Raw genomic sequence first — 53915 nt, forward strand, 5'->3', positions numbered from 1 at the left:
CCCCCGCCTCGGACCCTCACCCCGAGCTTCGCCCCGAGCCCTCACCCCGGGCCCGAGCGCCACGGGTCGTAGTCGACCTCGAGCGGCTCCTGCTCGGGCCGCTCGTCCTCCGGCACGTGCTCCAGGTTGACCCGGATGCGATACCACACACTGCTGCGCCCCCGCATGCCGTCGACCAGCACGTCGGCGGGCTCCAGCCGGGCCGCGACCTCCGGATGGCGGGACCTCCACCGCTCCAGGCCCGCCATCGCCTCGTCCTTGTGCTCGGCCCTGGCGATCTCGATGACCGGCTTCGTCTGCTGCCGGCGCCCGCTGCCCTTGGGCGGCTTGGGCGCGGGCCCGAGCTCCTCGGCCAGCTCCAGCAGCCCGTCGAGCGAGCCCGCGTGCAGATCCATGTCCTCCCACGGGTCGCCGCGCTCTGCCAGCCGCTGCGGCACGGTGGCGACGGTGAACGCCTCGGGACGGCAGCCGGGAACCTCGTCCCACGTCAGCGGCGTGGACACGCGGGCGTCGGGCACGGCGCGCACGGAGTAGGCGGAGGCCACCGTGCGGTCGTAGGCGTTCTGGTTGAAGTCGACGAACACCCCGTGCCGCTCCTCCTTCCACCACCGGCTGGTGGCCAGGCCTGGAGCCCGCCGCTCGACCTCGCGGGCGACCGTCTCGGCCGCCTTGCGGACCTCGGCGAACGGCCGGCGCCGCTCGATCCGCGCGTACACGTGGAACCCCCGCGACCCGGACGTCTTGGGCCACCCGACCAGCCCGTGATCGGCCAGCACCTCGCGCGCCACCTGCGCGGTCGCCAGCACGTCGGCCCACTTCACCCCCGGCACGGGGTCGAGGTCGATGCGCAGCTCGTCGGGCCTGGACAGGTCGTCGGAGCGCACCGGATGCGGGTTGAGGTCGACGCACCCGAGATTGACCACCCACAGCAGCTGGGCCAGGTCGGTGCACACGACCTCTTCCGCGCTCAGGCCCGAACGGTATTTCAGCTCCGCCACCTCGATCCAGGCCGGCCGCTTCGCCGGGGCGCGCTTCTGGAAGAACGCCTCCTCCTCGATGCCGCGCACGAACCGCTTGAGCACCATCGGCCGCCCGTGCACGCCCCGCAGCGCCCCCTCGCCCACCGCCTGGTAGTAGCGGATCAGGTCGAGCTTGGTGAGACCGGACTGCGGGAAGACCACCTTGCCGGGGCTGGTGACGCGCACTTCGCGCCCGGCGACCTCGATGTCAGGCATACGGTCACGATACGTGCCGCCCCCGACATTCCCCGGCTGTCACCCCTGCGCGGCGGCGCGCGGCAGGCGCAGCAACTCAGCCACCCGCGCCGCCGCGGCATCCACCAGCGCTCCCGGCAGCGAACGACGCAAGTAACGCACCTCCGGAGTGGCCGCAACATCCGACAGCGCATCGGGCAACGCGCGAGCCAGCTCGTCGATCCTGCCCCAGACCTCGTCGCAGTCCAGGTCGAGCCGCTCGGCAAGCCGTCGCCAGGAACTCCATCCGATAGATTTCAGCCGATATTCACGCCCGATCTTCATCGCCAGCTTGATCTTGTGCGGGTTCATCACGTCGGGGTACGGCAGGGCGGAAGAGATGTCGTAGAGCGGGGCAAGCCGTACCTGACCGCCTGACAACAGCACCGAGTAGTTCTTGGCGTGTCCGTCGGTCCCGGCCAGCAGCCAGTTGAAGACGAGGGCGTCCACGAACGCGCGCACCGACTCCTGAGCCTCAATGGAGGGCTGCACCCGGCGGAACAGGGCGGCGACGTCTTCCGGGCCGGGTCCTCCCTCGCTCTGGTATTTCTGCACGGGATGGATGCCGAGGGACTGGCACAGGTCCTCCTGGTGCACCCGGGCCCACACGTCATCCACACGGGCCCTGTCGTATCGCTCGACGACCACGGCGGTCTGGTCACCGAATGTGCGGATCTCGGTCCGGGCGGCCGTCAACCCCACGGCGCGGGCGGCGGCGAGGCAGAGGTGTTCGTTGACGTCCTGGTCGATGAGATCCGGGATGGCCGGCTTGATGATGTGCGTCGTGGGGATCCGTCCCCAGGTCCGGCCCCACTTTCCGCCCTCACGCAGCAGGGCCACTTTGGCCTGCACTCCGGCGAGACTGAACTGCCCTTCTTCATGGCCGGGATGCCACGCGGCGGAATCGTGGTGTAGACCGCGTACGACCTGCGCGATCGCGTCGTCATCCAGCCATTCGACACCGCCTGCGTCGAGAACCCGCTCATAGTCGTTCAAGGGGACGAACTGCACCGCACCCGCGCAGTCCATCCCCACATGGCGCAGGAGCGCGACCGGGTTGGCGGCGGACACCCCGAACTCACGCGCCCACCTGGACAGGACGGCGGGATTCTCCGGCAGAAGCCCCCAGAGGAACGCTGCCACCTCGGGCCCTTCATGCGACTCCACGTCGGGGGTCAGTGACAGCGAAAGCGGAGTGGCCCTGGGCAACCATCCCCGCACCGCCATGTCATAGGAGAACCGGATCCGTCCCATGGCGTCCTGCGTCAACTCGCCGACGCAGACGCCGTTCAGCAGGACCATCAGCGTACGGTCAGGCATCAGGGGTTCCTCCGTACGGCGGCGAGCACTTCGTCCAGGTCGATGGGGCGATGGGGAAGCACCACAGGCGCCGGCTCGGCAGGGTCGCTTATCTCGATGGTGAGCCCCAGCGCGCGCAGCGTCCGCATGACCAGGCCGACCTCCAACGTGCTACGGCCGGCCTCCAGCCGGACGATCCACTGCCGACTCACTCCGACCTGGTCGGCGAGCGCCTGCTGAGTCCGGGCCAGTGCACGCCGCCGCCAGCGTACGAGCCGGCCAAGATCCGCCGGCGTTCTCGCGTACATGGGCACTCCAGACTTGTCATCGTTCGGCGACATCAGCTTACATGTCGCCGTACGGCGACTCACGCTTCCCGCCTTCCCAGCCTGGCGATCCCGGTTCCCAGCACACCGCCAAGGACCCTCATGCACACATCTCACCGGCCAGCACGCAACGCGCTAACGTGGTCGAACGCATACAAATGGGATGAAAGGACGATGTCATGGTTCGGCGCTGGAGCCCGCCCGAGGTCGGGGCGCCCCTGGCGAAATACCACCATCTGGCCGCGGCACCCGCGGACTCCGAGCTGCTCTTCATCGCCGGGCAGGTCGGCACGGACGCGACCGGGGCCCTCGTGGGGGACGACGCGGCGGCCCAGGCGCGCCAGATCTTCGCCAACATCGAGACGCTGCTCGCCTCGGCCGGCTCGGGGCCGGAACACCTCCTCCGCCTCTTCACCATGGTGGCGGGCACGGAGCACCTGGCAGGCTTCCGCTCGACGCTCGACGAGGTGTTCGCCGCCTGGTTCCCGGGCGGCGACTGGCCCGCCAACTCGCTGATCGTGGCCGCCGCGCTCGCCGCGCCGGAGATCGTGGTCGAGGTGGAGGCGGTGGCGGTGGTGCCCGCACGCCCGGCCGGCTGACGCGCCTTTACAAAGTAGATCACTTGCGGCGGAGATAAAGGAGTCGAACGTCTCCGGTCCGGGTGCCAGGCTGGCCTCGTGAGTGACACGCAGACCGTGGTCCTGGTCGAGGGACTCAGCGACAAGTCGGCCGTCGAAGCGCTGGCCGAGCGCCGTGGCCTGGATCTGGCGGCCGAAGGCATCTCCCTCGTGGCGATGGGCGGCGCCACGAACATCAGGACGTACATCGGCAGGTTCGGCCCCCATGGAAGCAACCTCCGGCTGGCCGGGCTGTGCGACGCCGGCGAGGAAGGCGACTTCCGGAGAGGCCTCGAGCGCGCAGGCCTCGGATCCATCCTCGACCGGAGCGATCTGGAGGCACTCGGGTTCTTCGTGTGCGTCGCCGACCTGGAGGACGAGCTGATCCGCGCCCTCGGCACCGACGCCGTCGAGCACGTCGTCGACGCCGAGGGCGAGCTCGGCTCGTTCCGTACGCTGCAGAAGCAGCCCGCATGGCGCGGGGGCAGCACGCACGACCAGCTGCGGCGGTTCATGGGATCGGGCAGCGGCCGCAAGATCCGCTATTCCGGCCTGCTCGTCGAGGCCCTCGACCTCGATCGTGTCCCCCGGCCACTGGACATGCTGCTGACCCACCTGGCGGGCTAGGCCCAGGGCGGCCGCGCCGTCGGCAGCCTGAGGCGGTGACGCCGCACGTGGCAATCGGAGGCGGTCGTGCTGCCGAGATCGCCGGACGAACACTCAGAGGCCGTGATACCGCCAGCGCCGACCGTGGGAGGGTCAGGGTTCGTCGAAGGCGCCGTGCCGTCCCGCGCCGGCGGCGAAGCGGGCCGCGCCCGCCGCCGCGTCCGGCAGCGACACCAGCCCGTGCCGCACCTCGTTCCGCATCGCCTCCTCCTCCGCCAGCCCCTCCCGCTCCAGCGCCGACAACCGGTCGCCGCGCAGGCACGCCTGCGGGAACCGGGCGATATCCCGCGCCAGCTCCTCCGCGTGCCGCCGCGCGGTCCCGTCCGGTACGAGCCGGTTGGCCAGCCCCCACGCGTACGCTTCCCGCCCCTCCACCGGCCGCCCGGTGAGGATCATGTCCATCGCCCGCGACGCCCCGATGAGCCGCGGCAAGCGCACCGTGCCACCGTCGACGAGCGGCACACCCCACCGGCGGCAGAACACCCCGAACACCGCCCCCTCCTCGACCACCCGCAGGTCGCACCAGAGAGCCAGCTCCAGCCCGCCCGCCACCGCGTGCCCGGCGACGGCGGCGATGACCGGCTTCGTCAGGCGCATCCGCGTCGGCCCCATCGGGCCGTCGCCCTCCTCGCCGACACGGTTGTCCAGCGCCTTGAGATCCGCCCCGGCACAGAACGTGCCGCCCTCCCCCCACAACACCGCCACGGCCGCGTCGGACCCCTCGAAGTCACGGAACGCCCCGGCCAGCGCGCCGGCCGTCTCACGGTCGACCGCGTTACGCGCCTGCGGCCTGCTGAGCACCACGGTGGTGACCGGTCCCTCACGCTCCACGCGTACCGTCATGCGAGCCTCCTTCGCGAACCCGCCGAGCGTACGCCCATGCCCGGCCCTGGACCAGCGACTGGAGTCCTGGGCGGTGCCGGCCACAACCGTCGGACCCAGGTGTTGGATAGGTCCCGCGCCGTATTCAGCACGGTGCCACGCGCCCTCGGCCCCGACGCGGACTCTCGCCGTGTGCGGGCGTTGCGTAACTTGCGTGACTACAAGGTCGCCTCGGGCGGCGATCCTCTCCGCGGCAATCCGGCCAGCCCCTTCACCATCATCGCCGAGTCGCTGCGCTTGGGCGACTTCACCTCCGACGAGATCGCCGGGCTCTACGACCAGCACACCCAGGCGACCGGCCAGGAGTTCACCAAAGACCCGCGCGAGCACGGCGAGATGCTCATCCGGCAGGAGGGCTACCACGAGGCCGCCCGCCAGATCATCCTCATGGCCTTCGTGCACCGGCTGGTGAACGGCGGAGGCCATCTCGACCGGGAGTACGCCGCGGGCACCAAGCGCCTGGACGTGCTGGTCAGCTGGCCCTACACCGGCCCGGACGGCGAGCGGCTGATGCGGCGGGAGGCGATGGAGCTGAAGGTCTGGCGGTCGAGCGGTGACGACCCGTTGCCCGAGGGTCTCTCCCAGCTCGACCGGTATCTGGACCGGCTCAGCCTCCCCACCGGCGTGCTGGTGATCTTCGACCGTCGCCCGGAGGCTCCACCGTGGAAGGAACGCGGTGGTTGCGAGCAGGCGACCACACCGTCCGGCCGCCATGTCACCGTTCTACGCGTGTGACCGTTGCCGCTGACGGATTCCTCGGTGACCGGGCGGGCGCGTCACGTCGTCGACACGGCCCCGCACGAGCTTCATCGGCACGGGCGCCGCGCCGGCGGTCTAGCTCTCTTTGAGGCGCCGCGCTTCCTTGCGGACCTCGGCCTGGATGGAGCGCTCTTGCTCCAGCCACTCGGGGTTCTCCGCCTTCAGCGCGTCGATCTCCGCGGTGGTGAGCGGCTCGGTGATCCCGGCTCGGATCAGGCCGGAGATGGAGACTCCGAGTCTCGCGGCGACGACCTGCTTGGGGTGCGGGCCGTTGCGGCGCAGGTCGGCGAGCCAGGCGGGCGGGGCCGCCTGCATCGCGTTCAGCTCGCTCCTGGAGACGACGCCTTCCTGGAACTCGGCGGGTGTGGCCGAGAGGAGGATGCCCAGCTTCTTGGCCGCGGTCGCGGGCTTCATCGTCTGGGTCGTCTTGGATTTGAGCGAGGTCATGGAGTCCAGGGTAGTCAGTACGGAGCGGTCCCTCTGACGTCGCTACCCTGGCGGAGTGACTCACGAGGAGACCGGCGACGTCTTTCGGCTGGCGTACGCGCCCGGGGTGACGCCCGCGAAATGGGCGGGCATCTGGGCCGAGAGGCTGCCCGGCGTGCAGCTGAGCCTGATCTCGGTTCCCGCAGCCGACGTGGTGGAGGTGCTGCGCGGCGGAGGCGCCGACGCCGGGTTCGTCCGGTTGCCGGTCGATCGGGACGGGCTCAGCGTGATTCCCCTCTACGTGGAGACCACGGTGGTCGTGGTGCCGAAGGACCACGCGGTGACCGCGGCCGACGAGGTGACCGTCGCCGATCTGGCCGACGATGAGGTGTTCCATCCGCTGGACGACGTCCTCGAATGGACGGCCCGTCCCGGGCTGCCCGCGTTCGAGCGCCCGCCCACGACGGCCGACGCGATCCGGCTCGTCGCTGCCGGGACGGGGCTCGTCCTGCTCCCCCAGTCGCTGGCACGCCTGCACCACCGTAAGGACCTCACCTTCCGGCCGGTGACGGACGCGCCGCAGTCGCAGGTGGCGCTGGCCTGGCCCACGGACCGGACGACCGATCAGGTGGAGGACTTCATCGGCATCGTACGCGGCCGCACGGCGAACAGTTCGCGCGGCCGCACCCCCGCGACACCGCCGGAGAAGCCGACCGAGAGGTCGGCGCAACAGCCGTCACAGCGGCAGGCTCGCAAGCCTCAGGGCGGATCCGGCCGCAGGTCGGCGCCATCCAGTCGCGGCCGAAGCGGCAAGGGCGGCACAGGCGGCAAGAAGGGTCGCCGGTCCCGCTGACCCGAAGCGCCGCACCGCTGGGACGTCACGGCACGCGCCGGCCGTCCTGCGGTCGACCGCGCTCATCCATCGGGCGTCGGAGACCGCGCCCCGCCGCTGCCCGGCGCGCCTCGCGTGGCCCGCCATCGATCGAACGATCTCCTCGAACCGCCGGGCTTCACCCGGATCGAGCCTGATGGGGTCGCCCTTCTTGTACGCGGTGAGCCGTCCGGCGGGGGGATCGTCGATGAGGGCGGCGAGCGGAGGCACGGCTTCGGCCGCGGACTGGGCGAACAGCGCCGACGCCGCGCGGACGATGCCTCGTACCGGCTGTCTGAGGCCGGTCGCCACGAACACCGGGTTGTAGAGCACGTACCGTGTCCGCTCGGAGGCGTAGGCGGCGCCGAGAAGCGCGCTGGCCCTGGCGCCCTGCATGATGGCGGTCAAAGGTCGATACCTGGTGGTCAGCTGGAGATCGTCCCAATGGATCCGGCCGGTCCCGGTGCCGCACAGATTGACGATCACCGGTCTGCGGGCCCGTTCCAGCGAGGTGCGCAGGGCCACCGCCAGGACCCAGCGGCTTCGCACGTAGAGGGCGAAGGTCGCCTCGAAACCCTCCTCGGTCTCGATCCTCCTCGGGTGGTATCTGAAGGCGCCGAGCACCAGAGCGTCGATCACCGGGTGTTCCGCGCTGACTTGAGTATCTCCTCAAGTTGAATATAGCCTCAACTTAGCTAGGCTGGCGGGCATGCGCAAGGACGCCGTACACAACCGCGAGCGACTCTTGGAGGCTGCCCGGAGGTTGTTCGCCGACCGAGGGCTCGACGTACCGCTGGAAGAGATCGCCCGGACGGCCGGGGTGAGCATCGGGACGCTCTACAACCGCTTCGCCACCCGGAAGGACCTCGTGGAGGCGGTCTTCGAAGACCGGGCGGCCACGGTCGCCGCGATCGCCGAACGGGCCCTGACCGCGGACGACCCCTGGGAAGGCTTCGTCGCGTTCCTCACCGGCGTCTGCGAGTTGCAGGCGGCCGACCTCGGCTACAACGACCTCGCCGCACGAGACGGCAAGGGAATCGAGCCGATGCTGCGCATCATCGACCGGGCCCAGAAATCCGGGGCTCTGCGCGGCGACGTGACGCTCGCCGACATGACCTTCGTGATCTGGGGCGTGGCGGCGACCGTACGGGCCACGGTCAGGACCGCGCCCGGAGCCTGGCGGCGGCACCTCGCCCTGACCCTCGACGGTCTGCGCTCGACCGCCGCCCACGAGCTGCCCGTTCCCCCGATGTCGATCTCCGAGGCGCGGGCCGCGATGGACGAGTGCCGCTAGTCCAGACCCACGCCTCCAGCAGGGCGGGGACGCCTGCTCCTTGAGCTCGAGCGGGCACGATCCCGGCCAGGCGCCCTCCTGCGGAACAGCTCCCTCAGGCGCGGGTGCTCATCGAGATGGATCGGTACTTCGTGCTGCACGCGCCCCGGCGATTTACCACGTGACGGTTCCCGTGACGAGATCGTCGAAGTGGCCCGGGTCCTCGGCCGGGCGGTCGATGCCGCGCAGCGGGCCCCGTTCGGACAGGTGCGCCTCGGCGTACGAGCGGGCCACGAGCGCCTTGCGGCCGTCGTCGAGTCCCCAGCGGGCCTGGTCCTCCAGCAGCGCGGCGGCGTAGACGTCGGCCATGAACTGCGCCAGCGGGTAGAGCCGTTCCTCCGCCACCTCGCGGTCCAGCGCGTGCCAGGTCTCGATGGCCTTGGCCAGGTCGTCGATGCGGGCGCCGACCAGGCCGGAGGTGGCCAGGGAGCGCAGCCGGTCGAGGAAGGGCAGGTGCGCCTGCTCCTTGAGCATGGCCCGCCGCACGTCGAGGCAGAGGATGTTGTCGCCGCCCTCCCAGATCGGGTTGACCTGCGCGTCGCGCAGCAGCCGGGCCACCGGCCACTGCTCGATGTAGCCGTTGCCGCCGTGCACCTCGATCGCGTCGCCGGCGGCGGTGACGCCGAGCCGGGCGGCGCGCAGCTTGACCAGGGCAGGGACGAGGCGGAGCCGAGGGCTGACGTGCGCGTCGAACACCATCGCCTGCACCGCCTCGACCTCGACGATCAACTCGGCCAGCTTGCGGCGCATCAGCGGCTGCTCGATGAGCGGCCGCCCGAACGCCTCGCGCGCCCTGGCGTAGCAGATCGACTCGACCAGTGCCCGCCTGGCCACGCCGAGGCCCATCATGGCCACGCCGAGCCTGGAGGCGTTGGTGAGCTTCATCATGGTGCCGATCCCGGATCCGGCGCCCGGCCCTGAACCGGCCAGCAGGAACGCCTCCGCCGCGGTGAACTCGACCTCGGCCGAGGCGACGGATCTCGTGCCGAGCTTGTCCTTCAGCCGGCGGATCCGCACGCCGTTGCGCGTGCCGTCGCGCCGCTCCCACAACACGAGGAAGGGCGCCACGTCACCCTCCGGGAGCCGGGCGAGCACGACGAAGGCGGAGCCGTTGGCGTTGGAGGCGAACCACTTGAGCCCGGACAGGCTCCACGCGTCGCCGGATGGGGCGGCGGCGGCTTCCAGTGCGGCCAGGTCGGAGCCACCCGTCCGTTCGGTGAACATCTGAGCGGCCTCGCCGGAGTAGAAGCCGTTGGCGAAGATCTCCCGCACCCGTTCGCGTACGTCCTCGGGCGCGTGCTTCTCCGCCAGGGAGACCACCATGTCGCCGCCCGTGCCGAGCGCGCAGCCCATCCCGATGTCCGCCTGGTCGAGCAGGTACGTCCACGCCGCGGCGAGCGCGGACGGATCGGCCCCATGCGCCCGCGCCTCCTCGGCGAACGACGGCGCGGTGAAGTTGTTCTCCATGAGCGCCTGCCTGGCCGTCAGGAACGACGGCGGCATGACGACCTCGCTGACGTCCCTGCCCCACTTGTCGTACTTCTCCAGCCGCGGCGGGTTGCGGTCGGTCTCCTCGGCGCACTCGGCGACGAGCCCGCCCATCAGCGCCCCGAGCCGGTCGAGGTGCGGCTCCGCCCAGGCGTAGCCGTCGCCCAGGTGCCGCCGCATGAGCAGGCGGAGCGTGGGGTCGCAGGCCCACCAGTTGCGCCCGGCGGCGCCCTGGTAGCGCTCGGTGGCGTAGCGGTCGCTGCCGTCGAACGGCTCGCTGAGATAGCGCCTCATACCCGGAGTGTTACATATACTCGACACGCGATGGAAGAGCGTAACACCCTGAGTGCCAGGTCGGCCGTGCTGAGCGCGTTGCTGGGCAGCCACCCGCCGCGCCTGCCGGCCCGCCACCTGGTGCGCATCGGCGGGCTGTTCGGCATCGCCGAGGGCACGGTGCGGGTGGCCCTGTCCCGCATGGTCGCGGCCGGTGACCTGGTTCAGGAGGACGGCTTCTACACGCTGTCGGAGCGGCTGGTCGAGCGCCAGGCCAGGCAGGACGAGAGCCGCGATCCGCACACCAGGCCGTGGGACGGCACGTGGGAGGTGGCCGTGGTCACCGCCGAGCGGCGCGCGCCCGCCGACCGGGCCGCTTTCCGGCACACGATGACCGCGCTGCGCCTGGCCGAGCTGCGCGAGGGCGCCTGGCTACGGCCGGCCAACCTGGTGCGCGGCGCGTGGCCGGAGATCGTCACCGCCCAGTGCACGCTGATCGACGGCCGCCCGCACGACGACCCCACTCCCCTGCTGTGGGACCTGGACGGCTGGGCGGCCGAGGCCCGCCGGCTGGAGCGCGCGCTGGACCGCGCCTCTGACCACGCGGACGGCCTGGCCGAAGGGTTCGTCGTGTCGGCCGCGGTGCTGCGCCACCTGCTCGCCGATCCGCTGCTGCCCGACGAGCTGCTGCCGCCCGGCTGGCCGGGCGCGCAGCTGCGGGTCCGCTACGACGCCTTCGACCGCCGCTATCGCGAGGTGCTGCACCGGCATCTGAGCGGCTGACCCCGCCCGCCCGACACCGACGCGGCCGAATTCGAGCGACATACCGCCGCTATACCGCCGCTATTTACGGTCGATTCCGCACAAATTCCTCGAAGCGAGCGGAGGCGGAGTCACCCGAACACGAACGCCATTTCAACGGTGAAGCAATCACCGTCCGGACACCGCGGCGGTCTCGCACAGCGATTCCGCCCGGCCAGAACCCCTGGATGAATCACATGGCCTCATCATTCTTACGTGGTGCCGTCACCACGGCACTCATTGCCGCTCTCGGCGTCTGCGGCACGGCGAGTCCCGCGATGGCCGTGCCCGACCTCCAGCTCCCCTTCCCCTGCGGGCAGAAGTGGCAGCTGAACACCTGGGCGCACGCCCCCGCACTCGACATGGTGAAGGAGCCCGACCAGCACGGCACCGAAGGCGCCACCCTCATCGCCCCGGCCGCTGGGACGGTGAACCAGTCCTATTACCACGACAACGCCGGCAACATGATCCAGATCGATCACGGCGGCGGCTATTTCACCACGTACATCCACCTGCAGTCCCGTGCCGTCTCGGACGGGGACAGAGTGCAGAAGGGAACGGTGATCGGCAAGGTCGGCAAAACCGGCCCGACCTCCAACGGACACCCGCACCTGCACTTCGAGCTCGGCAAGGACTCCAACGGCGACGGATCGGCATCATGGGGTTACGCGGGCTCCGAACGGGTCAGACCGGCCTTCGACGGCGTCACCTACGGCCAGGCCAACGGCCGGGAGTGGAACAACGTCGAGAGCCACAACTGCACCGAGGCCTCCCCCGAGGGCATGGCCTCGGTGTACGGGGTTATGGCGGACGGGCGGCTGTCCTACACCGCGATCGACGCGGCCACCGGCCGGCGCACCCGCGGCGCGGTGCTCTCCACCGCCACCCTCGGTTTCACCCCCAAGGCCATGGCCACCCTCAACTTCAACACGCTGCTCGTCACCGACAGCGCCCCCGGTGGCAAGCTCTACCGCGTCGACATCCGCACCAACCGCGACGCCCTCGTCTTCGAACCACCCGTCTATCTCGGCAGCGGCTACACCCACGAACTCCTCACCTATGACGGCAGAAGCCACCTCTTCGGCATCGCCGACGGAACCCTCCGCCGCTACACCATCACCGCCGCCAAACCCACCCTGACCGACATCACCGACAACACCCTCATCGGACAGGGCTTCACCCTCAAGACCCTCACCGCCACCGGACCTGACTGGATCCTCGGCACCACCGCCCAAGGGTTGCTCATCTCCTACCAGATCCGCGGCACCGGCTCCTGGGAACGCCACCAGCTCCGCGACGCCACCTGGCAGGGCTTCGACCACCTCCTGTCCCCCGGCGGCGGCGTCTACTACGGCCACCACCACGACCACTCCATGCACAGCTACATCGACGCCGATCCCTACGACGGCCGCGACGACGACCTCGGCAAACAAGGCACCGTCGACACCGGAGGCTGGAGCCAGACCCTCCTGTCCGCCCAGCCCGCCACCGTGACCTGAGACCACGACGGACAGAGGGTGCGGTCGCCGAAGCCGGCCCTCTGTCCGTCGCGCCTGAGCCGCCGGGGGCTCAGAGATCCACCCCGAAGATCACCCGCTTGTTCCTGTACTCGGTGACGCTCCACAGCTTGCCGTCCTGCACGGTCAGGTCCTCGGGCCCGATCGGGAACGGCCTGGTCCGCGTCGTGTCGCCGGCGTGGACGAGCAGCTTGCCGTTGGCGGTGGAGCCGGCCGACTGGCTCAGGTACCACGTGCCGCCCGACGACAGAGCCCCCTGGATCTTGGGGTGACCCATCACGAAGGCGTCCTGGGGCTCGCCGCCCGCCATGTCCAGGGTCCAGCGCGCGACCCAGCCGCCGGGGTCGTCCCCACGGAACTCGCCCGTGATCAGCAGCGGGCTGGCGCCGCTGCGGTCGACCGACACGAACGAGAACCGCGGCCCCGCCGTGGCGACCTGCCACAGGTCGGTCTGCGGGATCAGGTAGCGGTAGCCGAAGGCGTGGAACCTGCCGTCGTGCCGCCCGACCCGCTCGGGGTCACCCAGGTCGTTCTGGGCGGTGCGCAGGTCGAGGAGGTTGCGCAGGTCGAAGACCCGCAGGCCCCTGACGGTGTCGGCCACGTAGAGCAGGTCGCCGTGGCAGGCGATGCCGCCCGCGTGGATGTCGATCGGCCCGTACGAGCCGTCGGGCTTGGCCGTGACCAGCAGCGCGTGCCGGTACTTCAGCGTCTGCGGGCTCAGGAAACTCACCCTGATGCCCCGCTCGCCGGCCTCCGGCCGGAAATACCAGCTCACCACGAACACCGGCACCCCGATGGTGCCGGAGTCCGCCCCGCCGGTGAGGCCCTGCGGGTACCAGTCGGCGCTGCCCTGGTCGCCGTCGTCGAAGGCGTACCACTCGGCCGGTCTCGGCTGCATCGACCCCAGCGCGCCCGCCGCGCCCTTGCGCACGGCGGTCCTGTTGGCCTGGGCCAGCACCGCGCCCACAGCGGTGCTGCCGATCTCTCCCGCCAGCTTGGCCGCCCCTTCGGGCAGGTCGCCGGTCGCCCGCGACAAGGCATAAGGGGCCTTATCGGTGGGAACCATCCCCTTTGCCGCCATATCTCCCTCACTTTCCCGTCCCTTGACTGGGTTTGACGGAGCAGGCAGGGCAGAAGGTTGCGCTCAATCCCACAAATGCACGGGCAATCCCGAAAGTGCCAGCTCACGGTAGCGGCGCACGAGCCGCTCCCGGTCGCCGCCGAAGCCCGCGAGCGCCTCGCGCTGCCACACCGAGCCCGTACGCCGCAGCCGGGTCCGCTGCGCGATGACGCCCAGCGCGCGGTCGGCGTCGTGCGCCGCCACCCCGGCCGCGAGCAGCCCTTCCCGCGCCTCGGGCAGCAGCGAGAGCACCAGCTCCCCCGCCTCGAACTCGGCGTCGCTGCCCGGCCACGACAGCTTGGCGTCCAGCCCGTGCATGGCCGCGCGGTAGAAGTTCTGGTACGCCTGCGCGAAGCGGTAGCCGGTCAGGTCGCGCTCGGCCTGCGACAACGTCAGGCCCAGGAGGAAGGCCGTGTTCGCGGCCATGTCCGCACAGGACGGTCCCGCGGGCAGCGCGCGCATCTCGATCCGCAGGTGGCCGCTGTCGGCCGGGTCATAGACGGGCCGGTTCCACTGCCAGATCGTGCCCTGGTGCAGCCGCAGCTCGGGCACCTCGTGCGGGCGCGGGCTCTCGGTGAGGTCGGGCACGATCGGCTCGTAGTCGCGCACGTACCGCTCGAACAGCTCGTGCGCGCCCTCGTGCACCCAGTCCGAGCCGAACGTGACCCGCCCGTCCCTGCGCCCGAGCCGCGCCACGTCCCGGTCGTCCGCGGCCTCCTCCATCAGCGCGATGCGGGTCTCCTCCCACAGCTCCCGCCCCAGGAAGAACGGCGAGTTGCCGCAGACGGCCAGCACCGGGCCGATGGCGAGCTGGGCGGCGTTGAACAGCCGGGCGAACCGCTCGGGCGGCGTGCGGATGTGCACCTGCCACGAGGTGTTGGCGGCCTCGAGGATCACGTCCTCCACCGACAGCTCCAGGTCCTCGATCTTGACGAGGAACGGTTCCAGCCGCAGCCGGCGAAAGCCCCTGCTCATGGCCCGGTAGCGGTTCTGGTCGCTCATCGCGCCCACCGTGAAGTCGTCGGCGCTGAGAGTGGGCAGGATGCCGATGGGCAGGGCGCCGCCGCCCTCGACGGCGCCGTCCACCTTGCTGATCGTCTCCTGGACCTCGGCGCTCAGCGTCTCGAACGGCGTGCCCGCCAGCGGCGTGGGGGTGAGGTTCACCTCGAGGTTGAAGCGGCCGAGCTCCAGCACGACGCGCTCGTCGCCGAGCGCCTCGCGCACCTGGCTGTTGCGCGGCAGCGGCCTGCCCCGCTCGTCGATGAGGAAAAGCTCGAGCTCCGCCCCGATCGTGGCGGGGCCCTGACCGAAGCCGGGGGTGGCCAGCAGCTCGCGGAGCACGCCCAGCTGCTCCTGGAGGCGTTCACCGAAGCGGACGTACTCCGCTTCGGAGAAGCGCTCCTTATCCAGATCTCGTCCCATCACCCCTAACTGTCCCCGTCGACATGGTTGACACCTCACCAAGGGAGGAAGCCGTCGTCCTGCTGGTAGGAGCCGGTGGGGCCGTCGGCGCCGAGGGTCGCGAGCCGTACGGCGATCGCCGCGCCCTGTTCCGAGGTGCGGTGGCCGGTGTGCCCGTTGAGGTCGGTGGCGCAGTAACCGGGGTTGGCGAGGTTCACCTTGATCGGGGTCTCCATCAGCTTCTTGGCGTAGGTCAGGGTGACCATGTTGAGGGCGCTCTTGGAGAAGTTGTAGGGCGGAAAGGTGTCGGCGTAGACCGGGCTGTCCGGGTCGCTCGCCATGGACAACGAGCCGAGCTCGCTCGTCATGTTCACGATCCGGCCGGCCTCCGACCTGCGCAACAGCGGCAGCATCGCGTCTCGTCGGCGCGCAGGAAGGTGGTGGTGATGCCGAGTTGCGGCAGGTTGGCGCCGAGCAGTTCGAAGGTGCCGCCGTAGACGTCGCCCAGGCACACGATGTGCTCGCCGGTGCGGGCGTGGGCCAGGAAGGTCGCGGCTTCGGCGGCCATGCCGGAGGAGAAGGCCAGCGCCTGGTACCCGCCTTCCAGGTCGGCGAGCTTGTCCTCCAGGGAGCGGATGGTGGGGTTAAGGCCGTAGCGGGTGTGGAGGTTGCCGCTCTTGCGGCCTTCGACGACGTCGAGCAGGTCCGCGGTGGAGGGGAAGGCGAAGGTGGAGTGCGCGTACAGCGGGGTGTGGATGGCGCCTTCGCCGTCGCGGTGTTCGCCGGCGTGCACGCTGCGTGTGGCCAGGCCTTGCTCGTGGGTGCCCGAGCGATGACGCCCGGCGCGGCGGCATCAGCCGCGCTGGTCTCAACCGCGGAACTCTCAAGGGTGGTCTCGGAGGTGTTCTCGGCTGGTGTGTGGTCGGTCATGCCTCTCCTGCGGGGTGGGGTTCACACTGGACGGGGCAGGCGTGCTCAGGCAGCGGCTTTGATCAGGGCAGTCGCGGCCGTCTCGATGTCGGTCTCGGTGCTCCAACGGCCCAGGGACAGCCGTACCGCGGCCATGGCGCGTTCGGGGTCCAGGCCCATAGCGGTCAGCACCGGGGAGGGGGTGTGGGTGCCGCTGTGGCAGGCCGATCCGGTGGAGGCCGCGAGCTGCGGGGTGGCGGCAAGGAGGTCGTGGCCGGCCAGGTCGGCGGCGGTGCCGAGCGCGGCGGCCAGGACGGCGTTCTCGGTGCCGGCGCGCAGGCCGCGCTCCTGGCCGCCGCCGTAGACGACCGGCTCCAGGATGACGCCGTCGCGGACGTACAGGGCGGCGATGCCTTTTGGGCGCGTACATCTTGTGCCCGACCACGGTGAGCAGGTCCACGCCGGGCGCCTCGACGTCCACGCCGATCTTGCCGACGGCCTGGGCGTCGCAGTGCAGCAGGGCACCATGCTCGTGCGCAAGGGCGGCCAGCTCGGCGATCGGCTGCAGGGCGCCGGTCTCGTTGTTGGCGGCTATCACCGACACCAGGACCGTATCCTCATCCAGCCCGGCGGCCAGCGCGGCCGGGTCCACCAGCCCGTCGCCATCGACCGGCAGCACCGTCACCCGGGCGCCGTACAGGCGCTCCAGCGCCTGACAGGTTTCCAGGATGGCCGGGTGCTCGGTGACCTGAGTGATCACGTGCGGGCGGGGGCGGCCAGCGGCCAGGACCGCGCCGCGCAGGGCGAGCAGATCGGCCTCCGAACCGGAGGCGGTGAAGACGATCTCGCCCGGACGGGCGCCGATCAGGGCGGCAACCTGCTCGCGCGCGTGCCCCAGTGCCGCACGGGGCCGCTCACCATAGCGGTGGCCGCTGGACGGGTTGCCGAACAGGCCACCCAGGTGCGCCGCCATCTGCTCGGCCACGCGCGGGTCGACCGGGGTGGTGGCGTTGTAGTCGAGGTAGACCGGCCCGTCGACCAGCCCCGGATGCGGCAAGGCATGCGGGGCCGGGTGGGCGGTCATGCCGGCGCTCCGGCCTCGACAGGCAGCTCCGACAACCGCCATTCCAGCATGCCGTCGCTGAGCCGGATCGCCCGGCGGCCGGAGTCGTTCAGCAGCCGGACCGCGTCGTAGGCGAGCACGCAGTACTCGCCGCGGCAGTAGACGAGGATCTTGGCGTCGGCGGGCAGCTCGCTGATCCGCTCGGCCAGCTCAGTGACCGGGATGGACACGGCGCCGGGGATGTGGCCGGCCAGGTATTCCTCCACCGGCCGCGCGTCCAGCACCACCACCTCGCCCGCCTGGGCGCGCTCGCGCAGTTCCTCCCGGGTGACCTCGTCCACGCCGTCGTCGCCGAGGTAGGCCTGGCGTGCCGGGAGGACCGCGGCCTGGTGGGTCTCGGCGACCTTGCGCAGCAGCGCGAACAGCTGGGCGACGTCCTCTCCGGCGAGCCGGTAGTGGATGCGCACGCCGTCGCGGCGGGTGGCGACGAAGCCGGCCTGCTTGAGGGTCTGCAGGTGGGCCGAGGCGGTGGTGAGGTTCAGCCCGGCGGCCTTGGCCAGGGCCTCGACGGTGCGTTCTCCCTGGGCGAGCAGGTCGAGCCTTCAAAGCGCGGCTGCCGATCCGCCGAAATTCTCAAAAGTGGACATCTGGGGATGTCGCGGCGCTGCGGCTTGCGCTCCAGCACCAGCGGCCATACGCCGGCCAGCCGCAGCTCGGCGGCCAGCATGAGGCCGACAGGGCCGGCCCCTACGGTGATCACGTCGGTTTGGGTCACGGGGTTTGTCCTTCTTCGAGGTCGCGGGTCACGGTGGAGGCCGGGGTGTGCAGGATGCCGTCGAAGGCGTCCAGGACGGGGGTGTGCAGAAAGGTGCTCTGCAGCCGGATGCGGTCGGGGCCGGTATCCGCGCCGATATCTGCGCCGCCGACCTGTGTGCGTGCCGGGCGGAGGCCGGCGATGCTGAGCCCGAGGCCGGCGCCGGCGAAGGCGGCTTCGACGCTGCCCGGCTCGGGCGGCTCCAGCGCGGTGTCCTCGATGCGGAAACCGAAGCGCGCCTCCTCGTCGCGGACCATTTCGCCGGTGTGCCCGCCGGTGCTGGTCATGCCGAGGGCGAAGTACGCGTCGCCGAGCGCGCTGTGCAGGTGCTGCCCCATCGGGAAGCCGGTGAGGTGGCCGTTGAAGGAGATGGGTGCTTTCTGGATGTGGGCGTTGTGGGCGGCCAGCACGACGCGGGTGCCGGGCTCGGAGCGCTCCAGATGCCACAGGACCGACTCGGCCATGTAGACGTCTCTGGCCGAGGTGTCGGCGGTCAGCCCGTTGCCGGCGAACAGGCCGGCCATGGCACGGAAGCCGTAGTCGGCCTGGCAGGCGCCTTCGAGGCGGCGCAGGGCGATGTCGTAGCCGTGACGATCACCGCGCGAGACGTACAGCGGCTCGACGGCGCGGAACCGGATGAGCAGGCGCGTCAGGGCGGCCGTGAGGGCGTCCTGGTCGGCGGCGGGCAGGCGGGCCCACGCGGGCGCGGCCGCGGCGGCGGAGGTTCCGGCGAACGATGCGGCGATCCGCGTCGCCGTCTCGATGGACGATAGGGCTTCGGGGTCGATCCTGCGCAGGTAGTCGGCGACCGGGGCCAGGGCGGGCAGCAGGGACCCGCCGGCCGCCGGGATGTCGATCCCGGCGAAACGCACCGGTCGCGAGGCTGTGGCGTTGTGTCGGCGGATCCAGCGCAGCGGGTCGTCGACGCCCACGGGGATCGCCTCGGCGAGGTGGCCCGTCAGGTCGTCGTCCGTGCCCTCGCCCTGGGCCCAGGCGTCGATGGGGAAGCCTTCGCTGAAGCCGTACTCGAAGGCCAGGACGGTGAAGCCGCAGCGTTCGACCAGGAACCGCAGGAGGCGCCGGCGCAGGCGGACGAACTCGTCGATGAAGTGGGAGTGCTCGCCGATCGCGACGACGCGCGCGTCGCCGATGAGATCGCGCAGCGGCTCCAGGTCATCCAGCGGCGCCTCGGGGTCGAGGTGGGTGAGCGGGGCGGCGTGGCCGCCCAGCCAGCCGGCGAACGGGCCGGGCTGGGTGGAAGCAGGCATGCAAATGGCTCGATTCTGGTGCTGGAAGGTGAACGGATGGGTATCACACCTGCGTGGCCGCCACCTTCTCCAGGTCGCCGACGCTGCCGGACATGATCGTGCGGGCGTGTTCGGTGATGAGCTGGAGCGGCCAGTCCCACCAGGCCACGGCCAGGAGACGGTCGATGTCGGCGTCGCTGTGGCGGCGGCGGATGAGCTTGGCCGGGTTGCCGCCGACGATGCCGTAGTCGGGCACGTCGTCGACGACGACGGAGCCGGAGGCGATGATCGCTCCGTGGCCGATGCGGACGCCGGGCATCACCATCGCCCGGTAGCCGGTCCAGACGTCGTTGCCCACTACGGTGTCGCCCCGTCCGGGCAGGCCGGTGATGAGGTCGAAGTGCTCGGCCCAGGAAGCGCCCATGATCGGGAAAGGGAACGTCGAGGGGCCGTCCATGCGATGGTTGGCGCCGTTCATGATGAACCGCACACCCTCGCCCAGCGCGCAGAACCTGCCGATGACCAGCTTCTCCGGCCCGTAGTGGTACAGCACGTTGCGGGTCTCGAAGGCGGTCGGATCGTCCGGGTCGTCGTAGTAGGAGAAGTCTCCGACCTCGATCAGCGGCGAGGTGACCAGCGGTTTCAGCAGCACCACCCGCGGCTGGTCAGGCATGGGGTGCACCACGGCGGGGTCGGCGGGAACGGGGATCACGAATTGGCTCTTTCCAGGAGATGCTTAATAGTACGGAACGTTCCGTACCAATAGGAATGTTGTCGTGTACGGTTACCGATGTCAAGTACGGAACGTGCCGTACCGATAAGGTGGACGCATGACCCGCACACCCCACCGTCGCGGCGCCGACCGGACCGAGGCCATCATGCGGACCACGCTGGAGCTCGGCCAGGAGATCGGCTACGCCAACCTCAGCATGGAGGCGGTCGCGGCCCGCGCCGGCGCCAGCAAGCAGACCATCTACCGCCGCTGGTCCTCCAAGGGAGCCCTGCTGCTCGACTCCCTGCTGTCGCTGAACGAGCCCCTGGACTATCCCGACACCGGTGACCTCGCCGCCGACCTGCGCACGCAGATCCACGCGGCCGTGGACCTGCTGGGCGCCCCGCCCTACGGTCCCCTCTTTTACGCTTTGGTCGGCGAGGCGCAGCACGATCGCCGGGTCGCCGCGTCGCTCAACGAGCGTTTCATCGCCCCGCAGCAGGACAAGACCGTCGCCCGACTGCGGGCGGCCCGCGACCAGGGCCAGCTGTCGCCCGGCTTCGACCTCGATCTGGCGATGGCCATCCTGTCCGGCCCGCTGTACTTCCGGCTGCTGATCACCCAGGAGCCGCTGACCCACGAGTACGTCGACCGCGTCCTCGACGCGCTCTTGGCCGGGATGATGCCTCGCCCGTGAGCAGGCTCGGTCACGCGACCATCGGGTGCACGCCGTCCGCGGCCCAGTACTCCGGCCCGGTCGTCGCGGCGAACCTTGTGCCTGGCGGCATGTAAGTATTCGTGGAGGAGTGCGCCGAGACGGTCTCGTCGGCGTATGTGCAGATTGACGATTCTCGCCGAATCGGGTTGTCAGGGGTTCCGGCTGGTCAGCGGGCTGATGTTCAGTAAGGCAAGTTAGGCGGGGCGCTCCCGGTCGCGGACGAGACGGCCTTCAACGTCTTCTCCGCACTGACGGGGACGCTGACCACCCACCACTGGTATCGATTGACCGGGGTTTGCGGGACACCCGACGACACCAGCCGCATCAGAGCCTTCAGTGGCGATGGACCGAGTCACAACGGCTCGCTGACGCCACTGGCCGATTGGTTGCTGCTCAAGGCCCGCTACCTGGCGGCTGGGGACACGTTCGGGAGCGGAGGGCCCACAGGCAAGGTGCGCTACGACAACCTCAAGCCCGCGGTGGCCCGGGTGCTGGGTTTCTCCCGGGCCCGGGTGGAGTCGGAGCGGTGGGTGGCCTTCCGCAGCTGGGCCGGGATCGATGCCTTCTACTGCCGGCCTGGGTTGGTCGGCGCGCACAAGAAGGGCGGAGTGGAGGGCCAGATCGGCTGGTTCCGTCGCAACCACCTGGTGCCCGTCCCCGATGTCGCCTCGATCAGCGAGCTCAACACGCTGATCGACCAGTGGGACGTCAAAGACGAGCAGCGCCGGATCCGGATGCGCACCCAGACCATCGGCGAGCGCTTCGCCCACGAGCGAACCCTGAGTTTCACCGTGTTGTGCCCCAGGTAGGGGGCTGAACCGTGCAGTTGGTCGCCGGTGGGTTGCCAGCTGAGAAGGGGACTTGATGGCCGACCGTCCTCGCTGAAGTGCACCATCTTGCCCCTGTTGAGGAGGGTGCTGACTTTGGTGCCATCGGCATAGCGCACGCCGGGGCGCATCATTGTGGCCGGCGAAGGCTCGGGGTGGAGGGCAGTGGGGTGGCGCCGAGGTCGGTGCAGTGTGTGATCGTCGCATCGTCAGCCGCCACCGCATGGCGCGCTTCCGCCTGCCGGACACGATGGATGATTTCGGCAGGTCCGCTCGACGCCAGGACGGCCATGACCTCTGGCCAATCGGCGAGCTGGAACTGGTCCACGATGCGGCTGGCTCCATTGCTGAGCAGAACGGCGCCGGTCAGTTCGGAGATCGGGCAGCTTCCGGTGATCGCCTCGTCTGCCGCCTGCGGATCGTCCTTGGCCAGCCAGAACCCGCCTGGCTGGTTGCGGTTGGCGCGCAAGTCTCGCAGGAGTCGGTGGTACTCGTCGCTACCCTTGGCGGCGGCCTCGATCGCGGGCTGGTACGACCGGCTGATGATCACCTCCCGGGGATCGGAGACGACGAACGGCGCATCATCCGCTCTGTCGAGCGCGAGGACCGAGTCACCGAGCACCAGGTATTCGAGGAGGCCGTCCGACAGGCGCAGGATGGCTACGGTCGCCGACGGGCTGATGGGGTTGGCGACGTCGCACGTGTCACGATGATCGTTGGTCACCTGCTCGATGGCCTCGGCGAGCAGCGCAGAAACACTGCGGTCCTGCACGAGCGACAAAAGGCCGAGGAGCCTGCCTCCCAGGCGATTGGCATACCAGGCCACGCCGTGCCGACAGATCGATTCGGTGCCGGGGATGCCGGCGCCGTCAATCAGCACCGCTGCCGTCGGTCCGGCGCAGGTGAAGTCCTCGTTCGCGCGGTCAGTCCGTTTCGGAGCGCTCGTCATCGTCACCCGCATGTCCTGCCGCCGCCTTCCTTCCGATCAAGGCGTCGACCATACAACCGTCGACCCACTTGGAGCACACTTCTGCCGCCGCGCAGACGCGATGAGCCCACAGTCTGGCCCCTGATCAGTCTCCGGATTCGCCGCGAGCGGAGTGCCGACCGCGATGAAGTGCAGGTCCGCGAAGTCGGCGGCCTCGGCCATGTCGGTGGTGAAACGCAGCCGGCCCGTCGCGGTGTGGGCCGCGAGCAGCTCGGCGAAGCCCTTCTCGTAGAAGGGGGCGACACCGATGGCCATCCGCTTGCACTTCTCGGGGTCGAGTTCGACGCCGATCACCTCGTGGCCGAGTTCGGCCATCGCGGCGCGTGAGGGGCGCCGAGGTGACCGCAGCCGATCACGGATACGCGCATCATGATCCTGTTCGTTGGATTGGGCCTGTTAGGGCGCACTGTCGGTGCGACCCAGCAAGCTATCCCGAACGAGGGCCGGGGCGGGGCCCTTCAGGACGTCGCGTCGATCTTGATGTTGAGCATGCCGCACAGCCGCATCAGCGCGGGGATAGCAGCGTCGCGGACGACGACGTCGCCGTCGCGGGCTCCTCGATCGGGTACTCCTCGAACACGCCGTTCTGCACGAGCCCTTCCGGGTCCACGTAGAAGATGCGCATGCCGCGCTCGCGGGCGCGGGCCTGGACCGTGCGCCGGTCGGCGTGCAGCCCGATCACCAGCAGCGCCTTGGCCTCGTCCAGCAGCGCCGCCTTCAGCGCCTGGTGGGCGAGGGTCGGCTCGGCGGTGAAGCAGGCCGCGAACATGCGCACCAGGTCGGCTGCCTTGCCGGTCGCGTCCAGCAGCATCTCCTGCACCAGCGTGTCCGCCTCCGGGCTCATGGTGAAGGCGTGCGACTGGGTCCATCGTTATCTAGGCTTGTCAAGCGAACCTGCAGGTCAGCCGCTTGAAGGCATGTCAGGCACGTCAGGCAAGTAGACCCCAGCATGCCGAGCATGGCCCAGGCCGGCGCGAAGGTATTCGAGCATGTGGGGAAGCGGTTGATCAGAGGGTGGGTTCAGCATTCTCGACGATCTTGGGTCTGTGAGTGCCGTAGTAGTGACCTCCTGAGAGGGTCGGCATCAGGAGGATCGCTCGTCGCCTCTGATGCGGGCGTGCAGGTGCATGTCGTGCCGGCCGTCGGAGTGGACGGCGTCGCTGCGCTTGGTGCCCTCCAGGAGGAAACCGCATTTGACGGCGACCCGGCAGGAGGCGTGGTTGCGGGTCGAGTGGTCCAGATGCAGACGGTGGAAACCAGCCTCGCCCAGTGCCCAGACGCTCAAGGCCGTCAGTGCGCGGGAGGCCACCCCTGCTCGGCGGGCGTGCGGGAGCACCCAGTATGCGCATCCCGCGACACCGTCATCGAGATTCACTGAGCCCATGGCGATGCGCCCCAGCACTTCACCGCCGCCGTGGGTCACCGCCCAGCTCGCGCCCGTCTCCTGCGCCCAGGCCTGGCGATACTGCTCGAACCACTCACGGACCTGATCTTCAGACGCGGGTTGACGAGTGTGCCAATGCCGGATTTCGAGGTCCTGGTAAGCGGCGAGGAAGACTGCGGCGTCAGAAGGCTCCCAGGGTCGCAAGAGCAGGCCGCCGGGGGCGGAAAGCGTCGGTTGCGGGCTGGCGGCGAGGGTTCCAGCGGGGATGGCCGGCGGCGTCGAAAGAGTTGATCTCACGCCGTATCCTCTTCCGGCGGCGATGATCTGTGTCAAGTTGCTGCAGGCTCGTGAAAGGCGCGGGTGCGCGGGCGGCTGGGCCTCGCTCACACGATGATCCCAGACGCCCACTGCCCTCAGGTCAGGAGGCCCAGGGTTTCGGGCGTTTCCCAGGCTGTCAGCTGCCGCTCGGGGTCGGTTTCCTCCTGCGCGCACTGGTTGATCAGTTCGGCGAGGGCTTGCCGGTCCTGCTCGGGGAGGTCCTGCAGAAGGGCGATCACCGGCTCCAGCACCTCCATCGTGGCCTCGGGCGCGATGGCGTCGTCGTCGCTGAGGTCGAGCCTGATGACGATCTCCGTGAGGGCCTTGGCAAGGGTGCGTTCGAGCGCGGTCATGAGAGGCTCCTCACTGGTCGTTGAGGGGCGGCGGGCCTGGTCAGCCTGCAGTCGACTCGGTGAACCGGGCTTCCAGCTCGGCGATCACCTGGGCCAGCAGGCCGGTGTTCTCGCGCCGGACCACCTGCGGGCCGACCTTGTCGAGCCCGGCGACCTTGGTGATGCACTCGTCGGCGGCTTGGGCCATCGTGGCGAACTCCGTGCGGGCGATGGAGCGGGGGTTGCCGGCCTCGAAGGTGGTGCGCGGTGCATGTCCTTGACCGATGTCATCGCCGCTCGTGCGGCGGACATCGCGTCGCGGGCGCTGAACCCATCGCCGTTGCCGCGGCGCATGTAGCGGGTGACAAAGACCCGCCGCCGGGCCGGGCCGGCCGAGGGCATGAACCTTTCCAGGCGGTCGCCCCGGTTGGCCGCGATCTCGCGGACGACGCGGACGGCCCGCCGCAGCCGGTGACCGTTGGGCATCCCGACGCCGGCGGCGATGTCGGCGTAGCTGAGCTCGCGCCCGTGGTTGCTGCGCAGCCAGATCATCACATCAGCGACGTCGGGCTCGGCCTGCGTCCAGCCCATCGCGTCACGCCGTGACGTCTGCCGCTGGCTCACAGCAGCTTGCCGTTCTCGTCCAGGAACTTCGCCAGCGCGGCGTCGTCCAGGGCCGAGCCGGTGGCGATGTCGCGGACGGCGGTGATGGCCGCCTCGGCGCCGTCGCAGAGCTCGGCGATGGCCTGGGCGCGGTCGGCGGTGAAGCGGATCTGCTGCTTTTTGCAGCAGCGACAGCGCCCGCGAGGCGGCCATGCGGATCTCGGCGGCCATGGCGTTGAAGACGTCCATGGACGCCTCGGCCTCGGATCCGTCGCGGGCCGCTCGGGCCTGGGCGGCGAAGGCCTCCCGCTCGGTGCGTCGGGCGTCGTATTCGCTCTGCCGCTGCCTGGTGACCTCGGCGGCCGCGGCGCGGTCGGCCGCATCGGCGGCGGCCTGGCGGGCCTCGAACTCCTCCAGGGCCTCTCGCGCCGCCGCCCGGGTCGCCTCATCGGCCAGCAGAGCGGTCTTGACCGCCGTCGGATGGCCGATGACGTCACTGATGGCCGAGGGACGGGTCCCGGCCTTGGCCGCCTCCCGCTCGATCGCCTCGCGCCGCTCGGCCGAGATGGGCCTGGCCTCCCAGCTGCGGTAGTAGCCGTTCTTGCCGAAGAACGGATACTGCTCGACGTCGGGAAGCTCGACATCCGCGCCCGGCTTCAGGTCCATGGCATGCGGGACGATGCCGTCGGCGGCCAGCCGGTTCCAGGCCTCCCAAAGAGCCATGACGCGCTTGGCGCTGGTGCCGGTCCGGCGGGCGAACTCCCGGGCGCTGATGCGCCGGAAGGTGTTTCGGCCGAAACGCCTGGACTGATGTTCGAGCCGGACCCCGTCGCCGTCGCCTGGCGCGACCCGTCTGGCCACCAGGTAGGCCAGCATCCACGGGCCTTTGCGCTCCAGGGTGGCGAACTGGGCGATGTCCGCGCCACCACGGTAGAGCGACACAATCGTGGTGTTCTCCCAGCGGACGGCGCTCTTGCCGGCCATGGTGACGGTCGTGCCCGTTCCCCGCCACGTTGCATGCGGTCCTTGGCTCCTGATCGCGCCCTGACCCGTTACCGCGCCAACGGTCGGCGATCCACATCGCTCACCCGGTTGCTCAAGGGCAGGGTGTGATGTTGGGTTTGGCGGTTTTGCGGCGTGGAAACTCTAGATCCGATCCGTCGGATTCGAAAATCGTTATCCCGACGGTCAATGCGACCTCAGCAGGTTCAGCATTCAGGTGGAGCGGGAGCCCGTAGCGCAAGTGCGTATAGCCATGGTTGGTGTCTTCGGTGACCTCGATCGTCCAGCCGAACTCATCGTCCCAAGCCAGCAACGTTGATTCGGCGCCCGGGCAGCTGAGGAATACTTTTGTGGCGCCGCTCTGGATGGTCTTGATGCCCAGCGTTGTCAGGTCGTCAACAACGGCCTCGAAATAGCCCACAGGATGTGTACGGTCCGGCCTGTGCTTGCTCATCTGCGTTCTCTCTCTCGACCTCAGGAGAACGATGCTCCCACTCCACCTCTAGGATGAGAAACGACCGGCAAGCTGTCGAGGATTGCTCGACACCTTCTTACTGGAGGGGAGCCGGCCGTGCCGTAGGGCATGGGCGCCTGGCGCGCGAACGTGACGTTCCCGGACGCCCACGCCCCGGATGCCACAAGACGCCACCGTGAGCATGAGATCCTGGGCGAAGGCTGCGGGTCGGTGACGGTAGAAGATCAGTCGGATCGTCCTGGTTGATCATCGGGGAGGCCGGCCGTCACGGTCACCGCTGATCGAGGCGTTCAAGTGGACGAACGCCGGCAGGTCCGCGACCGGCACGGTCCAGCTCTTCTCCGACTTCTACCAGGTCGACGCGTCCTTGCTCGGCCGCACTGTTGAGCTGGTCTTCCACCCTTCGGTCCTAACATGGCGAGGCCGCTGGAATGGTGGGCCGCAGGAGATGGCCATCCCGCAGGCCATCACTCGCAACGCCCGCCCCAAGGCCAGATTCGAGATGCCCGCGGCGCCCGTACCTGCCTCGGCTACCTGCGGCTGCTGGAGGCCAGCCACGATCAGCACGTGGCCACCGGCATCAACTACGCCGCCCTGATCGACCCTCGTCAGCAAGCCTCTGACCAGGGCAGCGGCCACGGTGTTGACGAAGAACAGCCCGGCGATGATGCGCCATGGCCGGTCAGGACGACACCTCGCCCGGCCTCGGCCCCGGCAGCGAGCTCGCGACTGATCCCGAGACCGACCGGTGGGGCCCCAGCCTCCGACCAGCCTGCCCCGCAGACCGCCCTGGTCCGGCCGGCCCTCGTTCCTGACTCCTCCAGCGCCCGCTCCGCCCGGTTCCCGCGGCGAGAAAGCGACGACAACTCTCCATGATGGCCAAGGCTTGTCGAAGACCCCGATCGGGCGGGGCCTGGCACCCGCCATGCTGCACCGCCATGCCGCCCACTCCGAGGCCATCGCCCGCCATCGCCCGCCATCGCCTGGTGCGTCGCTGAACGAGCGTTGGGCGTGGTCACCGGCGAAGTCGGAGCCGGCAAGACCGCCGCGACCGGGGCCGCGATCTTCCGTCTCGCCCGGCCCGGCACATCGCCATCTACCTCGGCAACGCCGACGTCGGAGTACGCGGCATCCACGCCGCCATCGTCACCGCCCTCGGCGGGGTCCCCAAGATCCAGAAGGCCACCCTGATCCCTCAAGCCAACGACATGCTGGCCACCGAACAAGCAGAGCGGGGCCGCACACCCGTGCTCGTGATCGGTGGAGGCGCACATGCTGGCCCATGACCAGCTCGAATCGGTGCGCATGCTGACCTGACGCCGGACCGTGATGATGCCGCTGGTCGCCAGGAATGCCCTGACGACCACATTCACGCACTCGGCGAGCGGCATACCGATAAGTTCGATTCCCGAGCAGGTCATAAGCTTCGTCTCTATTGAAAGCCGGGCACGCGGCCTGCGTCCTGAGTGGTCTAGAATCACGCCGGGTGGGACTGATTTTCAACTCTGTGGCCAGCGAACTCCAGCTGGTGCAACGGGTGTGGTCGGCGAGCTGTGCTGCTACGACCGGTTTCAGCTCAGCGGCCAAAGCCTCATCCATGATCGCGTTTGCGCGGGGCCATGACGGATTGACGGTGCACGTGCGCGGACCGGAGACGCGGGGCACATCGCTGACTTGCCTGGAGGGCTGGGAGTTTTTCGGTGTGGAGTTGCGGCTTGGTGCTTATCTGCCGCTGTACCCGCCCTCCGGTCTGATCGACCTCAGGGATGCGTTGTTGCCGATCCTGCCGGGCGGCCGGATCTTGTTGGACAACCGGGACTGGGAGATACCGACCGAGCAGAACATCGACGTCTTCGTCAACCGGCTGGCACGCGCAGGTTTGTTGTTCTTTGACCCTCTCGTCGACGAGATCCGGCACGGCGAACGGCCACGCGGCATGTCGGAACGGATCGCGCAGATACGGTTCCGCCGGGCCGTCGGGATCTCGCACCGCAAGCTCGCCAGCATCGAGCAGGCACGGCACGCCGCGCAGCTCCTCATGGCAGGCAGATCGATCGCCGACGTGGTCACCGAGGGCGGTTATTACGATCATTCACAGCTCGCGCGAGCGATGCGGTGGGCGACCGGTCACACCCCGGGCGAGTTGCGGTCCGGTGTCTCGTTTCTGGCGTTGTGATACGGGTTTCGGTTCGATACAAGACGGACGGATCAGCTGGATGGTTGACTCCCTGACGTGCGAAAACTGATTGAATACAACCATCTCTCGATCGACGGGATAATGTCCGGCGACGCCTGGTGGGCCGGGCAGGAGAAGGTCGTCCCCAACGATGCCCACTTCGCCTATCAGCTCGGGTTGCTGTCCTCGGCGGTCGGTCTCGTGCTCGGCCGGGTGACCTATGAGGGCTTCGCCCAGACCTGGCCGACCTCGACCGGCGATGTCGCCGACAAGATCAACTCCCTGCCCAAGTACATCGCCTCCACCACGCTGACCGAGACCACGTGGAACGCGAAGGTGCTGGCCGGCGATGCGGTCGAAGCGGTCGCCCAGCTCAAGAAGGCCGGCGACGGCACATTGGTGAAGTACGGCAACGGCCCGTTCAGCCGGGCGCTGGTCGAGGCAGGTCTGCTCGACGAGCTGCACCTGAGCATCTCCCCGTTCGTCGCCGGGTCCGGTGAGTCGCTGCTGTCCGGCCTCAGTACGACCGCCATGGATTTGATGAAGGTGACCGAACTCGGTAACGGCACAGTGGTGTTGACCTACAGGCCGAGCCGGTAGACGGTGGCGAGGGGAATCGACATGACTCAGGGTGCGTACGCCTCGGTGAACGGCATCGACCTCTACTACGAGGTCCTGGGCGCCGATCGGCCAGGTCCGCCGCTGATCATGCTGCACGGCGGCGCGTACACGTTCCGTCTGAGCTTCGACTCGCTGCTGCCGGCGTTGACCGCCGAGCGGAAGGTGATCGGCATCGAGTTGCAGGGGCACGGGCATACCGCCGACAGCGACCGGCCCTTCTCCATCCGGCAGTGCGCCGAGGACGTGATCGCGCTGCTCGATCATCTCGGCGTCGAGCGAGCCGACTTGTTCGGCTACAGCCTGGGCGGGCTGGTCTCCACCGAGGTCGCCGTCTCGGCCCCGGACCGGGTCGGCCGGGTCGTGCTGGCGGCCTCCCACTTCCGGTCGACCCGAGCCGAGGCGTACTACCCCGAGATCACGGGCATGGAGCTGGATTCGCCTCGGATGCCGACCGAGGAGGAGTCCGCGGCGATGCAACGCGCCTACGACGAGGTGGCGCCGAATCCCGAGAACTTCCTCCCGTCCGTGATGAAGATCCAGTCGGCAGCGCACGATTTCGAAGGGTGGACCGACGAACAGCTGGCCCGGCTGACGATGCCAATCTTGATCATCATCGGCGACACCGACTTCGTCCGGCTCGAGCACAGCGTCGAGATGAAGCAACTGCTGCCGAACGCGCAACTAGCGATCCTGCCGGGCACGAAGCATATGCAGGTCATCCGGCCCGACCTGGTGCTGCCAATGATCACCACGTTCCTGCGCCAGTGATCAGAGCCGGCGGGTACGGCGCGGCTGGAGGTGACTCGGTTTGGTGGACACCTGATCTCTGGGAACCCTGGTGTCGGGGGAGCAGTTCGTCTGACGCTGCTGCCACCTCCAGCGCCCCGGCTCGTCGTAAGCCATACGGCGGACACCGGGAGTTCACGCGGGATGGGTCAGATCTCACTATTGAACGTAGCTCGGCCAAGTCTTCAGGACTGAATCGGACGGCGCTGGCCCTCGCGTAGCTTGGCTCTGTCGCAGATCGCGTGATCTCGAGTAGCGCAGGGTGCGTCTGCGTAGCAGGTCGAGTTTCGCGCGGCCGAACATTTGGCGTTTGAGCATCTTGACGCGATTGACGTGCCCTTCGACAGGGCCCGAGCTGTGAGGCAGTGTCAGGCCGTTGCGGTCAGCGTCGAGATCCCGGCGGAGGTTGCGGGCGAAGGAAGCCAGCGCGGTGAGTGAATCCTTTTCGGCCGCGGAGATCCAGGCGTCGAGTTGATGGCCGTGGAGTTGGGTCATCATGAGGGCGAAGTCCTGGACGTGCCGGGCCAGCCGGTTCAGAGCGCGGCTGCGTTTGCGAAGGGTTCGCAGCTGAACGGCATCATCGGAGCTCAGGTTGTCGGGGTTGGACATGATCCAGCGGGTGATGTCGCGGCCCGAAGGCGGTGGGGGCGGAGATGGCGATCTGACCGGTACCGGTGCGAAAACGCCGTAGGTAGCGTTGCACTTGCTGCTCGCTGCCGGAGTATCCGAGCGTGGTGATCTCCCGGGTGAGCTGGGCGGCGTTTCGAATGCCCTCGTTCCAGCAGGTCATGCACGGCGGCGTGGTGTCGACGCAGCCGGGTGACGACTTTGAGCTCGCGGTGATGCACCACGGGTGGTGGTTCGGCGGTGTGGGTGGCTGCGGCCTCGGCGGCCAGCGTTGCCGCGAGGTTGTGGCGGGCGGCGGACTGGGCCAGCACGGCGACGGCCCGATCGGCGAGCGGGCCTCGGGCGCCTCGGCGAGATCGGCCATGGTGGACAGTTGAGCGGGGATGAGCGGCAGTAAGGGCCGGCTGCCGATGGTGTCCTCGACGCGGCTGTGAAGATCGCCGGGCTGAGACTACTCGTCTGATCGTCAGCGCTCGCGCTCGCTGCGCTCACTTCTGGGCTTTGATGCCGTCCAAGGCCATGGCGAGCACCCGGTCGCGCTGCGCCTCCTGGACGAAGTTCGCTCCGCTGACACCGTTGACCAGGAATAGAATGTCGTCGAAGCTCACGTCGTCCCGGGCCTTGCCCGCGCCCTGGGCGCGCTCGAGAAGAGGCCGACCGGCCGCGTGGATCATGTCGCGGCCGGTTACAAACATCTCCTCGCGGTGCGCGACGGCGTCGTAGATCGCCTTCTTGGTGGTCGCATAGCTGACGAACTGACGCAGCCAGCCCTCCAGGGCATCCCACGGTTCGAGGCCGCTCAACTCGGCTGCCATGCGGGCCAGGGCCTCCACCTCGTCCAGGTAGACGGCTTCGAACAGGTGCTGGCGGGTGGGGAAGTTGCGGTAGAGCGTCGCGATGTTGACCCCTGCCCGCCGGGCGATCCCCTCGAGCGAGGCGCCGGCGCCCTCGGCGCCGAACGCCTCACGGGCGGCGTCGAGCAGGGCGTCGAAGTTGCGGCGTGCGTCGGCGCGCGCAGGCCGACGCACGGTGAAACGGGGTTCGGCTCGCGTGCCGGGCTCGGTGGCACCCAATGACATACCTCTTTCTGCGACACCGACCTTGCTAAGTGAAGGGCTGCCTGCGTTAAAGTCAAGGCATGCCTTCGCTTATGCGAAAAACCCTTCCTACATTATCCCGGCCCGGCAGGAGACCATGACCACCATCGGCTTCATCGGCAGCGGAAACATCGGCAGCACTCTCGCCCGCCTCGGGGTCGACGCCGGCCACGACGTCGTCCTCAGCAACAGCCGCGGCCCGGAGACCTTGCAGAACTTGGTCGCACGGCTCGGCCCGCGCGCCCGCGCGGCGACCCCTTCCGAGGCCGCGACCGCCGGCGACATCGTCGTGGTGACCATCCCGATCAAGGCCTACCGGCAGGTCCCCGCGGAACCCCTCCGGGGCCGGGTCGTCATCGACACCCTCAACTACGACCCCGCCCGACAGGGCAGCGTCCCCGAGATCGACGCCGGCGACACCCCGGCCCACGTCCTGCTCCAGACCCACCTGACCGGCTCAAGCGTCGTCAAGGCGTTCAGCAACATCTTCTTCAAGCACCTGGCCACCCTGGGACGCCCGGCCGGCGCCCCGGACCGCAGCACCCTGCCCATCGCCGGCGACGACGCCGCCGCCAAGAAGGCGGTCGCCATCCTGATCGATTCGCTCGGCTATGACACGTACGACGTGGGCCCGCTCGCCGAGAGCCGCCGATTCGCGCCGGGCACACCCGCCCAGCACGCCTACCTCGACCCGGCCGGAATGTTCGCCGCTCCCGGCCGTCCCGCATCCGCGGACGATCTCGCCAAACTCCTCAACACGTGAGGAACGTCGTGACCGACCGACGCATCGTGATTCTATCTGCTATACAACAAGTAACACACATCGCTTCAGAGGGACATCTCATGCTGCAGGCAGAGATCCACCAGAGAACACCGACCCTCCCCATCGTCGCGTGGACCCGGTTATCCACGCGGGAGGTCGGCCCGCTCGAGCACAGCACACGGGCCGCACGGCCCGAAGGGACGGCGAACCGATGACGCAGCCCGCCAACCAGCAGGCCGCGTCGTCCACCACCGCCCCGCGGCTTCTTCATGTCGACAACCTACGCACCGCTCTGATGGCACTCGTGGTGATCCACCACTCCGTGATCGCTTACAGCAACATCCCGGACTGGTACTACACGGAACCACCGGCCGACTCCTCAGGAATGCTGCTGGACCTCCTGCTCCTGTTCAACCAGGCGTTTTTCATGGGCGCCTTCTTCCTCGTCTCAGGACTTTTCGTGCCACGGTCCTACGACCGCAAGGGGGCCGGGCAGTTCCTGAGGGAGCGGCTGCTGCGTCTGGGAGTCCCGCTGCTGCTGTGGCTGCTGCTGATCCGTCCCCTGGTGACCATCGGCAGGTACGCCACAGCCAGCGAAGCCGCCGCCCGGCAGGGAACCGAACTGCCCTACTGGAAGTTCTACCTGCTCCACTACACACCGGGTCCGATGTGGTTCGTCGAGGTGCTGCTCGTGTTCAGCGCGCTCTACGTCCTGTGGCGGCGCCTGGCCGGCCAGGGCCGGAGCGCGCCCGGGACGACCCCGGCCACCGGCCGGGCGCCCGGTACCGTCGCGATCGTCGGGTTCGTCATGGGGCTGTCACTGGTGACGTACGTGTGGCGCATGGTGGTGCCGATGGGCGTTACGGTGCTGGGGCTGCCGTCCCCCGGCTACCTGCCGCAGTACGCGGCGCTGTTCGTCGTCGGGCTGATCGCGGCCCGGCGCGGCTGGCTGGAGAGCCTGCCCAGAACAGCCGGCCGGGCCGGGTTCGCCACCGCAGCCGTCGCCACGGTGGTGCTCGTCCTCGTCGTGGGCTCCTACAGAGAGGTGAGCCTGGGCCACGGAACCCTGCCGTCCCTGCTGACGGCCATGTCGGAGTCGGCACTCGCCGTCGGCATCATCCTCGGCCTTATGGTGCTGTTCAGGGAACGCCTCGGCCGCCAGGGCCGCCTCCGCCGGTTCCTGTCGACGCACGCCTTCACCGTCTACGTCATCCACCCGGCCGTACTGGTCGCCCTGGGCTACGCCCTGAGCGGCGTACAGGCGCCCGCGATCGCCAAGGCCGCGCTGCTCACCGCCATCGGGCTGCCGCTGTGCTGGGCGACGGCGTACCTGGTGCGCGCCCTGCCGGGCGCCCGGAAGGTGCTGTAGATCCGTAGGGAGGGGGCGACGGCACGTGGCCAAGACGGCCAGTGACAGGCCATCGCCCCCACCACATCAATCACCCGGCCACGTCGCCCGGCCGCAACGGCGAGGGACCGGTCGCGGCCGGTTCCTGGACCAGGCCGAGCAGGCCCGCCGCGACGTGAGCGGGCTCTCCACCGTTCTGCAGTTGGGCGCGCTGGAGACCATCGCCGCCACGCACGCCCCCGCGGTGCTGGCCACGCTCGCCGAACGACGTCCCGGCGTCAACGTCGTGGTGCGGCCCAGCACGAGTCGCGCGCGGATGTTCGACGCCATCGCCGCAGGGCGCCTGGAGGCGGCGCTTGTCCTCGACACCGGTGACGCGCTGGGAGACCTCGGCTTTCCCGCGCCGCCGCATCCTCTGGCGTTTGTCGATGTGGCCACGGTGCCGCTCGTCCTGGTCGCCGCCCCCGGCCACCTGCTCACCACGCGCAACCGGCTGACAGCCGGCGACCTGGCCGGCGAACGCCTGCTGAGCAACGTACCGGCCTGCTCGTTCTGGATGGCGGCCGATCACGCCATCGGCCCGGCTCCCGAACGGGTGCGCGCCGGCGGAGTCTCGGTCATGCGCGCCTGGGCCGAACAAGGCCTTGGCATCGCCCTGCTGCCCGACTTCGCGGTCGAGGCGGCCCTGCGGTCCGGGACACTCACCGCACTCGCCTTCCCCGCACCCGAGCTGAGCCTGCGGCTGGTGTGGCGCGAAGACCGGGAGGATCTGCCTGGCCTGCGTGACCTGCTCTACGCGGTCGGCGCTCAGGGTCTTTCGACCACCGACCTCAATCAGGCCGACGGCCCGTCTCGGGTAAGCAACCGTTCTTGAGTCGTCGATAGTGCTCGTCGGTTGTCCGGCGACCGGCCCTATGGCGGGCTGATGGCGGTGAGCATGCGGGCGAGCTTCCAGGGCCGAGGGCCCCAAGCGGCAAGCTTTCCGCCCAGAAGCGGTTTAGTTATGCCTTGTCGGCCGATGAACACCAGCATGAGAGCCGCGGGGTCGGCGGACAGGTGGGCGTCGACGTCGTGTGCGGGTCCCGGGCCGAGGGTCAATGAGCCGCGGTCAAAGGCCATCAGCGTGCGTCCGCCTCCACGCAGGCGAAGGTCGAAGCGGGCTCGGAAGGATCCGGCCTTGTCCTGGTTCACCAAGGCCGTGGGCGGCAGTGCCGCGATGAGCGGCAGCACGCCGCGCTCGATCGCGAGCAGGGCGTGGTGGCGCTGGATCGGCCACGAGCGCCCGGTGGCCGTGGCGATGTCGTGGCCGTGGATCAGGCATTCCTCGAGCAGGTGACACGCCACCGCCGACGGCGGCAGGCGGGTGCCTTGCAGCCAGTCGACGGTGGCCGCTCGCGAACGGGAGGCGATGGCGTCGAACTCGCCGGCGAGCGTGGCGATCCGATCGGCGAGTACGGAGGAGGCCCGTTGGCCGTCTTGGGCCAGCATCTTGGCGTTGACCTCGCCATCCCGGCCGGCGTCACCGTGGCGTCCGGGATGGTCGTGCGGCGATGGCGTCGGCGTCGAAGCGGAAGACATGAGTCAGGTGAGCCGCGACATCGCCGACCGTCCATGCTCCGACCGACACGGCGTGCGGGTCGGGGATGCTGCGCACCAGGGCGACCAGGCGGGGAACGACCTCCCGCAATGCCGCACTGGCCTGGGCCATGGTGTCGGGCGTACCGCTGTGCGCCGCGGCCGAGATCATGTCAGCGCCTTTCTTGGTTGTCAGAGCCAGGTCTCGCCGGGGTTGGAGGTGTCGGTGATCGGGCCTTCGTGCGGGCCACCCGTACCGGCGATGGGCTGGATATTGTCAGGCGCGCTTGAGAATGTGAGGTTGCCGCCATGAGTCGGAGCTATGGCCAGTACCGCGGTCTCGCCCGGGCGCTCGACATCGTGGGCGACCGATGGAATCTGCTCATCGTCCGCCAGCTCCTCATCGCTCCCGCCCGCTACCGCGAGCTGCTCGATGGGCTGCCCGGCGTGGCCACGAACCTGCTCACCGACCGTCTGCGCGACCTTGGGAGCGCCGGCGTGGTCGAGCGGCGGCTGGCCGAGGAAGCCAACGCCATCGTGTACGCGCTCACCCCCTGGGGCACCGAGCTACGGGAGCCGATCGAGGGCCTCATCAGCTGGTCCACGCCGCTCATGGCGCGCGGGCCGGGCGGCGACCGCTTCCAGACCAACTGGCCCATCGTCGCTCTCCGTGCCTTGCTCACCGGCAGCGTGACCGCACACCAGGCGCAGACGGTGGGGATCGCGGTCGACGGCCGGCTGCTCCAGGTACGGGCGACGGACTCGGGCATCGAGGTGAGCCCGCATGAGGGCGGCGATCTCGATGCCGTCCTACGCGCTGAGTCCTTGATCGTTCTCGGGCTGGCGGCGGGTGCGCTCACCTTCGACGATGTCCGTGGGCTCGTCGAGATCGAAGGCGATGAAGCCGCCGCACGAGTCCTTTTCACGGAGGGCGGCCGGAATGCGGCGGTAGGGGATCGCGGGCCGGCGTTGTAGCTGTTCAGGACGGGGAACTGGGCCGATGCCGGGTGCCGTCCGCCGCCCTGGACGGCACCCGGGTGAAGCAGGCGCCGGGTCAGGCCGTTTGCCTGCTCCCGGCTCCACCGCTGATCGGCCCAGTCCGGATCCAGCGGGGTGCAGGCGATGTGGTTGGTGTAGTCCGAGAGTGTCTTCATGCCGACGCCGAGCACGACGTCCAGCACGTGGTTCAGGTGCGGTTGGAGTCGTCGGTCACGCCGACGTGCGCGCCGACGTCATCGCCGCGGGCCACCTCCAGCACCGCCTCCAGCAGTCCGGGGAAGCGCGCGTTCAGGTCCTCGCGGCGCAACTCGACGAAGCAGCGGGTGCCTTCCTGGCGGGTCCGAGTGAGGCCAGCGTCACGCAGCACGCGCAGATGGTGGCTGAGCGTCGACTTGGCCACGGGGGCGCGCAGTTCGCCCCAGCCCCGTTCGCGGCCGTCGGCCAGCACGCGCACCAGCCCGACACGGATCGGGTCGCTGAGCGCGCCCATCACCGCGACGAGGGTCATCTCCTCGAGCCCGGGGTGCCGTGCTTGTTTCACAGTCACCATGCTACCTTGTTCGATGTTTTACGAACAGCGAACAAGGGAGTCATGGTGCACGACCGGCCGCACCCACACCTCAACGCAGACTTCACCGACAAGGTGGTCATCGTCACCGGTGCCGGCTCCGGCATCGGCCGCGCCGCCGCCCGCGCCTTCGCCCAAACCGGAGCCCACGTACTCGGCGTCGCCCGCCGCAACCAGACCCTGGAGGAGACCGCCGCCGGCCAGCCCCGCATCGCCGTACACGCCGCCGACCTACGCGACCCGCATGCGCCCCAGCACGTCATCGACACCGCCATCCGGCTCTGGGGCAAAGTGGACGTGCTGGTCAACAACGCCGGCGCCACCAAGGTGATGCCCCTGGGCGAGGTCACCGCCAACGCCATCGCCGACCTGTTCGCGCTCAACGTCACCGCGCCCAGCCTGCTCGCCGGCGCCGCACTGCCGCACCTGCGCGCCGGACACGGCGCGATCGTCAACGTCTCCAGCACCTATGGCCACCGCCCGCTGCCCGGCGCCGCCCACTACGCCGCCTCCAAGGCCGCCCTCGAACAGCTCACCCGCAGCTGGGCGCTGGAACTGGCCGCCGACGGCATCCGCGTCAACGCGCTGGCCCCCGGCCCCACCGAGAGCCAGGCCCTGTCCGCCGCCGGCCTGACCGAGGCCGTCGTCGAAAAGATCAAGCAGGAGGAGGCCGCCCGCATCCCGCTGGGCCGTCGCGGCACCCCCGAGGAGGTGGCTGCCTGGATCGTCCACCTCGCCGACCCCGCCGCCACCTGGATCACCGGGCAGGTCCTCACCATCGACGGGGGCCTGGAACTCACCTGACAGCCCGTTTACTAGACCATTGTCCCGGCCGCCGAGGCGCGCAAGACCAAGAAGACGAGGGTTGTTCAGATGCTGCGAGCGATGCCCGGTTATGGTCCGGCGCAGGTCGGCGCGTTGATGGCGATCTGCGGGGTCGAGATGAAGCGAGGGGTCGGCGGCCCGGAGCAGGCGCAGCAGCGCTCCTCACTCCCGCGCCGATGCCCGACCTCGGACCCGAGGTCCGCGCCGCCCGCAGGCCGCGTGCCCGCTCGCTGCGGGAACGACCGCTCAGGCCTTTCGCGGCGGCGTTGCTGCTCGCCGTCGCGCTGGCCGACACCCCGCCGCGCCTGCCCGACGGCTCCTACCGCGTGGACATCCACGACGGCTACGACGATGTCGACCTGGGCCGCGTTAACCGCTCCGGCCGCCGCCGGCAGGCCCTGAACCCTGACGGGCGCACGGTTGTGCACCGCGCCGAATCCCGCACCGAGGCCGTCCCCGGCTGCTGGCCACCCCCGGCCCTCTGCTCGGCGACCCCGCCGACACGATCCTGCACGACCTCTCCGAGCTCATGCGTCAACTGGAGAACGGAGGGACACCTGCCCGTGCGGCCGCCGGAGCCCTCTGGAGATAGGCGAACTGCTGATCAACGACACGCTGATGAGCTGCCGCCGCAGATGGATCTGCCGCAACCGCTGGCGCGTCCCGGGCGAGGTGACGCACATGACGTGCCCCTGCTGCTGGACCCACCAACAGGGGCCGGCAGCTTAGCAACTGGCCGCCTCGGTCCCGACACGATGGCCTCGACGGCGGATCTCCGTCCAGGAGAAATGCGGCATCGGCTCGTAGTATCCAATGCCATAGCTCGTGGGGGTGACCGTGCAGGACGATCTGCTGGTAGTCGGCTTAGACCTCACCACAGGGGGCGAGGTGCACGTGGCCGATCGCCCGGCGCAGGACTGGCGACAGCTCGGGTACGGCGCTGCCGGGACGCTGGTGTGCTTCTTCTGCTTCCACGGCGTCGACGCCGCTGCGGGCACTCGCGTGCCGCTGGTGACCAAGGGCCGATTCGGCGGCCGCGTCCGCACTCACTTCGCCCACCCACCCGGTCAAGCACCCGCCGGCGGCGGACACATCCCGAGACGATCTGGCACTTATCCACCAAGCACGTCCTGGCCCGATGGGCGCGCTCGTGTCCAGGCGTGGCACGTGTATCTGGAGCAGTGGACACCTGCCCGCAAACGCCGGGCCGATGTAGCCGTTGAACTCACCGATGGTGCCCGCCTCGCCCTGGAGGCCCAGCAGGCGTACGTAAGCGACGAGAAATGGTGCGCCCGGCATCGCGACTACGTCGCCGCCGGGATCACGGACGTGTGGTTCTGGAGACGCAACGCCGACATCCCCCGGCGCATCCTCGCCGAAGGCGTGCCAGCGTGGCTTATCCACACCGGCGCCAGCGTGGCAGCAACGACCATCGAGACCTTTATCGGGCGCCCACATCCCAAGGGCTGGCGATGGTGGAACGAGCCCGACCCATCGATGTACACGCTGCATCATCCACCGTGTCCCGCTGACGACATGGTGGCCCACTTCCCGAGACCATCGGTTACCGGACGCGACGCTCCGGCAACACCCATCTCCGCAGCTTGCCGGGCCGGAGAGGGCCTCCCCCGTCCCACCGCCGCTGTCCATGCGTTCCGCCGGGGAGTTCTGGACGGCTGCTTTCAGGATCTTCACCGCGTCCATGGCCTTACGCCCCGATTTCGAGAGGCTCGGCACTCCCTCGTCCCGCCCAGTAGGCGGGCTGAGCAACGACGCCGCAGGCTTCGCTTCATGCTACGGATCGCACCATCGCTCCCCTTGCAGGGCTTTTGACGCTGGGCTTCGACCCCGCCCGTTTCCAGACGAAACCGCCAGCCTGCTACCGGGCCTCCTGGCAGCTACCCGGGCCGGACTTCCACCGGCAAGCGACGACGAGCTTACGAACAACAAGATTGAGCCGCTATGTCACGGCTTCACCTTCTGCTCTGCTGGGCGCACGAAAAGGCTCACTGACACCTGTACGCAGGCGAATGTCCGACGAATGTCCGGGCATGTGTCCTGGTCGCCCACCTTCCCACAGCCGAGAATCAGTCGTTGTGCAACTCGTTCGCGTCGGAGTGATTTCCTGTGCGGCGGCGCTCGGTCTCGCCGCATTGATCCGCGGAGCATTGATCGTGGTAACCGTGGACGGGTACAGCATGGCGCCTACGCTGAGCCATGGCGATCGGATACTCGTGCTGCGGCGGCGATTCGGTGGGCGGGCACGCCGGGGCTCGATCGTCGTCATGCTCTCGCCCGCCATGGCAGAGGCGGGAGTGGAAATCGCGGCGGACCGACCCGAGCGTTCACTGGTGAAACGGGTCACCGCGCTGGGCGGTGACCCGGACCCGCGGGGTGGCGGCATCGTGCCGGCCGGATCGCTTTTCATCGTGGGCGATTCGGCCTACAGCGTCGATTCTCGCGAATTCGGTCCGATTCCCGCGGAGCTGCTGCTCGGCGTCGTGATTCGCCGGATGTCGGCCGAGCGACCGGGCTCGGATCGGGGACGCTGATCGACCGGATCGAAACTCTCCCGAGTTGTTACGCGCAAGGCGTCGCCAACCGGCTGGAATCGGTTGACGACGCCTGCTACCGAACGGCAGCGCCTAGCACTTGTAGAGGACCTCGACCGTGCAGCCCAGAATCTGCTGGTCCCAGCAACGCCTGATGATCCAGGTGCTTCCGCCGCCCAGCGCGCAGCAGGCGATCATGCAGCGTTCTGACCTGCAGTCCGGGCACAGTGCGGATGCCGATTGCTTGGGAGCGAGGACGGAAAGCAGCCTGTCCGCCATTCGGCCAATGTTTCGGGTCATGGAAAAGCCCTCCTAATGGAGTTGCCGACACCGATCGGCAGGATCTCACACGGTCCTTTCATCGTGACTTCACCATTGCTTCAGCCCGGCTTCCGCACCGATTCCATGAAACGGACGTCGGCGGCTCGGTGCGTCACTTGCGCCACCACTCCCCCCTCGACCACCACATAGGTGGGAAAGACGTTGACGTCGAAGGCCTCCTGCACCGGACCGTGAAATGGCTCGCGGACCACACTGCCCATCGCACCGATCGAGTCCGTCAGTCGGGCGACGTGCGCGCCGCTCTGCTCGCTGTCGTCCGGGACTTCAACTATCACGAACGCCGACACCCCGGAACCCTCCACCGCCCGCAGGCGGTCCGTCAAAGGGAGCACATCCTTCTCGCACGACCCGCAACCGACTGAATAGAACGCGACCAACCTTGTTCCGCTCCGCAGTTCCGCAGGGGAAACGGTACTCCCGTCAGTCGCGAGGGCGGGGGGGAAGTCGGCGATGGCCGAGCCCGGTCGCGGTGCCGTGGGCGACGGACCGACCATGCTCTCCTGCAACCCAGTCAGCTTCTCCGCGTGTTCACGCAGCCTGCGGATCACTCCGAAGGTCAGTAACAGATCGGTGAGCACCAGCAGGATGAGCACTCCGGCAAGCAATTCCATGAAGAATTCCTGTTCGTTGTACGAAAAGATTCAACCGTCTCCCCAGCGCCCGCTGCCTTGTCTTCCGGAAGTGGCCAGAGATCAGGAACATGCTGCCACACGGCTGCTTCATTTCGGTCTCATCCTGGCTTCACGGCTGCTGTGCACCGCCGGTGATTTACTTACTATTGGACGCCGGGCGGTGACGGAGTATGTTGCGGGGATGGTTTTGGCGTCCGTCGAGCTCTGGAGTCCCAACTGCTTGCTTACATTGTGCTGACCTGTCGCATTGTCGTGGCCGGGACATTTCTGCTGTCGCTCGCCGGCAAGGTGCGCGGGCGGAAAGCCTACGAGGAGTTCAGTAGGTCGGTGGCGACGCTGAGCATGGTGCCCGGCCGATGGGTGCGGCCCGCCGCCATGGGTGTGATCGCCGCCGAGGCGACCGCCGCCCTCCTCGTCGCCCTGCCCTTCCGTACCGCGCCAGTGGGATTCGGCGTCGCGATCGGGCTGCTGACCGTTTTCACCGCCGTGATCGTGCGGGCGATGCTGAGCGGGGATCGGGTCCCGTGCCGGTGCTTCGGAGCGTCCGTCACGCCGCTGGGCCTGCCTCACGTGATCCGCAACCTGGCGCTGCTGGCGGCGGCTATCACGGGGTACATCGGATTCGAGAGCGCCGCGCAGAGCCGGCTTTCCACCGGCGGCGTGCTGGTCTCGGTCGCCGCTGCCGCGGTGGCCGGGCTCTTCGCAGTGCGCATCGATGATGTCGTCGCGCTGGTCCGGCCAGAGCGCATGACGGGTGCGAGATGATCCGCGATCTCGGCGCCGCCTGGCGGCTGACCTGGCGGGCGGGTCCCTGGTCGGCGAGCGGGCAGTTGTTGTGCGCGATCGTGGGCGGCCTGCTGCCGGCCTGCGGCGTGTGGCTGACCAAATTGATCATGGACGGGATCGCGACAGGCCGGTCGGGCGCGGAGTTGTTCACCTGGTCGGCCGGGCTCGCCGCCGTCGGACTGACAGGTGCCGCCCTCTCCGAGTTCACCCGGTATCTGCGCGGCCAGCTGAGCAGGAAGGTCGACCGGCTTGTCCAGGCTCGCCTCTACGCCGCGGTCTGTTCCTTCCAAGGGTTGTCCCGATTCGAGGATCCGCGGTTCCGCGACCGACTCCAGCTCGCCACGCAGGCCGGCGGCGGGCTGCTGGAGCCGGCCACCACCGGGCTGTTCACCCTCGGCGGGAGCGTCATCACGCTCGTGAGCCTGCTCGCCACGATCTTCGTGCTGAGCCCGGCCATGGCGGGGCTCGTGCTGCTCGCGGCCGTACCGTCGCTGCTCGCGCAGATGGCGCTGAGGAAGCGCTGGGCCGGAGCCATACTTGAGATCACCCCTGCCAACCGGCGACACCTCTTCTACACCTCGCTCATCACCGACGTGCCGGCCGCCAAGGAGATCCGGCTGCTCGGCCTCGGCGCCTTTCTCCGGCGGCGACTGCTCGGCGAACTCGACACGGTGCACGCCGGCGAACGGCGCATCGACCGTCAGGAGTTCGGCACCCAGATCCTGTTGTCGGTGCTCGGCGGCGCAATCGCCGGAGCGGGACTGATCTGGGCGATCCAGGGCGCGGCGGACGGCCGGTTGAGCATCGGCGACGTGTCCGCCTTCATCGCCGCGGTCGCGGGCGCACAGCAGTCGCTCGTGTCGCTGGTCAGCGCGATCGCCAACGCCTACCAGGCGCTGCTGACGTTCGCCCACTACTGCTACGTGACCAGTCTGCCCGATGACCTGCCGTCGCCGGCGCCGCGGTCGGAGCGCGCCATGCGGCCCGTGATGCGGCCACTTCGCGAGGGCATCGAGCTGCGTGACGTCTGGTTCCGCTACGACGAAGCGCATCCATGGGTGCTGCGCGGGGTGAACCTGACCATCCCGTACGGACGGTCGGTGGCGCTGGTCGGGCTGAACGGCGCCGGCAAGAGCACGCTCGTGAAGCTTCTGTGCCGCTTCTACGACCCCACCCGCGGGGCAGTCCTCTGGGACGGCATCGACATCCGCGAGGTGGACCCGGCCGAGCTGCGGGACCGCGTGGGGGTGCTGTTCCAGGACTTCATGTCGTACGACCTGACCGCCGCGGAGAACGTCGGCCTGGGCGACCTCAGCGCGTTGGACGATCGCACCCGCATCGAACGCGCCGCTCACGAGGCGATGATCCACACCAGCATCGAAGCTTTGCCTCACGGCTACGAGACCCTGCTGAGCCGCATATTCACCACAGAGCAGGACAAGGACGACCCCACGACGGGCGTCATCTTCTCCGGAGGCCAGTGGCAACGCCTCGCCCTGGCCCGCACCCTCATGCGCGCCGACCGCGACCTGCTGATCCTGGACGAGCCGAGCGCGGGCCTGGACGCCCAGGCCGAGCACGAGGTGCACGCCGGGCTACGCCGGCACCGTGAGGGACGTACCAGTCTGCTGATCTCGCACCGGCTGGGCGCGGTGCGAGACGCCGACCAGATCGTCGTCCTCTCCAACGGTTCCGTGGTGGAGCGGGGCACCCACGACGAACTGACAGCGACCGACGGTGTCTACGCCGGGCTGTTCGCGATCCAGGCGAGCGGATACCGTGCCTCCGATGTTCCGGCCTCCCCTTGAGCTCGGGTACATGCAAACCGGGTGGGCTGTCCGATCACGCAGATCGGACAGCCCACCCCGGGGGCTCCTCACCTCAGCAGCACTGGAAGCACTGGTACCCCCACGGGCTACAGGAGGTGAAGCCCGACTGGTAGCGGCAGCAGGTCCGGAGATAGAGGTACGAACCGAACTGGTCGCGGTCGCACCGTCGTTCCGTCCAGCAGTCCGCCGCCTTGGCGACACCGACGCTCGGGACGAGCAGCGCGGCCAGCTTGTCGCCGACATCCGAAACAAGGCCGATGATCTTTCCCATTTCCTGCCTCCTCTTCCTGATGAACGTGTTCGGCGGCAGCCTAGGCGGGTGCTGCGTCAAACCAGCTTCATCTCGCTTTGCCGCGGGCCGGCCGGCGCGTGCGCCCGGAGGTGAGGCCGGAACGAAGCCGTTGAGGCGTTCACTGGTGAGGCCTCACCACGCGCCAGAAGGGAGCGACGCGTGACCGGCCCAGGTGCAGGAGGCCGTACTTTGCTGCTGACCGTCGTATTGCTGGGAGTGGGCGCCGCGGTGTTCGCCGTGCTGCGGTGGGTGCGGCGCAACACAGTGCTCGTGACGGTTGAGGGGCACAGCATGGAGCCGACCCTCCACGATGGGGACCGGGTACTCGTCCGGCGTCGCAAGGCGGCCCGCCTCAAGCCGGCGGACATCGTGGTGCTCGATCCTCCCGACACGGTCGTGGAAGCAGGTGCCGTGCGGCGCTCCCCTGTGACCGGACTCCAGGTGAAGCGGCTCGTGGCCCTGCCCGGCCAGCCGGTGCCGCCGGAGTTGCGTGCGGTCGTGAGGTCCGACCGGGTGCCTTCGGGGACGGTGCTGGTGCTCAGCGACAACCTGGATCGAGGCCTCGACTCGCGGGCATGGGGTCCCTATCCGGCAGCCGGGGTGCTCGGCGTGGTGCTGTTCCGGCCCCTGGGTGCGATCCCGCCTCGGCGGCCTGGCACAGACTCGTGAGGGCTCGGCTGATGGGCCGGGCCGAGCCCCACGGGTTGGCGTCGCTTCTCCAGCGGAGCGATCAGAAACAACCGGCCAGGGCTCCTGACGTGCCGCCGGTACCGGACGCCCGCAACGAGTATCGCCGCCGGAGCAGCCGCGCCGTACGCCCGCCCGCGCCGGGTGGTACCGCTCGTCCCACGCCCCGGCCCGGCTCCTCGACGATCGACCCCTGGCACTGGAGAAGACGGTGGCACTGGTCACCGGAGCGAACAGAGGGCTGGGCCGCGAGACCGTCCGCGGATACCGGGGCACCACCGGAACGTGCACGCGGCTGGCCCGGTAGGCCTTACCCGCAGCCATGAACCGCGTGAGCAGCCGCGGCTCATGGCTGGGGGTGGCGAGGCACCGATCGCCGGCACCGCCGGGTCCCATCGGGATCCGGCGGTGCCTTGGTGTGCGGCCCGGCTCACGTCGTCAGGCTGAGCAGGACCGTCAGGATCTCCTCCCTAGCGTGACCGGTGGTCGTGCCGAGCAGTTCGCCCAGCGGTTCGATCGCGCGGCGGACCTCCGGCCGGCCCGCGGCCCGGACCGCGCGGCGATCGGCGTGCAGGCGAAGCAGGACCAGGTTCTCCACCAGGACGCTTCCCTGCCAGGTCAGTTTCCTCAGCCCTTCGACGCGCAGGTCGGCCCGGGTGCTGTCGATGTTCTCGATGAACTGGCGCAGCGGCCTGTGCGCAGGTCGGTGCGCGGGGTCAGCCACACCTCCCCGGCGAGTCCTGCCCGCCTCCCACCCGGCCGGGATCGCGCGCAGCTCGGTGAGCACCTCCTCACACGGTCCGCAGCGACGACAGCAGCAGCCCCGGCGACGCTCAGCAGCACCTCACCCTGCCACGTCTCCTCGTCGTCCAGGCCCACCACGACCAGCAGGGCGTGGAACGCCTCCGACCGGGCGGTGTCGGCCGGATTCGAGGCCATCCACGGCATGGGCCGCCTCCACCACGAGCACGGCGAGCACGGCGAGCACGAGCAGGCGCTCGACGACCACCGCCAGGCGCTCCGTCGGCGGGCCGGCAGGGGCGGATCGTGGAGGGGAGATCGAGGGTGCCGAGGATGGCGACAAGGATCGCCACCCCCAGGACGTAGCCGAGCTGGCGGCTGGTGTTGACCCCGTGCTCCGGCAGCCCGGGGTGGAGGAGCAGGAGCTGAGCTCCACTGACAACTCGTCGTGGAGCAGTTCCCAAGCCCGCATCGATTTCGGCTGTCCGGCTACGGTGGTCGCTTCGGCGAGAGGGATGATGAGCCGTACGCATCCGCTGGAGCGGGCGCCGCGCACCTTGTGGGAGGAATCGGTGACGCGGATCTGCCCGGCGCGGTTGTTCATCGGTCCTTTGTCGATGACGGGAGAGCGCTGAGCGAGCGCGCGTGCCACCCGGTGCAGCTCGGTCGATGGCACCAGCCGCGTGAACAGGACGTCCACGTGACGCCCGCTGTTGCAGGGAACGTCGGTGATGGCGCGGCCCTCGCACCGCTCGATGACGGCGGCAGTCTCGGCCGCGACTCGGGCGGCTGGGTCGGCGACGCCGAGAGCGCGGGCTCGCTTGATGTCGAGGTCGAGCACTAGCGCGTGGGTTGTCTCCGCGCGCCGGTTGGACGTGGGCACAGTGGTGGGGCGGTTCGGGTGCCGGGCGGTCAGCGGACGCTCATACTGCGCGGGGAACGTGACGCCTCCGTCCGCCGAGTAGCGGACGCGCGGCGCCTGCGCGATCAGCGGCGCGGGGGCGGCCCACGCCTGGACGGCCTCGACGCACGATTTCTCCCACTCGGTTGCCCCGTGTGCCGGGTATTAGGTTGTACGGGACGGCCATGCCGGTTCCGGTCCTCCAGTTCGGTCGGGTGGTCGAAGACGTACAGATTGCACAACGGCGCGATTTCGGCTTCCAGCAGCGCGTCGTAGAAGTCGAGTCCGCGCGGGTTGATCCGCTTCCTACCGTCGGGCAGGAGGCGCTGGAAGTTGTAGGCGCGCAACCCGAGCTGGCGCATGAGTCCGACGTCGTCCCGGAAGCGACGGTAGAAGTCCGCCGAGACGTCGAAGTCCTGGCCGGCGGGCACCCGCCCCGGAGCGTGCGCCCAGCGGTACATGATCGACTGGCCCGCCCCATCGGCGAGGGGGGAGCCCTCGTGCTGCAGCGCCGACGTCCCGGCACCCCACAGATAGCCTTCCGGGAAGGCACGCCGGGGCTGCACCGGTTCAGCCGCTCTCGCCTGGCTGCCCTCAGTCACGGAAGAAGCCCCGTAACTGTTGCGCGACGAGCTCCGGTTTGCCGCCGTTGTCGGCGGCCAGGTGGCCCAGGTGGGGCAGTTCCGCTCGTCGGGCGTGCGGGATGGCGGCGTGCAGGGCGCTCAGCGCGTCCTTGAAGGGTTGTGCGCTCCGGCTGCCGCCGAGCAGAAGGACCTGCGCCTGTACGGCGGTGGCCGCGGAGATCAGGTTGGTGGCGTCGAGGACGAGGCGGGCTTCCTGGTGCATGGTGGGGATGAGGTCGTTGAGGGTGACCTCGCCGTCGGCCTGGCGAGCCTGGGCGCGCATCCCCAGGTTCATGAGCGGTGCCAGGACGGCTCGGGGCAGCATCCTGATCACCTGTGAGTCGTCGTTGGTGCCCTTGGCGACGGTCACCAGCGCGGCCCCTGGCCGTCCTTGGGCCATCTCCCGTTCGTAGCGGGGCAGCCATGCCACCGGTGAGTGGTCGCCGACCGGCAGCGGCGGCTCGTACAGGGCGATCTTGTAGTCTTCGGGGCAGGTCAGCGCCCACCGCAGGATCGGGATCGCGCCTGCGCTGAGCCCGAAGACGTTGCGCGCCCCGGTCTGCTCCATCAGGGCCTGCACGTCCTCGGCGGCGTGCTGCAGCGTGAAGCCGGGCCCGTAAGGGCCGCTCATCCCCCGGCCCCGGTGATCGGGCAGATAGACGGTGAAATCGCCGCTGAACGCCGCGCCCAGCCGCATGAAGTTGTGGGCGGCCATCATCGAACCGTGCATCAGCACGACGCCCGGCCCTCTGCCGAATTGGCGATAGCCGATGACGGTGCCGTCCCGGGAGGTCACCGATCCGGTTTCGTAGGAAACTTCCTGTGCCTCACCCATCGAGTCAAACCCTTCCGAATCGCGCGCGGATGGCGGTGCGATCCGCGCCGAGCGTGTCCAGCAGCACCGCTGCTGGATCAGGACGTTTGTGGGACAGCAGGCTGAGCAGGACGTGATGGATGCCGATCCGCTCCCGGCCTGCCTCTTTGCCCAGGCCGGTGAAGACCGCCTTGGCCGCCGGGGTCAGCGGGAGGCGATCACGTTCCCGGCCCGGAAGGACCGGCCCGGCGGACGTCGCCTGGACTCCTGCCGACGCCAGCGCGTCCTGGTCGAGGCTCTCCAGTGCCTCGCGCGCGGCGTCCAGACTCACCCCCAGAGCCTGGGCAGTGATCGAATCGGGGCCGATCAGCAGCGCCAGGAGCACGTGCTCAGTGCTCACCTTGCGGTCGCCCCTGCGCAGGGCCTCGGCGTTGGCGTCCAGGTACACCTGGCCCATGCCGAACGGCGGCTTCAATCTCACCATGGCTGCCTCACTTCCCGTACTTGGTGTGAATGGATTGGCGGGTGACGCCCAGGGCGTCACCGATCTGCTGCCAGGACCAGCCCGCACGTCGGGCGGCGGCCACTTGATTGGCCTCCATCCGTTCGGCGAGCCGCCGCAGGGCCAGCACCGCCCACAGACCCTTCGCGGGATCATCGGACGTCAGGGCGGAGGACAGACGATTCACGGACATGGCGTCAGTTTGATTTGACATTCGCTCGAATGTCATTGGTGATGGTGGTGCGGCCGGCCGACAGCGTGGTGAGGGCTTGCTGGACGGCGTGTTCGGTTTCGGTGTCCAGGGCGCTGGTGGCCTCGTCCAGAATGAGGATCGGCGGGTTGCGCAGGATGGTGCGGGCGATGGCCAGGCGTTGTTTCTCCCCGCCGGAGAAGCGGTGTCCGCGCTCGCCGACCAGGGTGTCGTAGCCGTCGGGGAAGGCGGCGATGTGGTCGTGGATCTGGGCGGCCTTGGCGGCCTGGACAATTTCGTCGTCGGTGGCGTCGGGTTTGGCGAAGCGCAAGTTGTCGGCCACGGAGGCGCAGCAGGTACGGCTCCTGGGACACCACGCCGACTGCGGCGGCGAGGGTGTCGAAGGCGAGGTCGCGTACGTCGACGCCGTCGATCTGCACGCTTCCGGCGGTGACGTCGTACAGGCGCGGCACCAGATAGCTCAGGGTGGTCATGCCGGACCCGGTCTCGCCCACGATCGCCAGGCTGCTTCCTGCCGGGACGGTTAAGTCGATGTTGCTGAGCGTCCTGCCGTCGGCGACGGCGTCGTAGGAATAGTCCACGCCGGTGAAGGTCACCTCGCCCCGGATGTGCGGCAGACGTACCGGCCGGGACGGTTCGGCGATGTCGACGGGCAGGTCAAGGTAGTCGAAGATGCGGCTGAACAGCGCCAGTGAGCTTTGCAGGTCTATCCCGGTGGCCAGCAGCGACAGGGTCGGCCGGAACAGGGACTGTTGCAGGGTGACAAAGGCGACGAGGGTGCCGAGGGTGACCGTCGGCGCGCCGAGGGCGGCAGCGTGGCCGGCGTAGTAGTAGAGCAGCGCCGGCAGGGTGGTCATCGCGATCTGGATGCCGGCCATCCGCCACCGGCCGGTCATGCTGGAGCTGACCTCGAGCCCGGCCAGGGCGGCCGACTCGGTGGTGAAGGTGTCGGTGAGGGAGCCGGATCGGCCCATGGTGCGGCCCAGCAGGATGCCGCTGACCGACAGGGACTCCTGCACCTCGGCCGACATGGCGGCGAGCTGGGCCTGCCGCTTGGCGGTGATCTGCTTGCGTTCGGCGCCGACTCGTCTGCTGATCAGTACGAAGATGGGCAGGAGCAGCAGGGACACGACGGTCAGCCGCCAGTCCAGGGCGAGCATCGCGACCACGGCGGCCATGACGGTGGCGAGGTTGGCCACCAGCGAGGTCGCCGTCGAGGTGACGGTGGACTGCATGCCGCCGATGTCGTTGGCGATGCGGGACTGGATCTCGCCGGTGCGGGTGCGGGTGAAGAACGCCAGCGACATGCGCTGCAGCCGGGCGTAGACGGCAGCACGCAGGTGGTGCATGACGCTCTGCCCGACCTGGGTGGACAGGTACGTCTGCGCCACGTTGAACACGCTGGTGGCGACCGTCACGGCGATCATGCCGCCGACCAGCAGACTCAGCAGGGCGAGACGCTGCTGTGGGATCGCCACGTCCAGCACCTCGCGCAGCAGGAACGGCGAGGCCACCGAGACCAGCGAGGAAAGGCCGACGAGCAGCGCGATCAGCAGGAGCCTGCCGCGATGGGGGCGGAACAGGCCCACGATTCGCCGCACTGGTGCCCGAGGTGGCGCGTGCGACTGGGAGGAGGTCTGGCCCAGCCGGGCGTTGACGAGGATCAGCACGGCGATCGCGCCGATGCCCAGGATGGTCGCGGCCCAGGCGGTGGCGTTGGTGTAGCCGTGCACGATTCCCGCCTGAGAGGCGGCCTGCGGGTGAGCAGCGGTGGCGGTGGCCGCGATGGTGCTCAACACGGCCAGTCCGATCGAGGCGCCGACCTGCTCGGACACGTTGAAGACCGCCCCGGCGATGCCGGAGTCGCGTCCGGGGACCTGGTAGGTGGCCAGGTTGGCGGCGACCGGCGACATCGTCCCCAGCCCCAGCCCGATCGCCAGCAGCGCGGGCAGCACGGTGCCGGCGTAGCCGCTGTCGAGGCCGAGGCGGGTCAGCCAGCCCATGCCTGCCGCCGCCAGTGCCAGCCCGGCGGCCAAGGGCAAACGGGCCGGCAGGCGGGTCATCACGCGGCCGGTCAGTGTGGAGGCGATCAGCACGCCGGCGGCGAACGGCAGGAAGGCCAGACCGGCTTGCAGCGCGGTGTAGCCGGCGACGGTCTGCAGGTAGAACGATACGAGCAGGAACATCCCGAACATGGCGATCATGACGAGCGTGAAGGCGAGGTAGGCGCCGCCGCGGCTGCGGTGTGCGACGATCCTCAGCGGCAGCAGCGGGTTGGGCCTGCGGGCCTCGACCACGACGAATGCCACCAGCAGCGCCAGACCGGCGCCGAGCGGCCCCGCCGTCAGCGGAGCGGCCCACCCGTGGGTGGCGGCGTTGCTGAAGCCGTACACCAGCGCCACCAGCCCGGCGGTGCCCAGGACCGCGCCCACGACGTCGATCCGAGGCCGTTCCTGGCCGCGGCTTTCCGCCAGCACCAGGGCGGCTCCGGCCGCGGCGCTCAGCGCGAGCGGGATGTTGACGTACATCACCCACTGCCAGCTCAGATACTCGGTGAGCAGGCCGCCGAGCACCAGTCCGACTCCAGAGCCGCCCCCCATCGCGGTGCCGAACACGGCGAACGCCCGGCCCCGTTCGCGTGGGTCCGGGAAGGTGGTCGCGACCAGCGCCAGCGCCGTGGGTGCCAGCAGTGCGCCGAAGGCGCCCTGGGCCGCGCGGGCCGCCACCAGCATGCCGAGGTTTGTCGCGGCACCGCCCACGGCGGAGGCCGCCGCGAAGCCCGCCAGCGCGATCAGGAACGCCCGCTTGCGGCCAATGCGGTCGGCGACGCGGCCGCCGACCAGCAGCAGTCCGGCGAAGGCCAGGGTGTAGGCGGTGACCACCCAGTGGCGCTCGCCGGGGGTGACATCGAGCGCCTGGCCGATCGAGGGCAGCGCGACGTTCACGATGGTGACGTCGAAGACCACCATGAGCTGGCCAAGCGCGATCACTAACAGCGCCCACCAGCGTCTGGGGTCGGAAGGTTCGGTTGTTGCCGTGGACATGAGATCCTCCCTATAAATATCAGCTTTGCTGATAAAAGTGTTATCAGCAAAGCTGATACAGTGTCAAGGTGGCACAAGAGCTCAGGTATTTCCTCCGCGCATCCAATGTGGTGCGGGCCGCGGTGCGGCACGCCCTCACCGACCTGGACCTCACACCGGTTCAGAACACGGTGCTGCACATGATCGCCGCCACCCCCGGCAGTTCCTCGGCCGAGCTGGCGCGGCGCACCCACGTCAAACCCCAGACCATGCACAAGTCGTGAACGACCTGGAAAGCCGAGGAGCGCTAGCGCTCCAGCCTCGCCCCGGCCACGGCCGCATCCTCGATGCCCAGCTGACCGACAAGGGCCGGCAACTCCTGGCCGAAGCGGATCTCCTGACCGAGGCCATCGAAGACCGCATGACCACAGGCCTCGACGAGCAGCAACGCCAACAACTGCTCCACCTGCTCCAGCACTGCACCACAGCCCTCGACCCGCCACCCGAAGCCCAGCAGGGACACCCTGGCCCGGAGACCCCGCAGAAAGGCGCCACCCATCACTGATCGTGCGTCAGCACATCCGCGCCGCCCATCCCTACAAGCGATCGCTACGCCCGCAGGACAGGCGACTCCAGTAGACGGCCAGTAGACGGCGGGTCGAGGGACTCTCCGGTGCGGTCCTGGAGCAACACGGCGTCCAGCCTGACGGTCACCAGGCGTTGAGCGCCGCCACGATCTGCTCCTCCTCACAGTCAAGGTGCGTCTCCAGTTCTGCGGCCAGGCGCTCGAACTCCGCGCGGATGTCCGTGGCGTTCGTGCCGTCGAGGAGCGCCGACCGCATACGTGCCACGCCAGAACTGCTCCAGCCCACGCAGGGTCATGGGGCGCGTGCCGGAGGCGCGTCCTGCAGGTCGAGTCGGGCGAGCAGGTCACTGCACTGGTCCGTGTCGGTCGTCAAGCAGTCACGACCTTGTTTCCCACGGAGTTCGCGCTGCCCATCCGTGAGGACGCCTCCCGTATCCGCACCGGCACCGCACTCCGAATCATGGTCAGGTTCCGCAAGCTCGCCATCGCCCTGGCCCGCCCGATCGGCCGGATCGACATCGCCGCCGCCACCGACCACCATCGCAGCCACCCCGCCGACGCCTTTCAGCTACGCGGTTCCGCAGCATGAGAACGCTATGGCCCTGCCTTCGAACAGGTGAACTCGTTAGTGAAACCATATTTGATTGTCCAAGAGTCGGGTTGTCGCGTGTGGTCACCAATTCGATGGGGATAGGTGTCCACGTGCGCTCCGGCGGTGGTCTGGCGCTGCAAAGGCTTAGGAGGTCTGATGACGCCGCAAGAAACCGACCTGGCTTCTCTGATCGACAGAAGCGGAAACGGCCGGCCCGTCGTACCCTTCGAGGGATATTCGATGGATGACATGAACAACCGGGATCACCGTCTTCTGGTCCAGTCGCCCGAGTCCATCTTCTCCATCGACAAAGCAGATATCACCAGAGAAGAGCGGCTTGATGGCGACCGGGTCCGGCTATGGGTCACGGCAGGGGCCCGCGCCCTACGGGTCAGCCCTTGCGTCGTAAATCCGTCGTCGCCGTTCACCGCGGTCAGGGAATATGCGCCGCCAGTGGCACCCGACGGCTCCCCCGGTGCCCCGGTACGCGAAGACATGGAGAACATCCCGCCACCCCCATCCGTGTACGTTTCGGGCGCACCAACCCCCGCCCGGGTGGCCACGCCGCCGCTGTCCGAGGTCGGGGAAAGATATAACGCCCGCTGCTTCGGGGGCGACTCTTATGAGAATAACTGCGCCCATTTCCTCTCGGACGCCTTCATTCGCGCCGGATACACCGAGCTGCTGCCGCCCAACGACCACGTTGCGGCCCGATGCCCAGCGAAACGCCCGATCCGTGCCCGCAACATGTGGAGCTGGTTCAAGGCGAAGGCGGTCAGGACCAGCCGCGTCGTCGAAGAGAACACCGGCTGGTGGGCCGTTTTCCAGATCGACGGCTATTGGGGCGGCCATGTAGTCCTGCTGGACTCCGACAACATGAAATGGTACGGCACTGCGTGGCATTCGGATCACAACCAGTACCTGTACCAGTGGTAGGCCGCGGCTGTACTTGGTGGCTGAGCAATCCAGGGCGCGCATAGCGGCTCTTTCGAC

The 53915-nt window shown here is 69.1% G+C and carries 65 protein-coding genes and 2 pseudogenes; 28 read left to right on the forward strand and 39 right to left on the reverse strand.

Annotated elements, in window-relative coordinates; genetic code table 11:
- Positions 1 to 41: 41 nt before the first annotated feature.
- The 3 genes from ligD to E1292_RS17290 are packed head-to-tail and all read right to left on the reverse strand — an operon-like array spanning position 42 to position 2860.
- The gene (ligD, locus tag E1292_RS17280; RefSeq protein ID WP_132596243.1) at positions 42 to 1235 is read right to left on the reverse strand and encodes a non-homologous end-joining DNA ligase; all 1194 of its coding nucleotides are present in this window, start codon (positions 1233 to 1235) and stop codon (positions 42 to 44) included.
- A gap of 39 nt (positions 1236 to 1274) precedes the next feature.
- On the reverse strand, positions 1275 to 2573 hold the full coding sequence (locus E1292_RS17285; RefSeq protein WP_132596244.1) for a type II toxin-antitoxin system HipA family toxin: 1299 nt from the start codon (positions 2571 to 2573) through the stop codon (positions 1275 to 1277).
- Positions 2573 to 2860, reverse strand: coding sequence for a helix-turn-helix domain-containing protein (locus tag E1292_RS17290; protein WP_165974597.1), 288 nt, complete (start codon positions 2858 to 2860; stop codon positions 2573 to 2575). Before E1292_RS17290 ends, E1292_RS17285 begins: the two co-directional genes overlap by 1 nt.
- A gap of 197 nt (positions 2861 to 3057) precedes the next feature.
- Here E1292_RS17290 and E1292_RS17295 point away from each other — a divergent pair, with 197 nt between their 5' ends.
- Together E1292_RS17295 and E1292_RS17300 are read left to right on the forward strand one after the other, a co-directional pair.
- On the forward strand, positions 3058 to 3477 hold the full coding sequence (locus E1292_RS17295; protein WP_132596246.1) for a RidA family protein: 420 nt from the start codon (positions 3058 to 3060) through the stop codon (positions 3475 to 3477).
- Positions 3478 to 3555: 78 nt separating this feature from the next.
- A complete protein-coding gene (locus tag E1292_RS17300) occupies positions 3556 to 4122 on the forward strand; it encodes a TOPRIM nucleotidyl transferase/hydrolase domain-containing protein (protein ID WP_132596247.1) in 567 nt (188 codons plus the stop codon).
- Positions 4123 to 4254: 132 nt separating this feature from the next.
- Here the strand turns inward: E1292_RS17300 and E1292_RS17305 are convergent, their stop codons facing one another.
- Positions 4255 to 5004 (reverse strand): crotonase/enoyl-CoA hydratase family protein, encoded by a 750-nt coding sequence (locus E1292_RS17305; RefSeq protein WP_132596248.1) that lies wholly within the window; start codon positions 5002 to 5004, stop codon positions 4255 to 4257.
- Positions 5005 to 5184: 180 nt separating this feature from the next.
- Here E1292_RS17305 and E1292_RS17310 point away from each other — a divergent pair, with 180 nt between their 5' ends.
- Positions 5185 to 5778, forward strand: coding sequence for a hypothetical protein (locus E1292_RS17310; RefSeq protein ID WP_132596249.1), 594 nt, complete (start codon positions 5185 to 5187; stop codon positions 5776 to 5778).
- Positions 5779 to 5877: 99 nt separating this feature from the next.
- Here E1292_RS17310 and E1292_RS17315 read toward each other — a convergent pair whose 3' ends face one another.
- Positions 5878 to 6249, reverse strand: coding sequence for a DUF5997 family protein (locus E1292_RS17315; protein WP_132596250.1), 372 nt, complete (start codon positions 6247 to 6249; stop codon positions 5878 to 5880).
- Between the two features lie 55 nt (positions 6250 to 6304).
- On the opposite strand from E1292_RS17315, the gene E1292_RS17320 reads away from it, so the two are divergent.
- Positions 6305 to 7081, forward strand: a complete 777-nt coding sequence (locus E1292_RS17320; protein WP_246090167.1) for a LysR family transcriptional regulator substrate-binding protein — start codon at positions 6305 to 6307, stop codon at positions 7079 to 7081.
- On the opposite strand, the gene E1292_RS17325 is transcribed toward E1292_RS17320, so the two are convergent.
- The gene (locus tag E1292_RS17325) at positions 6965 to 7738 is read right to left on the reverse strand and encodes a hypothetical protein (RefSeq protein WP_132596251.1); all 774 of its coding nucleotides are present in this window, start codon (positions 7736 to 7738) and stop codon (positions 6965 to 6967) included. The genes E1292_RS17320 and E1292_RS17325 overlap by 117 nt on opposite strands.
- 70 nt (positions 7739 to 7808) lie before the next feature.
- Here E1292_RS17325 and E1292_RS17330 point away from each other — a divergent pair, with 70 nt between their 5' ends.
- Positions 7809 to 8393, forward strand: a complete 585-nt coding sequence (locus E1292_RS17330; protein WP_132596252.1) for a TetR/AcrR family transcriptional regulator — start codon at positions 7809 to 7811, stop codon at positions 8391 to 8393.
- A gap of 153 nt (positions 8394 to 8546) precedes the next feature.
- Here the strand turns inward: E1292_RS17330 and E1292_RS17335 are convergent, their stop codons facing one another.
- Positions 8547 to 10214, reverse strand: a complete 1668-nt coding sequence (locus tag E1292_RS17335) for an acyl-CoA dehydrogenase family protein (RefSeq protein ID WP_132596253.1) — start codon at positions 10212 to 10214, stop codon at positions 8547 to 8549.
- A 30-nt stretch (positions 10215 to 10244) separates the two neighbouring features.
- Between E1292_RS17335 and E1292_RS17340 the strand changes: the two genes are divergently transcribed.
- Together E1292_RS17340 and E1292_RS17345 are read left to right on the forward strand one after the other, a co-directional pair.
- Complete coding sequence (locus E1292_RS17340) at positions 10245 to 10976, forward strand: PaaX family transcriptional regulator C-terminal domain-containing protein (protein ID WP_132596254.1); 732 nt, start codon at positions 10245 to 10247, stop codon at positions 10974 to 10976.
- Positions 10977 to 11272: 296 nt separating this feature from the next.
- Positions 11273 to 12493 (forward strand): M23 family metallopeptidase, encoded by a 1221-nt coding sequence (locus E1292_RS17345; protein WP_165974598.1) that lies wholly within the window; start codon positions 11273 to 11275, stop codon positions 12491 to 12493.
- Positions 12494 to 12563: 70 nt separating this feature from the next.
- On the opposite strand, the gene E1292_RS17350 is transcribed toward E1292_RS17345, so the two are convergent.
- The 10 genes and pseudogenes from E1292_RS17350 to E1292_RS17390 all read right to left on the reverse strand — a co-directional run bounded on the left by E1292_RS17350 (position 12564) and on the right by E1292_RS17390 (position 19738).
- Positions 12564 to 13577, reverse strand: coding sequence for a hypothetical protein (locus tag E1292_RS17350; protein WP_132596256.1), 1014 nt, complete (start codon positions 13575 to 13577; stop codon positions 12564 to 12566).
- A 78-nt stretch (positions 13578 to 13655) separates the two neighbouring features.
- On the reverse strand, positions 13656 to 15053 hold the full coding sequence (locus E1292_RS17355) for a glutamate-cysteine ligase family protein (protein WP_132596257.1): 1398 nt from the start codon (positions 15051 to 15053) through the stop codon (positions 13656 to 13658).
- A gap of 35 nt (positions 15054 to 15088) precedes the next feature.
- Complete coding sequence (locus E1292_RS17360; protein WP_132596258.1) at positions 15089 to 15445, reverse strand: SDR family NAD(P)-dependent oxidoreductase; 357 nt, start codon at positions 15443 to 15445, stop codon at positions 15089 to 15091.
- Positions 15403 to 15825: a PLP-dependent transferase gene (locus tag E1292_RS17365; protein ID WP_220446892.1), complete on the reverse strand. Its 423-nt coding sequence runs from the start codon at positions 15823 to 15825 to the stop codon at positions 15403 to 15405. Before E1292_RS17365 ends, E1292_RS17360 begins: the two co-directional genes overlap by 43 nt.
- A 90-nt stretch (positions 15826 to 15915) precedes the next feature.
- A complete protein-coding gene (locus E1292_RS55795) occupies positions 15916 to 17067 on the reverse strand; it encodes a cysteine desulfurase family protein (protein WP_369334339.1) in 1152 nt (383 codons plus the stop codon).
- On the reverse strand, positions 17022 to 17471 hold the full coding sequence (locus tag E1292_RS17375) for a rhodanese-like domain-containing protein (protein WP_246090170.1): 450 nt from the start codon (positions 17469 to 17471) through the stop codon (positions 17022 to 17024). The genes E1292_RS55795 and E1292_RS17375 overlap by 46 nt, the downstream gene beginning before the upstream one ends.
- Before the next feature lie 15 nt (positions 17472 to 17486).
- Positions 17487 to 17564 (reverse strand): annotated as a pseudogene (locus tag E1292_RS55425) (ArsR family transcriptional regulator); the annotation flags it as partial.
- Positions 17543 to 17779 (reverse strand): FAD-dependent oxidoreductase, encoded by a 237-nt coding sequence (locus E1292_RS56120; protein ID WP_220446894.1) that lies wholly within the window; start codon positions 17777 to 17779, stop codon positions 17543 to 17545. The pseudogene E1292_RS55425 and the gene E1292_RS56120, both read right to left, overlap by 22 nt.
- Complete coding sequence (locus E1292_RS17385; protein ID WP_132596260.1) at positions 17776 to 19086, reverse strand: erythromycin esterase family protein; 1311 nt, start codon at positions 19084 to 19086, stop codon at positions 17776 to 17778. The genes E1292_RS56120 and E1292_RS17385 overlap by 4 nt, the downstream gene beginning before the upstream one ends.
- A gap of 43 nt (positions 19087 to 19129) precedes the next feature.
- Complete coding sequence (locus tag E1292_RS17390) at positions 19130 to 19738, reverse strand: CatB-related O-acetyltransferase (protein ID WP_181958244.1); 609 nt, start codon at positions 19736 to 19738, stop codon at positions 19130 to 19132.
- 157 nt (positions 19739 to 19895) lie between these two features.
- On the opposite strand from E1292_RS17390, the gene E1292_RS17395 reads away from it, so the two are divergent.
- Positions 19896 to 20474 (forward strand): TetR/AcrR family transcriptional regulator, encoded by a 579-nt coding sequence (locus tag E1292_RS17395; protein ID WP_246090172.1) that lies wholly within the window; start codon positions 19896 to 19898, stop codon positions 20472 to 20474.
- 407 nt (positions 20475 to 20881) lie between these two features.
- Positions 20882 to 21304: a hypothetical protein gene (locus E1292_RS17400; RefSeq protein ID WP_181958240.1), complete on the forward strand. Its 423-nt coding sequence runs from the start codon at positions 20882 to 20884 to the stop codon at positions 21302 to 21304.
- A 148-nt stretch (positions 21305 to 21452) separates the two neighbouring features.
- Here E1292_RS17400 and E1292_RS17405 read toward each other — a convergent pair whose 3' ends face one another.
- The 7 genes from E1292_RS17405 to E1292_RS17440 form a co-directional block, all read right to left on the reverse strand.
- Complete coding sequence (locus E1292_RS17405) at positions 21453 to 22283, reverse strand: hypothetical protein (protein ID WP_181958241.1); 831 nt, start codon at positions 22281 to 22283, stop codon at positions 21453 to 21455.
- Positions 22284 to 22307: 24 nt separating this feature from the next.
- The gene (locus E1292_RS17410) at positions 22308 to 22625 is read right to left on the reverse strand and encodes a hypothetical protein (protein WP_246090173.1); all 318 of its coding nucleotides are present in this window, start codon (positions 22623 to 22625) and stop codon (positions 22308 to 22310) included.
- Between the two features lie 190 nt (positions 22626 to 22815).
- The gene (locus E1292_RS17415) at positions 22816 to 23154 is read right to left on the reverse strand and encodes a hypothetical protein (RefSeq protein WP_181958242.1); all 339 of its coding nucleotides are present in this window, start codon (positions 23152 to 23154) and stop codon (positions 22816 to 22818) included.
- A gap of 240 nt (positions 23155 to 23394) precedes the next feature.
- Positions 23395 to 24027 carry a GNAT family N-acetyltransferase gene (locus tag E1292_RS17420; RefSeq protein WP_220446895.1) on the reverse strand — a complete coding sequence of 211 codons (633 nt, stop codon included), beginning with the start codon at positions 24025 to 24027 and terminating at the stop codon, positions 23395 to 23397.
- An 80-nt stretch (positions 24028 to 24107) separates the two neighbouring features.
- Positions 24108 to 24365 carry a hypothetical protein gene (locus tag E1292_RS17425; RefSeq protein ID WP_132596261.1) on the reverse strand — a complete coding sequence of 86 codons (258 nt, stop codon included), beginning with the start codon at positions 24363 to 24365 and terminating at the stop codon, positions 24108 to 24110.
- An 84-nt stretch (positions 24366 to 24449) separates the two neighbouring features.
- Entirely contained in the window at positions 24450 to 25931 is a 1482-nt protein-coding gene (locus E1292_RS52715; protein ID WP_220446896.1) for a hypothetical protein, read from the reverse strand.
- Positions 25932 to 26043: 112 nt separating this feature from the next.
- On the reverse strand, positions 26044 to 26403 hold the full coding sequence (locus E1292_RS17440) for a hypothetical protein (RefSeq protein ID WP_132596262.1): 360 nt from the start codon (positions 26401 to 26403) through the stop codon (positions 26044 to 26046).
- Positions 26404 to 27910: 1507 nt separating this feature from the next.
- On the opposite strand from E1292_RS17440, the gene E1292_RS17445 reads away from it, so the two are divergent.
- The 3 genes from E1292_RS17445 to E1292_RS17455 are packed head-to-tail and all read left to right on the forward strand — an operon-like array spanning position 27911 to position 29989.
- Positions 27911 to 28600, forward strand: coding sequence for a helix-turn-helix domain-containing protein (locus E1292_RS17445; RefSeq protein ID WP_132596263.1), 690 nt, complete (start codon positions 27911 to 27913; stop codon positions 28598 to 28600).
- A gap of 57 nt (positions 28601 to 28657) precedes the next feature.
- Complete coding sequence (locus tag E1292_RS17450; protein WP_132596264.1) at positions 28658 to 29200, forward strand: dihydrofolate reductase family protein; 543 nt, start codon at positions 28658 to 28660, stop codon at positions 29198 to 29200.
- Positions 29201 to 29221: 21 nt separating this feature from the next.
- Positions 29222 to 29989, forward strand: coding sequence for an alpha/beta fold hydrolase (locus E1292_RS17455; protein WP_220446897.1), 768 nt, complete (start codon positions 29222 to 29224; stop codon positions 29987 to 29989).
- 177 nt (positions 29990 to 30166) lie between these two features.
- On the opposite strand, the gene E1292_RS17460 is transcribed toward E1292_RS17455, so the two are convergent.
- Positions 30167 to 30616, reverse strand: a complete 450-nt coding sequence (locus E1292_RS17460; RefSeq protein ID WP_132596265.1) for a transposase — start codon at positions 30614 to 30616, stop codon at positions 30167 to 30169.
- Between the two features lie 122 nt (positions 30617 to 30738).
- Here E1292_RS17460 and E1292_RS17465 point away from each other — a divergent pair, with 122 nt between their 5' ends.
- Positions 30739 to 31011 carry a hypothetical protein gene (locus tag E1292_RS17465; RefSeq protein WP_132596266.1) on the forward strand — a complete coding sequence of 91 codons (273 nt, stop codon included), beginning with the start codon at positions 30739 to 30741 and terminating at the stop codon, positions 31009 to 31011.
- A gap of 111 nt (positions 31012 to 31122) precedes the next feature.
- Here E1292_RS17465 and E1292_RS17470 read toward each other — a convergent pair whose 3' ends face one another.
- Complete coding sequence (locus E1292_RS17470; RefSeq protein WP_220446898.1) at positions 31123 to 31707, reverse strand: TetR/AcrR family transcriptional regulator; 585 nt, start codon at positions 31705 to 31707, stop codon at positions 31123 to 31125.
- Between the two features lie 121 nt (positions 31708 to 31828).
- On the opposite strand from E1292_RS17470, the gene E1292_RS17475 reads away from it, so the two are divergent.
- The 3 genes from E1292_RS17475 (at position 31829) to E1292_RS17485 (ending at position 34716) form a co-directional block, all read left to right on the forward strand.
- The gene (locus E1292_RS17475) at positions 31829 to 32494 is read left to right on the forward strand and encodes an NADPH-dependent F420 reductase (RefSeq protein ID WP_132596268.1); all 666 of its coding nucleotides are present in this window, start codon (positions 31829 to 31831) and stop codon (positions 32492 to 32494) included.
- A 211-nt stretch (positions 32495 to 32705) separates the two neighbouring features.
- Complete coding sequence (locus tag E1292_RS17480) at positions 32706 to 33863, forward strand: acyltransferase family protein (protein WP_132596269.1); 1158 nt, start codon at positions 32706 to 32708, stop codon at positions 33861 to 33863.
- Between the two features lie 154 nt (positions 33864 to 34017).
- On the forward strand, positions 34018 to 34716 hold the full coding sequence (locus E1292_RS17485) for a substrate-binding domain-containing protein (RefSeq protein WP_246090174.1): 699 nt from the start codon (positions 34018 to 34020) through the stop codon (positions 34714 to 34716).
- 38 nt (positions 34717 to 34754) lie between these two features.
- Here E1292_RS17485 and E1292_RS17490 read toward each other — a convergent pair whose 3' ends face one another.
- On the reverse strand, positions 34755 to 35330 hold the full coding sequence (locus E1292_RS17490; RefSeq protein WP_132596271.1) for an SCP2 sterol-binding domain-containing protein: 576 nt from the start codon (positions 35328 to 35330) through the stop codon (positions 34755 to 34757).
- 31 nt (positions 35331 to 35361) lie between these two features.
- On the reverse strand, positions 35362 to 35589 hold the full coding sequence (locus E1292_RS17495; RefSeq protein ID WP_132596272.1) for a hypothetical protein: 228 nt from the start codon (positions 35587 to 35589) through the stop codon (positions 35362 to 35364).
- A 137-nt stretch (positions 35590 to 35726) separates the two neighbouring features.
- On the opposite strand from E1292_RS17495, the gene E1292_RS17500 reads away from it, so the two are divergent.
- Positions 35727 to 36392, forward strand: coding sequence for a winged helix-turn-helix transcriptional regulator (locus E1292_RS17500; RefSeq protein ID WP_132596273.1), 666 nt, complete (start codon positions 35727 to 35729; stop codon positions 36390 to 36392).
- A 211-nt stretch (positions 36393 to 36603) separates the two neighbouring features.
- On the opposite strand, the gene E1292_RS17510 is transcribed toward E1292_RS17500, so the two are convergent.
- Positions 36604 to 36957 carry an ArsR/SmtB family transcription factor gene (locus tag E1292_RS17510; RefSeq protein ID WP_220446899.1) on the reverse strand — a complete coding sequence of 118 codons (354 nt, stop codon included), beginning with the start codon at positions 36955 to 36957 and terminating at the stop codon, positions 36604 to 36606.
- A 51-nt stretch (positions 36958 to 37008) separates the two neighbouring features.
- Here E1292_RS17510 and E1292_RS17515 point away from each other — a divergent pair, with 51 nt between their 5' ends.
- The 3 genes from E1292_RS17515 (at position 37009) to E1292_RS17520 (ending at position 40361) form a co-directional block, all read left to right on the forward strand.
- Positions 37009 to 37788, forward strand: coding sequence for an SDR family NAD(P)-dependent oxidoreductase (locus tag E1292_RS17515; RefSeq protein WP_132596275.1), 780 nt, complete (start codon positions 37009 to 37011; stop codon positions 37786 to 37788).
- A gap of 1188 nt (positions 37789 to 38976) precedes the next feature.
- Positions 38977 to 39642: a competence protein CoiA family protein gene (locus E1292_RS56125; protein ID WP_439331895.1), complete on the forward strand. Its 666-nt coding sequence runs from the start codon at positions 38977 to 38979 to the stop codon at positions 39640 to 39642.
- Between the two features lie 263 nt (positions 39643 to 39905).
- Positions 39906 to 40361: a S26 family signal peptidase gene (locus E1292_RS17520; protein ID WP_220446900.1), complete on the forward strand. Its 456-nt coding sequence runs from the start codon at positions 39906 to 39908 to the stop codon at positions 40359 to 40361.
- Between the two features lie 380 nt (positions 40362 to 40741).
- Here the strand turns inward: E1292_RS17520 and E1292_RS17525 are convergent, their stop codons facing one another.
- Positions 40742 to 41314, reverse strand: a complete 573-nt coding sequence (locus E1292_RS17525; RefSeq protein ID WP_132596276.1) for a hypothetical protein — start codon at positions 41312 to 41314, stop codon at positions 40742 to 40744.
- A 252-nt stretch (positions 41315 to 41566) separates the two neighbouring features.
- Here E1292_RS17525 and E1292_RS17530 point away from each other — a divergent pair, with 252 nt between their 5' ends.
- Together E1292_RS17530 and E1292_RS17535 are read left to right on the forward strand one after the other, a co-directional pair.
- Positions 41567 to 42100, forward strand: a complete 534-nt coding sequence (locus E1292_RS17530) for a MauE/DoxX family redox-associated membrane protein (protein ID WP_132596277.1) — start codon at positions 41567 to 41569, stop codon at positions 42098 to 42100.
- Positions 42097 to 43929 carry an ABC transporter ATP-binding protein gene (locus E1292_RS17535; protein WP_132596278.1) on the forward strand — a complete coding sequence of 611 codons (1833 nt, stop codon included), beginning with the start codon at positions 42097 to 42099 and terminating at the stop codon, positions 43927 to 43929. The genes E1292_RS17530 and E1292_RS17535 overlap by 4 nt, the downstream gene beginning before the upstream one ends.
- A 73-nt stretch (positions 43930 to 44002) precedes the next feature.
- On the opposite strand, the gene E1292_RS17540 is transcribed toward E1292_RS17535, so the two are convergent.
- Positions 44003 to 44221 (reverse strand): hypothetical protein, encoded by a 219-nt coding sequence (locus E1292_RS17540; RefSeq protein ID WP_132596279.1) that lies wholly within the window; start codon positions 44219 to 44221, stop codon positions 44003 to 44005.
- A gap of 180 nt (positions 44222 to 44401) precedes the next feature.
- Between E1292_RS17540 and E1292_RS17545 the strand changes: the two genes are divergently transcribed.
- Positions 44402 to 44911: a S26 family signal peptidase gene (locus E1292_RS17545; RefSeq protein WP_132596280.1), complete on the forward strand. Its 510-nt coding sequence runs from the start codon at positions 44402 to 44404 to the stop codon at positions 44909 to 44911.
- A gap of 448 nt (positions 44912 to 45359) precedes the next feature.
- Here the strand turns inward: E1292_RS17545 and E1292_RS17550 are convergent, their stop codons facing one another.
- Positions 45360 to 45716: a hypothetical protein gene (locus E1292_RS17550; protein ID WP_132596281.1), complete on the reverse strand. Its 357-nt coding sequence runs from the start codon at positions 45714 to 45716 to the stop codon at positions 45360 to 45362.
- 402 nt (positions 45717 to 46118) lie between these two features.
- On the opposite strand from E1292_RS17550, the gene E1292_RS17560 reads away from it, so the two are divergent.
- Positions 46119 to 46514, forward strand: coding sequence for a hypothetical protein (locus tag E1292_RS17560; protein ID WP_132596283.1), 396 nt, complete (start codon positions 46119 to 46121; stop codon positions 46512 to 46514).
- Positions 46515 to 46657: 143 nt separating this feature from the next.
- On the opposite strand, the gene E1292_RS17565 is transcribed toward E1292_RS17560, so the two are convergent.
- The 6 genes and pseudogenes from E1292_RS17565 to E1292_RS54955 form a co-directional block, all read right to left on the reverse strand.
- Positions 46658 to 47173 (reverse strand): family 1 glycosylhydrolase, encoded by a 516-nt coding sequence (locus tag E1292_RS17565; protein ID WP_220446901.1) that lies wholly within the window; start codon positions 47171 to 47173, stop codon positions 46658 to 46660.
- Positions 47166 to 48029, reverse strand: a complete 864-nt coding sequence (locus tag E1292_RS17570; RefSeq protein WP_132596284.1) for an alpha/beta fold hydrolase — start codon at positions 48027 to 48029, stop codon at positions 47166 to 47168. Before E1292_RS17570 ends, E1292_RS17565 begins: the two co-directional genes overlap by 8 nt.
- A gap of 4 nt (positions 48030 to 48033) precedes the next feature.
- Positions 48034 to 48492, reverse strand: a complete 459-nt coding sequence (locus tag E1292_RS17575; protein WP_246090175.1) for a Clp protease N-terminal domain-containing protein — start codon at positions 48490 to 48492, stop codon at positions 48034 to 48036.
- Between the two features lie 7 nt (positions 48493 to 48499).
- The gene (locus tag E1292_RS17580) at positions 48500 to 48703 is read right to left on the reverse strand and encodes a hypothetical protein (protein ID WP_049557494.1); all 204 of its coding nucleotides are present in this window, start codon (positions 48701 to 48703) and stop codon (positions 48500 to 48502) included.
- 4 nt (positions 48704 to 48707) lie between these two features.
- Positions 48708 to 49043: an ATP-binding cassette domain-containing protein gene (locus tag E1292_RS54950; RefSeq protein WP_281284043.1), complete on the reverse strand. Its 336-nt coding sequence runs from the start codon at positions 49041 to 49043 to the stop codon at positions 48708 to 48710.
- Between the two features lie 67 nt (positions 49044 to 49110).
- Positions 49111 to 51765 (reverse strand): annotated as a pseudogene (locus E1292_RS54955) (DHA2 family efflux MFS transporter permease subunit); the annotation flags it as partial.
- Positions 51766 to 51833: 68 nt separating this feature from the next.
- Between E1292_RS54955 and E1292_RS17595 the strand changes: the two are divergent.
- Together E1292_RS17595 and E1292_RS17600 are read left to right on the forward strand one after the other, a co-directional pair.
- A complete protein-coding gene (locus tag E1292_RS17595) occupies positions 51834 to 52028 on the forward strand; it encodes a MarR family transcriptional regulator (protein WP_132596285.1) in 195 nt (64 codons plus the stop codon).
- Positions 52025 to 52309, forward strand: a complete 285-nt coding sequence (locus tag E1292_RS17600) for a winged helix DNA-binding protein (RefSeq protein ID WP_132596286.1) — start codon at positions 52025 to 52027, stop codon at positions 52307 to 52309. Before E1292_RS17595 ends, E1292_RS17600 begins: the two co-directional genes overlap by 4 nt.
- Before the next feature lie 145 nt (positions 52310 to 52454).
- Here the strand turns inward: E1292_RS17600 and E1292_RS51160 are convergent, their stop codons facing one another.
- Entirely contained in the window at positions 52455 to 52595 is a 141-nt protein-coding gene (locus E1292_RS51160) for a hypothetical protein (protein ID WP_165974599.1), read from the reverse strand.
- Between the two features lie 120 nt (positions 52596 to 52715).
- Between E1292_RS51160 and E1292_RS17605 the strand changes: the two genes are divergently transcribed.
- Together E1292_RS17605 and E1292_RS17610 are read left to right on the forward strand one after the other, a co-directional pair.
- Positions 52716 to 52919, forward strand: coding sequence for a hypothetical protein (locus E1292_RS17605; RefSeq protein WP_132596287.1), 204 nt, complete (start codon positions 52716 to 52718; stop codon positions 52917 to 52919).
- A 159-nt stretch (positions 52920 to 53078) separates the two neighbouring features.
- Complete coding sequence (locus tag E1292_RS17610; protein WP_132596288.1) at positions 53079 to 53858, forward strand: hypothetical protein; 780 nt, start codon at positions 53079 to 53081, stop codon at positions 53856 to 53858.
- Positions 53859 to 53915 lie beyond the last annotated feature (57 nt).

The organism is Nonomuraea deserti (assembly GCF_004348685.1).
Classification (GTDB): Bacteria; Actinomycetota; Actinomycetes; order Streptosporangiales; family Streptosporangiaceae; genus Nonomuraea; species Nonomuraea deserti.

Bases quoted from the DNA above. Each gene is read 5' to 3' on its own strand.
- ligD (WP_132596243.1), bottom strand. From the start codon at position 1,235: ATGCCTGACATCGAGGTCGCCGGGCGCGAAGTGCGCGTCACCAGCCCC.
- E1292_RS17285 (WP_132596244.1), bottom strand. From the start codon at position 2,573: ATGCCTGACCGTACGCTGATGGTCCTGCTGAACGGCGTCTGCGTCGGC.
- E1292_RS17290 (WP_165974597.1), bottom strand. From the start codon at position 2,860: ATGTACGCGAGAACGCCGGCGGATCTTGGCCGGCTCGTACGCTGGCGG.
- E1292_RS17295 (WP_132596246.1), top strand. From the start codon at position 3,058: ATGGTTCGGCGCTGGAGCCCGCCCGAGGTCGGGGCGCCCCTGGCGAAA.
- E1292_RS17305 (WP_132596248.1), bottom strand. From the start codon at position 5,004: ATGACGGTACGCGTGGAGCGTGAGGGACCGGTCACCACCGTGGTGCTC.
- E1292_RS17315 (WP_132596250.1), bottom strand. From the start codon at position 6,249: ATGACCTCGCTCAAATCCAAGACGACCCAGACGATGAAGCCCGCGACC.
- E1292_RS17330 (WP_132596252.1), top strand. From the start codon at position 7,809: ATGCGCAAGGACGCCGTACACAACCGCGAGCGACTCTTGGAGGCTGCC.
- E1292_RS17335 (WP_132596253.1), bottom strand. From the start codon at position 10,214: ATGAGGCGCTATCTCAGCGAGCCGTTCGACGGCAGCGACCGCTACGCC.
- E1292_RS17340 (WP_132596254.1), top strand. From the start codon at position 10,245: ATGGAAGAGCGTAACACCCTGAGTGCCAGGTCGGCCGTGCTGAGCGCG.
- E1292_RS17345 (WP_165974598.1), top strand. From the start codon at position 11,273: ATGGCCGTGCCCGACCTCCAGCTCCCCTTCCCCTGCGGGCAGAAGTGG.
- E1292_RS17350 (WP_132596256.1), bottom strand. From the start codon at position 13,577: ATGGTTCCCACCGATAAGGCCCCTTATGCCTTGTCGCGGGCGACCGGC.
- E1292_RS17355 (WP_132596257.1), bottom strand. From the start codon at position 15,053: ATGGGACGAGATCTGGATAAGGAGCGCTTCTCCGAAGCGGAGTACGTC.
- E1292_RS17360 (WP_132596258.1), bottom strand. From the start codon at position 15,445: ATGCTGCCGCTGTTGCGCAGGTCGGAGGCCGGCCGGATCGTGAACATG.
- E1292_RS55795 (WP_369334339.1), bottom strand. From the start codon at position 17,067: ATGGCGGTTGTCGGAGCTGCCTGTCGAGGCCGGAGCGCCGGCATGACC.
- E1292_RS17385 (WP_132596260.1), bottom strand. From the start codon at position 19,086: ATGCCTGCTTCCACCCAGCCCGGCCCGTTCGCCGGCTGGCTGGGCGGC.
- E1292_RS17390 (WP_181958244.1), bottom strand. From the start codon at position 19,738: ATGCCTGACCAGCCGCGGGTGGTGCTGCTGAAACCGCTGGTCACCTCG.
- E1292_RS17395 (WP_246090172.1), top strand. From the start codon at position 19,896: ATGACCCGCACACCCCACCGTCGCGGCGCCGACCGGACCGAGGCCATC.
- E1292_RS17405 (WP_181958241.1), bottom strand. From the start codon at position 22,283: ATGCGGGTGACGATGACGAGCGCTCCGAAACGGACTGACCGCGCGAAC.
- E1292_RS17410 (WP_246090173.1), bottom strand. From the start codon at position 22,625: ATGGCCGAACTCGGCCACGAGGTGATCGGCGTCGAACTCGACCCCGAG.
- E1292_RS17415 (WP_181958242.1), bottom strand. From the start codon at position 23,154: ATGAGCCCGGAGGCGGACACGCTGGTGCAGGAGATGCTGCTGGACGCG.
- E1292_RS17425 (WP_132596261.1), bottom strand. From the start codon at position 24,365: ATGACCGCGCTCGAACGCACCCTTGCCAAGGCCCTCACGGAGATCGTC.
- E1292_RS52715 (WP_220446896.1), bottom strand. From the start codon at position 25,931: ATGGCCGGCAAGAGCGCCGTCCGCTGGGAGAACACCACGATTGTGTCG.
- E1292_RS17440 (WP_132596262.1), bottom strand. From the start codon at position 26,403: ATGAGCAAGCACAGGCCGGACCGTACACATCCTGTGGGCTATTTCGAG.
- E1292_RS17455 (WP_220446897.1), top strand. From the start codon at position 29,222: ATGACTCAGGGTGCGTACGCCTCGGTGAACGGCATCGACCTCTACTAC.
- E1292_RS17460 (WP_132596265.1), bottom strand. From the start codon at position 30,616: ATGTCCAACCCCGACAACCTGAGCTCCGATGATGCCGTTCAGCTGCGA.
- E1292_RS17475 (WP_132596268.1), top strand. From the start codon at position 31,829: ATGACCACCATCGGCTTCATCGGCAGCGGAAACATCGGCAGCACTCTC.
- E1292_RS17480 (WP_132596269.1), top strand. From the start codon at position 32,706: ATGACGCAGCCCGCCAACCAGCAGGCCGCGTCGTCCACCACCGCCCCG.
- E1292_RS17490 (WP_132596271.1), bottom strand. From the start codon at position 35,330: ATGCTGGCCCAAGACGGCCAACGGGCCTCCTCCGTACTCGCCGATCGG.
- E1292_RS17495 (WP_132596272.1), bottom strand. From the start codon at position 35,589: ATGATCTCGGCCGCGGCGCACAGCGGTACGCCCGACACCATGGCCCAG.
- E1292_RS17500 (WP_132596273.1), top strand. From the start codon at position 35,727: ATGAGTCGGAGCTATGGCCAGTACCGCGGTCTCGCCCGGGCGCTCGAC.
- E1292_RS17515 (WP_132596275.1), top strand. From the start codon at position 37,009: ATGGTGCACGACCGGCCGCACCCACACCTCAACGCAGACTTCACCGAC.
- E1292_RS17525 (WP_132596276.1), bottom strand. From the start codon at position 41,314: ATGGAATTGCTTGCCGGAGTGCTCATCCTGCTGGTGCTCACCGATCTG.
- E1292_RS17535 (WP_132596278.1), top strand. From the start codon at position 42,097: ATGATCCGCGATCTCGGCGCCGCCTGGCGGCTGACCTGGCGGGCGGGT.
- E1292_RS17540 (WP_132596279.1), bottom strand. From the start codon at position 44,221: ATGGGAAAGATCATCGGCCTTGTTTCGGATGTCGGCGACAAGCTGGCC.
- E1292_RS17570 (WP_132596284.1), bottom strand. From the start codon at position 48,029: ATGGGTGAGGCACAGGAAGTTTCCTACGAAACCGGATCGGTGACCTCC.
- E1292_RS17575 (WP_246090175.1), bottom strand. From the start codon at position 48,492: ATGGTGAGATTGAAGCCGCCGTTCGGCATGGGCCAGGTGTACCTGGAC.
- E1292_RS17580 (WP_049557494.1), bottom strand. From the start codon at position 48,703: ATGTCCGTGAATCGTCTGTCCTCCGCCCTGACGTCCGATGATCCCGCG.
- E1292_RS17610 (WP_132596288.1), top strand. From the start codon at position 53,079: ATGACGCCGCAAGAAACCGACCTGGCTTCTCTGATCGACAGAAGCGGA.